This window comes from Sorangium sp. So ce726 (assembly GCF_051521405.1).
Taxonomy (GTDB): Bacteria; Myxococcota_A; Polyangia; order Polyangiales; family Polyangiaceae; genus Sorangium.
This window is the reverse complement of sequence record NZ_CP150349.1, coordinates 11,137,312-11,194,585: the sequence shown is the minus strand read 5'-3', so window position 1 is coordinate 11,194,585 and position 57,274 is coordinate 11,137,312. Positions and strand designations below refer to the sequence as shown.

The following is a 57,274-nucleotide window of genomic DNA, read 5'->3' as shown; positions in this document are numbered from 1 at the left end:
GCGCCGGGTCGAAGATGCCGATGCGGAACGCGCGCTCCGCGATGAGCAGGAGGAGCGTGATGGCGAGGACCGGCGTCGCGAGGATCTGGACGATGCTCGTCGCGTAGATCGCCCAGAGCATGAGCGGCATCTTGTACCAGCCCATCCCGGGCGCCCGGAGCTTGTGCATCGTGACGATGAAGTTCAGCCCCGTGAGCACGCTGGAGAAGCCCAGGATGAACACGCCGAACGTGACGCTCAGGACCGACGTCGTGGTCACCGTGCTCGAGTAGGGCACGTAGAACGTCCAGCCGGTGTCGATGCCGCCCGTGACGAGCGACGACAGCGTGAAGAGGGCTCCGGTCCAGTAGAGGTACAGGCTAAGGAGGTTCAGCTTGGGGAAGGCGACGTCCTTCGCGCCGATCATGATCGGCAGGAGGAAGTTGCCGAGCGCGCCGGGGATGCTCGGGATGATGAACAGGAAGGTCATCACCGCGCCGTGGAGCGTGAACATCTGGTTGTAGGTGTTCGCGCTCATGAGCGTCGTCTTCGGCGTCAGGAGCTCGAGCCGGAGTATCAGCGCGAACACCCCGCCCATCGCGAACGCGATGAACGTGCTGATGAGGTACATCAGGCCGATCCGCTTGTGATCGACCGTGGTGAGCCACGACATGATCCCGCTCTGGGCCCGGATGTAGTCCGTTCCGTGGCCGCCGTCGGGTGCCGTATTGACGTCGAGGGTTGTTACGGTCTGCGACATGACTGCTTCTCCTCGGCGCTCACTTCACCGACTTCAGATAAGCGATGAGCGCGTCCACTTCTTTGTCCTTCAGGAGCCCCTTGAACGACGGCATCACCGGCGGGTAGCCGCGCACGACCTGGCCGCCGGGGTTGAAGACGCTCTCGCGGAAGTAATTCTCGTCCACGACGACCTTGGCCCCGTCCGCGAGCTCCTCCTCGCGGCCGAAGAGCGCCTTGAGCGACGGGCCCTGGATGCGCGTCCCGTCGAGCGAGTGGCAGGTCGCGCAGCTCCGCTTGGCGAAGAGCAGCTTGCCGAGCTCCTCGGGCGGCAGGTCGCTGTTGTTGTTGCCCTCGAGCCACTTCTCGAAGTCCGACTGCTCCAGCACCTTCACCGTCGCCATCATGTCCGAGTGACCGGAGCCGCAGTACTCGGTGCACAGGAGCACGGTCTCGCGCGTCTCCGTCGCCTCGAACCACAGCGACGTGTACGAGCCCGGGACCACGTCCTGCTTCACGCGGAACTCCGGGATGTAGAAGCTGTGGAGGATGTCCTTCGAGCTCATGATGAGCCGCACCGGGCGCCCCCGCGGCACGGCGAGCTCGTTCACGGTCGTCGTCCCGTCGGGGTAGGTGAACGTCCACAGGTACATCTCGCCCGTGACGTTGATCTCGTAGGACTCGGCCGGCGCGACGGAGGCGTGCACGTAGCCGCGCATGCCCACGAAGAAGAGCGCGATCACGATGGCGAGCGGGATCAGCGTCCACACGACCTCGACCGTCGTGCTGTGGTCGATGGGGCTCGTCTTGTCGCGCTCGCTGCGCCGTTTGTACTTGATGGCGAAGAGGACCGTCGCCCCCGCCACCAGGATGAAGAAGAGGACGGAGACCCAGTAAGCCGCAGCCCAGGCGGAGTCGATTCGCTCAGCGAGCGTCGAGCCCTGGCGGGGCAGCCAGAAGGAGCCGAGTTCGATCGGGTTTTTCATCACCATAGTTGTGGCTCCGCCACCTTGTACCTAGGAAGCCTCGTTTACGCGCACCCTCGTGCGGGAGCGTTCAGTCCGCCAGAAGCGAATCAACCAGAGCCCGAGGAGCACGACGGTGACCGCGCCTGACGCCATCATCAGCCGTTTCGTCGCCAGGACGTACCCTCGGGCGTTGGGATCGTAGTGAAAACAGAACAAGAGCACCCGATCCCAGGCGCTCCCGACCTGCCCGCTGCCCGCTTCGCGCAGCGCGAGGCCGAAGTTCTTCTGTGGAAAGGAGATGCCGTAGAGCGTGCGCGACAGGCGCCCGTCCGGCGTGAAGACGAACGCGCCCGCCGCGTGCGCGTACTGCTTGGTCGTCTCGTCCCACCGGTAGTGGAAGCCCACCGCGTCGGCGAGCGCGCGCACCGACGCCTCGTCCCCGACGAGGAAGTCGAAGCCGTCGCCGGTGACCGGCCTGCCGTACGCCTCGATGTAGTTCGCCCGCTTCTTGCGCCCGGCTTCGGGCGTATCGCGGGGGTCGAAGCTCACGACGAGGGTGCGGTACTCCTGGCCCGCGGTCCAGGCGCTCTCCTTCATGGCCTGGAGCACGCCGTTCAGGACCAGCGAGCAGAGCATCGGGCACTCGAAATAGCCGAGCACGAGGACGAGGGGCTTGTCCCCCGCCGCGTACCTGGAGAGCTCGATCTCCTGCCCCGACTGGTCGCGGAGCCGGAGCTGGCGCGGGAGCTGGGCGCCCGGCCGCTCCTCGATGTCGATGCCGGCGAGCTCCGTGGGGATGGTCGTGTCCGCAGCTCGCGCGCTCCGCGCCGGGGTGACCGTGGCCACCACGAGCGCGAGAACGGCGAGCAGGGCAGACAGCGGGCGGGACATCACTGCTCCGGAGCGGGGGTCGCCGGGGCTGCGGGCTTGGGCGCCGCGCCCGCCGGGGCTGCGGGCTTGGCGTCCGCGGGCTTGGCGGGCTTCACGGCGTCGGCGGGCTTGGCCGTCTCGGCAGGCTTCGCGGGCGTGGCCGTCTCGGCAGGCTTGGCGCCGTCCGAGGGCTTCGCCGCGTCCTTGTCGCCCGGCTTCGCGGTGTCCTGGCCCTTCGACGGCTCGCCGGCGGCGGCGCCCTCGTCGGGCTTCGCCGCGCCGTCCGCGGGCTTCGCGGTCTCGGTCGTCGCAGCGGGAGCGGCCGCGCTCCTCACGCGCCTCTCCTGGTAGTCCTTCAGGGTGAGCGCGACGGCCTGATCGATCGGGATGCGGACGACGCCCTTCTTCTCGTCAGCCCACTGGTAGTGGCTGAGCCGCTCCTTCTCCCAGGCCCGCAGGCTGCGGACTCCGCTGCTCGGCGGCTCCAGCACCTTGGTCGAGATCTCGTGCTCCATCGTCGCCTTGAAGACCTCGTTGACGAAGAGCACGGTCACCACGATCGAGAACAGCGTGGCGATCACGATCACGAAGATGAGCGAGTTGTTCGGTCGATCCGCCTCGGCCTGGGCCTCGGCGTGATCGGTCGCTGTGTTGTCTGTCGCTTCGCTCATGGCCGGCTCCTTACGGGTTGTCGATCCGAGCCGCTTCGGCAAGGTGAGGGTCGTTCAGGGGATACAGCGGGCTCTTGGCCGCCTGGAGCGCGAGCATCCAGGCTCCCACGCCCAGCGGGCCGAGCAAGCCGGCGAGGTCGATCCAGCTCAGGTGCGCGCCGTGGTGATCCACGTTCGGCATGACGAGCCAGTAGAGGTCGACGTAGTGCATCACGAGGAGGAGCACCGACGCCGCGCCGAGCACGAGCGGGCTCCGCTTCGCGTGCCGCGACAGGAGGACGAGGAACGGAACGACGAAGTGCCCGAACAGCAAGGCCAGGCTCACGACCTTCCACGAGCCCTCCCAGCGGTGCTGGTAGAAGATCGTCTCCTCCGGGATGTTCGCGTACCAGATCAGGATGAACTGCGAGAACGCGATGTAGGCCCAGAAGATCGTGAACCCGAAGAGCAGCTTGCCGATGTCGTGCTGGCGCTCGACGTTGCTCACCTTGCGCAGGAGCCCCGCCTTGTGGAGCGCGATCGTGATCAGCGCGAGCGCCGAGAGGGAGCTCGTGGCCGAGCCGGCGAACACGTAGACGCCGAAGATCGTCGAGTACCAGTGCGGATCGATGCTCATCAGCCAGTCGAACGCCGCGAACGAGATGGTCAGGGCGAAGACGATGACGGCCGGGGCCGCCCCGGCGCGCATCCTCGCGGTGGGCCGGAAATCGGCGCTCTTGTCCTGCGCGCGGGAGGTCTTGATGAACCACAGCGCGAGGCCCGCCCACGCCGCGAGGAACACCACCGCGCGGATGTAGAAGAACGTCGGGTTCAGGTAGGGCGCCTTCTGGTGGAGCACATGGTCGTTCGCCGCGTCGGGCCCCATCCAGTGATGGTAGATGTCGTGGGCGAGCACCGCGACCGGGAGGAACAGCACGATGCAGGCGGGCAGGATGCCGCTCATCCACTCCATGTGACGGCGCGCGGCCGCCGACCAGCGCGCGCGGGTCAGGTGCTGGATGATCACGAAGAACAGCGCGCCGAGGGCGACCGTCACGAGCCACGTGAAGCCGGTGAGGTACGAGAACGCAAAGCGCTTCGCGTCGGAGACCGCCGCCGCCGCCGAGAGCACCACGCCGACGATCGCCAGCACCATGCTCCCCGAGACGAGCCGCTTCGCGACCGCCGGATCGAGGACCTTCGTGTCCTCGGCCAGAGCACTTCCGTGGGACTTCATGGAGTTCCGCTCTCCTTCGCGATGTTGGCCCGCTGGGCCTCGGGCACGTCATCGACGCGCGCGTGCTGGCTGTGCTGGAGCACGCGCACCCACGTGACGATCGCCCACCGGTCCTTGACCGGGACCTGCTTCCGATAAGACGGCATGTTGCGCACGCCGTTCGTGATGACATTGAAGATCTCGCCGTCGGGCAGGCCGAGAGCCCGGTCGGACGCGAGGTCGATGGGGGGCGGGTACCCGTGCTTCACCACCATGCCCTGGCCGCTCCCGCTCTGGTCGTGGCACGGCGCACAGTAGATGTTGAAGCGATCCTGGCCGCGCCGGATCACCGCCTCATCGACGGTGATGGGCGCGAACGCCAGGAACGTCTCGCCGTCCTTCTCCTTGCCCGTGCGGTAGGCCTCGCTCTCGTCGAGGGCTCCCTGGGCCACCGTGCCTTCGACGATCGGCCGCATCGCCCGCCCGTCGGGGAACAGGCGGGTGCCCTCCTCCGGCTGGAACTTGGGCTGCCAGTCCATGTCTCCGAAGACGTGGATCGGCGGGTCGCTGCTCGCCTGTCCACGGCAGCCTGCCAGGACGACGAGGAGGGGAATGCACCAGCGCTTCACGAGGCGACCTCCCGGATGCTCTGGGCGCCGAGGCGCTGGAGGAGGTTGCGCGTCTCCGTGGAATCGAACTTCGGGTCGCTCGCCTCGACGCTGATGAAGAAGGCGTCGTCGGTCGCCCGCGGGAACGAGGGGTGCGTCATGGTGGGGTGGAACAAGGTGGGCAGGCGCCCGAGCGCGAAGAGCCCGAAGAAGCACGTGAGCGCCGCGAAGAGGACCGTGAGCTCGAAGAAGATGGGGATGAAGGCCTGGTACGAGAACGACGGCTTGCCGCTGATGATGAGCGGATAGTCGTAGTACTGCGTGTACCAGGCGAGCGCGATGGCGCTGGCGAGCCCCGTCGCCCCGCCGCCGAGCACGAGCCACGGCAGCGGAGACGGCTTGAGCCCCATCGCCTTCTCCAGCCCGTGCACCGGGAACGGCGTGTGCGCGTCGAAGCGGCTGTACCCGGCGTCCCGGAGCGCCTCGCACGCGTGATAGATGTCCTTCGGGCTCGTGAAGTAGCCCATGATCCCGAACAGGGCCGACTCGCCGTCCGCCTCCTGCTCGGCCTTGCGCTCCAGCTTGCGCTCGATCGAGAGCGCGGCCTGACCGTGCGGCCCGCTCTCGCGGGGCTCGGCGTACTCCGCGTCGTCCTCGGGCACGTGGCCCTGCGGCTTGACGTCGGGCTGGCTGTCGCGCGCGGCGTCCTTGTGCGCTCGTGCCTCCTCGGCCGAGGCGGGCTTCCCGGAGCGCTTCTGGCGTCGAGCATCGCTGTTACGCTGCATGATGAGCCTCGTCGTTGCTGTGCGAGCCGTGAGGATCGGCCGCCGCCGTGACCCCCTTCACCTCGCTGATCGCGACCATCGGCAGGTAGCGGACGAACAGCAGGAAGAGCGTGAAGAAGAGGCCGAACGAACCGAAGAACGTCGAGATGTCCCAGATGGTCGGGCGGAAGTAGGTCCAGCTCGAGGGGAGGAAGTCGCGGTGGAGGCTCGTCACGATGATGACGAAGCGCTCGAACCACATCCCGATGTTGACCAGGATCGAGATGATGAACATCGCGGGGATGCTGGTGCGCACCTTCTTGAACCAGAAGAGCTGCGGGAAGATCACGTTGCAGCTCACCATGGTCCAGTAGGCCCAGGCGTACGGGCCGAGGATGCGGTTCCGGAAGGCGAACTGCTCGTAGCCGTTGCCGCTGTACCAGGCGATGAAGAGCTCCATCCCGTACGCGTAACCGACCATGGTGCCGGTCGCGACGATGACCTTGTTCATGTTCTCGAGGTGCCGCATCGTGATGAGCCCCTCGAGACCGAACGCCTTGCGCGCGAACACCATCAGCGTGACGACCATCGCGAACCCGCTGAAGATGGCGCCCGCGACGAAGTACGGCGGGAAGATCGTCGTGTGCCAGCCGGGGACGATCGAGACGGCGAAGTCGAACGACACGATCGTGTGCACGCTGAGCACGAGCGGCGTCGAGAGCCCGGCGAAGATCAGGTAGGCCTTCTCGTAGTGGAGCCAGTGGCGGTGCGAGCCGCGCCAGCCAAGACAGAGGATCCCGAAGACGATCTGCTTCGTCCGGGTCGTGGCCCGGTCGCGGATCGTGGCGAGATCAGGGATGAGCCCGACGAACCAGAAGAGGGTTGAGACCGTCGCGTAGGTCGAGACAGCGAACACGTCCCAGAGCAGCGGGCTCTTGAAGTTCGGCCAGATGCTCATCTGGTTCGGGATCGGGAACAGCCAGTGGGCGAACCAGATCCGGCCCAGGTGGGCCACCGGGTAGATGGCGGCGCACGCGACCGCGAAGATCGTCATCGCCTCCGCGGCGCGGTTGATGCTCGTCCTCCACTTCTGGCGGAAGAGGAAGAGGATGGCGCTGATCAGCGTGCCGGCGTGGCCGATACCGACCCAGAACACGAAGCCGGTGATGTCCCACGCCCAGTTGACCGTGGTGTTCAGCCCCCAGATACCGATACCGGTCCCGACGAGGTGAACGAGCGAGCCGGCGAGGATGAAGAGGATGCTGATGGCAAGGCACAGCAGGACGAGCCACCCGGGGGGGCGCTTGCTGAGGACGATGCCCGAGATCTTGTCGGTGAGAGAGCGGAAGTCGTCCTTCCCCTGCACGAGCGGCGCCTCGTCCAAGAGGGCGGCGCGGTCCGAGAGCCGGGGGTGATCGACCTGGAGGGGTGCTGTGGCGCTCATGCGTCGGCGAGCTCCGGGTTCTTGTTGCGAATCTTGGCGAGGTAGGTGACCCGCGGCTTGGTGTTGATCTCGTCCAGCAGCCTGTAGCCGCGCGGGCTAGCGGACGTGGCGGCCACCTGGCTCGTGGGGTCGTCGAGGTCGCCGAAGACGATGGCCTGCGTCGGGCAAGCGCCCTGGCACGCGGTCACGATCTCGCCGTCCTTGATGTGCTCCCGCCCCTCTCGCTTGGCGTCGATCTTGGCGTGGTTGATCCGCTGCACGCAGAAGGTGCACTTCTCCATGACGCCCCGCGATCGAACGGTGACGTTGGGGTTGAACTGCATCTTCCGCTCCTCCGAGTCCGGCTGGCCGTACTCGAGGAAGTTGAAGCGACGGACCTTGTAAGGGCAGTTGTTGGCGCAGTACTTCGTGCCGACGCACCGGTTGTACGCCATGTCGTTCAGCCCCTCGGGGCTGTGCGTGGTGGCGGCGACCGGGCAGACCTGCTCGCACGGCGCGTTCTCGCAGTGCTGGCAGGGGAGCGGCTGCGAGATGCTCTCCGGCTCGTTCGGGTCCGTGCCCTGGTAGTAGCGGTCGATCCGGAGCCAGTGCATCTCGCGGGTCTGGCGCACGCCGTCGGCGCCGACGACCGGGATGTTGTTCTCGGCCTGGCAGGCGATGACGCACGCGTTGCAGCCGAGGCAGGCGTTGAGATCGATGCTCATGCCCCAGGCGTGCCCCTGCCGCCGGTTCGGCTCCTTGAACAGGCTGAGGAGCGGCGGCACGTGGACCTGCTTCTGGGCGAACTCCGCGTCCTTCTGGAACTCGGCGAGCGTCCCCTCGCGCGCGAGGGGGCGGCCCTCCATCACGAAGTGCTCCTGGGTGCGCGCGAGCTCGACGACCTCGCCGGTCTTCTCCAGCGAGAAGCCGCCGGCGAGCTCGAAGGCGTCGCTCTTCCGCAGCGGGGTCGTGTCGACGCCGACGCCATGGCCGACCCGGAGCTGCGCGCGCCGGCCCTGGCCGATGGTGATACCCACCGAGTCGTCCGCCTGCCCCGGCGCGATGAGGACGGGGATCCGCACCGACGCGCCGCTGCCCGTCAGCGTCACGACGTCGCCGTCCTTCAGGCCGAGCCGCGCCGCCGTCGAGGGCGAGAGGTTCGCGGCGCTGCCCCAGGTGAGCTTCGTCATCGGGTGGGGCAGCTCCTGGAGCCACCCGTTGTTCGCGAACCGGCCGTCCCACGCGTGCACGTCGGGCCGGAAGGTGACCTCCAGGCCCTCGCCCACGGCGGGCGCGAACGCGCGCAGCGCCTCGATCGCGCCCTGCGCCGCGGCGGTCACCTGCTCGTCCGCGAGCTGGGTCCCCGCGACGACGCCGTCGTGCAGCGCGCGGCGGAAGTCGTCCTCGGTGCGCTTCGCGCCCTCGGCGGTCAGCCAGGTCGCCCGCACCAGGTCGTACGCTGTCCGCGAGCCCCCGAGCAGGAGCTCGATGACCTCGGCGTCGGTCCTGCCGCCGAAGAGCGGCGCGATGAGCGGCTGCGCGATGCTGGCCGTCCCGTCCTCCGCCCGCACGTCGCTCCACGACTCCAGCGGGTGGGCGCGGTTCAGGTGCCAGCGGGTGCGCTCGCTCGTCTCGTCGACGTGCGTCGAGACGTGCACGCTCACGGGCACCTTGGCGAGCGCGTCGGCGAAGCGCGCGTCTGCGGGCGCGTCGAAGGCCGGGTTGCCGCCCAGGAGGATCAGCGTCTCGACCTCGCCCTTCTCGATGGAGCGCGCGAGCTCGACGAGCGCCTCGGGGCCCTCGCGCGAGTCGTCGAAGGGCGCGACGAGCCGGATCGCCTTGCCCGTGTTGTCGAGGGCGAGGTTGATGAGGTGCACGAGGCCGTGGACCTCCTTCGGCAGCGAGCGCCCGGCCACGACCGCGCCCTGGCCGCGGTTGGCGACGAGGTCGGCGGCGATGGCGGCGACGTGCCGCGTCGCCTTGGCGTCGAGCCCCTCCGATTTGCCATTGAGCGCCTGGAGCAGCTGCGGATCGAGCGCGACCCCGCGCTTGCCGAGCTCGGTCGCGAGGGCGAAGGCGAAGGCGGGGATCTTGCGGCTCTGGATGCGGAGCCGGTGATCCGCGGCCGCGCCGGTGATCGTGAAGGTGCTCTCGACGGAGTAGAGGCGGTTCATCGCCTTCGGGTCCTTGTCGACCGCGCGGCCCGCCGTGAACGCGCGCCCCTGCTTGAGCGGGCTGCCGTCGGAGGCGAACAGGTCGGCGTCGATCGCGACGATCACGCGCGCCTTCGTCAGGTCGAGCGTGGTCTCGAGCGGCTTGCCGAACGCGAGCCGCGCGCCCTCACGCGCGGCGTCGCGCGAGAAGGGCTCGTACCGGACGACGCGCGCCTCCGGCAGCGTCTTGCGGAGATCGGCGAGGCGCGCGGCCAGCGTCGGCGAGCGGTGCGCCTCGGTCAGGATCGTGAGCCCCTTGCCGCTGCGGCCGCGGAGCTTGTCGCCCTCGGTGCGCAAGAACGCCGCGGCGTCGTCCCACGACTTTTCTGTCGCGCCCTCGCGCGGCGACTTGCTGCGATCGGGATCGTAGAGGTCGAGGATCGAGGCCTGGATGTAGAGGGTGGTCCCGCCGAGGCTCTCGGGGTGCTTCGGGTTGCCCTCGATCTTGGTGGGCCGCCCCTCGTGGCTCTCGACGATGACGCCGAAGGCCGTGCCCATCATCGGGAGCGCCGTCGCGAAGAACAGCGGCTTGCCCGGGATGACCTCCTCGGGGGTCCGCGAGTACGGCAGGATCTGCTCGACAGGCCGGCGGCAGCCCACGAGGCCACCGAGCGCGAGCGACGCGCCCATGAGGCTCAGGAACGTGCGCCGCCCGACGCCCTCCGGCGGCTCGAACGCGGCCGGCGGGAACTCGCGCCCGAGCGCGTCGACGAAGTCGGGCGAGCCGGAGAGCTCGTTCAAGCTGCGCCAGTAGGTCTTTCCAGAGATGTCCTGGGCGAGGGGGAGAGGAGTTCGTTTACTCATCGGTGGCACCCCGAGCAGTGAAGCGGCGCTTGCACCTGCCGCCCGGAGGAAGTGACCGCTGGCACGCGATCGTTATAAGCCTCGTGGCTCGCGGGGATGCCGGCGCCTGCAATGGCGGCCGTCGCGGGCGCCATATCCATCTTGGTGACGTCGGCGGGATTGCGGAGGTTGGGACCCGGATTGCGGTGGCAGTCCAGACACCATCCCATCGAGAGCGGCTGGACCTGCCGGACCTTGTGCATCTGGTCCACGCGGCCGTGACAGCTCACGCAGCCGACCCCTGCGGCCAGGTGGGCCGAGTGGTCGAAATAGGCGTAGTCCGGCAGGTTGTGGACGCGCACCCAGGGGATGGGTTGATCCGTCGCCCAGCTCTCCTGCACGAGGAGGAGCTTTTCGCTGTCCCGCCGCACCTTGGCATGACAGTTCATGCACGTCTCGGTGGGGGGAACCGCGGCGAAGCTGGATACCTCTACTGTGCTGTGACAGTAGCGGCAGTCGATTCCGAGGTCGCCGGCGTGCAGCTTGTGGGAGTAGTCAACCGGTTGATCCGGCTGATACCCGACCTCGAGATGTTTGTTGGTACCGTAGTACCAGAATCCGCCGATCACAGCGGCGCCGAGGGGCAGTACTCCGAAGAGCAGCCCCAGCGGAACCACTTTGTTGGCCCATCGTGGGAACAGGAACCGAGCCATAGGGTTGTGTTGGGCGTCGGAGGGACGCGCGGGCGCAGTTATGGCTTGCTGGCGGGGTGCGACAAGACGGCAAAGTGCCGCGTGACTGCGGCAGATTGCCGCTGTGGATAATTGAAGGTCCACGCCGCGGCAGGCCGCCGCGGGGGCGCGGCACTTTGCCGCGGGTGCAGGCGTTCGTCCTTACGACACGGGTGCGAACTGGACGCGACACCGGATCGAAAAATTCTCGAAACGTCGACGCCGGCGGGGGAACGTCCCGGGAAAGCCGGGGGAAGCCGGGGGAAGGGGAGGGCTAGCGAGCGAGGGGCCGTCGATCGCGCTGAGGCCGCCTGCCCGGGGGAGCTCAGAACACCGACGTGAACGTGCGTGGGGCCTTCTTCTTTCGGAGGCAGCGGGTCGCCCTGCTCATGTAGCAGACCGTGAAGGCTCGCCTCGGCTGGCCGCTCCGGTTCACGGCGGAGCAGTGCCAGAGGTAGTTGTGGATCAGCAGGGCCTCGCCCGCGCGCGCCGGAAGCGCGATCTTGCGGGCGTCCGCGTCGGCCGCGCGCACGCGGTCGCGCGGAATGACGCCGCCGAGCGGCGTCGCGAGCCCGTCGATGTGGCTGCCTTCCAGCACCTCCACGCAACCGCCGTCGGCGGGCGCGTCGTCGAGCGCGGTCCAGATCTGCAGCTCGGGGTCGCGATCCAGCCCCCAGTAGCTGCCGCCGTCCTGGTGCCAGGGCAGCGGCGTTCCTCCGGTCGCGGCCTTGTTGAAGAGCACGGCCCGGTAGATGGAGACCTCTCCCTCGATGAGCGCGCGCGCGATCCTCTCGAAGAGCGGGTTCTCGATCCAGGCGAGGAACAGCGGGTCCTTCTCGAGCTTCTCGAGCTTCCGGTACGACGTGCTCGGCCCCTGGTAGCCCTTGCCGTACGGCAGATCCTCGTAGCGGCCCGACGCGGAGTCGTGCTGGAAGAAGAGCCCGGGGTACGTGACGCGCCCGAGCATCAGGTCATCCGAGCGCGCGCGCAGCGCCGCGAGCCCTGCGTCGGTCATCACGCGCCCGAGGCGGGCGTGGCCGCGGACGGCGTATTCGGCCAGGGGGCCCGCGAGATCGAGGTCCCTGGCCTCGGGCAGCAGGAGATCGATCATCGCGCGTAGCTCGCGTCGGTGCCCAGGTGATCGCGGTAGAGCGCGTCCATGCGCCGCGCCGCCTCCTCCGAGAGCGGGCGCCCGACGGCGTCGGCCGCCGCGTCGAGGTGCTCTGCCCGGACCGGGCCGACCAGGATGGAATCGACGACGTCCCGCCCCGCGAGCCAGGCGTACGACAGCGAGAGCAGGCTCATTCCTTCGTCCGCCGCCACCGCGGCGTAGCTGGCCGCGAGCTCGAACATGCGCCTGCTCCAGTACCGGCGCTGGTAGAGGCGGTTGCCCTCGAAGCGCGAGCCCGCCTGCGTCGCCTCTGGCCCGGCGTGCCGCCCCGTCAAGAGCCCGCCGGCGAGCGGGTTGTACACCGCGGTGGCCAGCGCGTACCGCCGCGCGAAGGCGGCGTACTCGACGTCGAGCTGGCGGATGAGCGCGTTGTAGAGCACCTGAGAGACGGCGGGGCGCGGCTTCCCGACGGCGTCGCGGCGCGCGATGATCTCGAGGATCTGCCACGACGCGAAGTTGCTGACCCCGAAGTGCAGGATCTTCCCCTGCTCGAGCAGGGCGTCGATCGCCGACAGCGTCTCCTCGATGGGCGTCTCCGGGTCCGGCGCGTGGAGATAGCAGACGTCGACGCGGTCAGTGTCGAGGCGCGCGAGGCTCTCTTCGACGGCGCGGATCACGCGCTCGCGCCCGAGCCCCTCGGGCTTGCCCCGGAGGCGGCGCAGGCCGACCTTGGTGGCGATCTGCGCCTCGGCCCGGCGGCCCCGGAGCGCCCGGCCGAGGATCCGCTCCGACGCGCCGTCCTGGTAGAGGTTGGCCGTGTCGAACGCGGTGATCCCTCGCTCGAGCGCGTGCAGGGCGATGCGCTCGGCCTCCTCGGGCGGCGTGCGGCCGCCGAAGTTCATCGTGCCGACGAGGATCGCGGGCGGCGCGTCAGGGCGCCGCTTCGCCGTCATTCCCGCCCTCACGTCGTCAGCCTTCACGTCAGGCGCCACGCCCTGCTCCTCACGCCCGCGCGACGAGGAGCGCGAGCACGTACACGATCAGCCATACAAGCCACAGGGTGCTCGTCCGTCGCCACCCCAGCCGGAAGCCGTACATCGGCGCGAGCGGCGGCACCACCAGCGCGACGAGCCCGCGCCAGCGCGGCTGGCTCCGGAGCGCGAGCCGCGCGGCCAGCGCGACGTGGGTGGTCACCCAGGCGGCGAATGAAAGGACGAGCGTCGCGGTCGCCGCGATATCCTTCACGGGGCGAAGCCTAGCGTCGCCGGCGCGCCCCGCCTCTGGAAAACGGCGATCCCGGGCAGCGCGGCGACCTCCCGGCGCGCCCGGAGCCCCCGCTCTGTCGCGCTACCAAATCCGGGCTAAGCTTGGCCCGTGCCTCTGCGCAACATGCCGTGTTTTCGTCCGGATTCCTTCCTCACCGCGCGCGCCGCCCCGCTCGCGACCCGCTGCGCGAGGGCGATCGCGGGCGCCGCCCGCGCCCTCGTCGACCGCGAGGGCGGCCTCATCCCCCTGAGCCTGCTCGCCGGCGCGGCGTGCAGCGTCGCTGTCGGTGTCGGAGCGGCTCAGGCGATCTCCGCTCCGCCCGATACGTTGCCGCTCTCCGAGGTGAAGCCGGGCATGAAGGGATACGGCCTGACCGTCTTCTCCGGCACCACGCCCGAGAAGTTCGACGTCGAGGTCATCTCGACGCTCCGCAATTTCCGGCCGAACCAGGACCTCGTCCTCGTCAAGACGCAGCACCCGCGCCTCGAGGTGGCCCGCACCGTGGCGGGGATGAGCGGCAGCCCGATCTACCTGAACGGCAAGATGATCGGCGCCTACGCGTACGGGTGGCTCTTTGGCGCGGAGGCGATCGCCGGCGTCACCCCGATCAAGTCGATGCTCGACGAGCTCGCGCGGCCGCTCCCGCGCGGGATCGCCCCGAAGATCGGCGGCCCGCTGCCCGTCCCGGTGAGCCGCGCTGGCGGCGCGCCGCCGCCGCGCGCCGCCGCGCCGGCCCGCCTGCACGGGAGCCGCGGCTTCCTGGGGGCCGTCGACGCCTACGACCTCGCGGGCCACGCCAGCCAGATCGCCGCGCGCGTCGCGCCGTCGCTCGCCCCGCCCGAGTCGACGAGCCTCGCGCGCGCCTCGACGCCGGTGATGCTCGGCGGGCTCGGCGGGACGTCGCTGCGCATCGCGAGCGATCTGCTCGGCCCCATGGGGCTCGATCCGATGCAGGCCGGCGGCGGCTCGTCCGCGAGCCCGGAGCCGGGCGCGCCGACCAAGTACGTCGACGGGGGGGCGATCGGCGTCGAGCTCGTGCGCGGCGACATCTCCGCGATGGGCATCGGCACGGTCACGCGCGTGTCGGGCGACAAGCTGGTCGCGTTCGGCCATCCGATGATGAACGGCGGCGTCACGAACCTCCCCGCCGCGATCGCGAGGGTCCACTGGATCCTCGCGAGCCAGAACCGGAGCTTCAAGATCGGCGAGGCGGTGCGGCCTCTGGGCACGCTGGTGAACGATCGGCAGGCCGCGATCGTCGTCGACAGCTCGGCGAAGGCGCCGGTCTTCCCGATGCGCGTCCAGATCGACGGCGTGGAGGGCGCGCCGCACCCGACGTGGAACGTCGAGGTCGCGCACGATCAGTTCCTCGCGCCCGCCTTCGTCTCGATGGCCGTCGGCAACGCCGTCGAGGCGACGACGGCCGAGCGGCGGGACATGACCTGGCGGGCGGTGAGCCAGGTGAAGATCGGGCGCTACGGCACCATCTCGCTTGTCGACTTCGGCGCTGGCAACGGCACCCCGCTCAGCAGCGACGATTTCGTCCGCAGCCGGCTCGTCCGGGCGATGGGGGCCCTGCTCAACAACCCCTGGGAGGACGTCTCGATCGAGCGCGTCGACACCCGCGTGAAGGTCACCTTCGACCGCGAGGTCGTGCTGCTGCGCGGCGCGAAGGTGCTCGAGCCGGAGATCGAGGCGGGCGCGCCCGCGCGGATCCGCCTGGATCTCCAGCCCCATCAGGGCCCCATCGAGTCGCGCGTCATCGAGGTGCCGGTGCCGCGCGAGCTCGCCGGCAGCCAGGTGGACATCGATCTCGCGCCCGGCTACGAGGTGGAGCGCCCGATGGCGACCCCGAACAACGTCGCCGAGCTCGTGGCGATGCTGCCGAACCAGACCCACGACGCGGAGAGCGTCGTCGCGACGTTCCGGCTCCGGGAGAACGGCGCGGCGTACCGCGGCAAGGTCGCGTCGCGGCTCCCCCCGGGCGCGATGGACACGCTGCGCCCGACCTCCGCTTCCGACGCGCCCGAGACCTTCGGCGCGCAGGTGCAGGTGCCGGTCTCCCTCAAGCGCTTCCTGGTCGGGAAAGACTCCGTGAGCGTCACGGTCCGGCCTATCCTCCGCTGAGCCCGCCGGTTTCCCGCCTCCCTCTCTTCCCTGACCCCCCTCCATCTTCCGACCCATGAGCACAGAGCGCTCTTCTGCCCATTCCCGATCGCCTCACCTTCGCGCCGTCCCCTCTCCGCGCAGGCTCCTCGCCGCTGCCGTCGCCGCCATGGGGCTCGTGGCGCTGCCGGCCCACGCGGTGGGCACGCGCAGCTTCGAGCTCCGATCGCTCGAGGACCTGAAGGGCGGGGATCTCACCGGCGTCAGCGTGGACTCGAACGGCGCCGTGCGCGCCGGGCTGACGCTCGGCGCGACGCCGCTGCCGGACGCGACGTCCATCTGGAGCTCCGTGGTGCTGCCGGACGGGACGGTGCTGCTCGGCACGGGCAACGAGGGGAAGATCTACAGCGTCTCGGGCGGGCGGGTCGCGCTCGTGGCCACGACCGGGCAGATGGCGGTCAGCGCGCTCGCGCTCGCGTTCGATGGCGACGTCATCGCGGGGACCTTCCCCGAGGGCAAGCTCTTCCGCCTGCCGCGCGGCGCGGGCAACGGCGGCCCGGCGAAGGTCTTCTCCGAGCTCCCCGACACCGAGGACGTGTGGGGCCTCGCGTTCGATCCCAGGGCGAAGGCGCTCTACGCGGCGACCGGCTCCGACGGGAAGCTGTTCCGCGTCGACGCCGCGGGCAAGGCCCAGGTGTATTTCGACAGCGATGAGCCGCACCTCATGTGCGTCGCCGTCGGGGACGACGGCGCCGTCTACGCCGGCTCGAACGGCAAGGCGCTCCTCTACAAGCTCACGGCGCCCGGGCGCGCGACCGTGCTCTACGACTTCGACGCCGACGACGTGAAGGCCATCGCCATCGCGCCGGGCGCGAAGGGCGGCGCGATCTACGCGATCGCCAACAAGTACGCCGAGGCGTTCGCCCCCCCGAAGCGCAACCGGAGCGGGCCGCCGTCGCCGCAGCCGGCGCGTTCGCAGAAGCCCGGCAAGGGCGTGCTCATGCGCTTCGATCGGAGCGGCGTCGCCGAGAAGATGATGAGCGACGACGACACCCACTACGTCTCGCTCGGCCTCGGCGACGACCTGACACCCTACGTCGGGACCGGCGCGGAAGGGCAGCTCTACACCGTGAGCGACAACCACGTCGCGCGGCTCGTCGCCGACACCGACGAGCGCCAGGTCGGCGCCTTCATGATGGCCGGGCGGCGCAGGTTCGTCGCGACCACCGACCCCGCGGTCTTCCACGAGGTGAAGGGCATCGGCGGCGCCGACGCGGTGTGGACGAGCAAGGTGCTCGACGCCGGGCTGCGGGCCACGTTCGGGCGCCTTTCGTGGCGCTCCGACGGCGCGCTGGAGCTCGAGACCCGGAGCGGAAACACCGACGCGCCGGACGGCACCTGGAGCCCGTGGTCCACAGCGCTCGCCGCGCCGGGCGACGTGAAGAGCCCGCCGGCGCGCTTCGCGCAGATCCGCGCGCGCTGGCGCCGCGATCCGGGCGCGGTGCTCCGCGAGGTGAAGCTCTCGTTCGTCACCGACAACGCGCGCGCCGTGGTCACGTCGATCGAGGCCGCGCCGAAGGGGCAGACGAAGCCCTCGCGCTCGAGCCTCCCGCCGTCGGGCGGGGAGGCGCCGAAGCCCGTGAGCGCGCTCCAGCTGACATGGAAGGTCGACAATCCAGACCAGGACGACCTCCGCTACCGCCTCTCCTACCGGATGGAGGGGCAGTCGACCTGGCGCAGCCTGCTGAAGCCGGGCGAGAAGGTGACGCGCGCCGAGCACGTATGGGACACGACCGCGCTCCCCGAAGGCGAGTACCGCATCCTCGTCGAGGCGAGCGACGAGCTGGCGAACCCGCCCGAGCGCACGCTGCGCCACAGCCTCGAGTCGGGCACCGTCCTTATCGACAACACGCCGCCGCTGTTCCGGGCGCTCGCGCTGCAGGGGCGCCGGCTCACGGGCGAGGTCACGGATGGCCTGGGTCCGGTCGCGCGCATCGAGGTCTCGATCGCGGGCCTGGAGGAGTGGCGGCCCATCTTCCCGAGCGACGGCGTCTTCGACGAGGCCGTCGAGCCGTTTGAGGCGGATCTCGGCGCGATCGTGCCGCCTGGCGCGCACCTGCTCGCGGTGCGCGCCTATGACAGCGCAGGCAACGTGGTCACCCGCGACATCGAGGCGCGGTAGGCGCCGTCACACACCGTCGCACGAGGCCCGGCGCTCGGCGCGACATGGGCGTCATGCTTGCGCCAGGGGCGCCCCCAGGCGAGGCGCATCCGTGTCCGCGGCGCGCAGGGCGGCGCCCCCACCCAGGTTGCGCTCGGCGCCCTGGCGACGACACACCGAATGGGCACATTCTGTGAATGCAGGAGGCGACATGATACGCTCATTCCGCTTGTGCTTTTTTGATGGTCCTGGAATGAGCTCACACCGCGCCCGTCTGCTTTCTGGCCTCGTGGCGACCTGGGTCTTTGCGCTCTCCGCGTGCTCGATGGACGACTTCTCGTCGGTGGGTGCGAGCGAAGACGGCGGCGGGCTGTTCGGGAGCGGGGGGGGGGGCGCGAGCGAGTCGACCCAATCGGGTGGTAGCCCTCCGCCCGCGAGCGGCAGCGCCAGCGGCAGCAGTAGCGGCAGTGGCGGTGGCGTCGTGAACGAGGACGTCAACATCCCGGCGGCTCCGGAGGCGCAGGATCCCTACACCCGCTTCGCTTACCTCTGCGGTGACGGCTGCACCCCAGGCGGCGAGCCGACCGAGTGCTCGTCGGACGGCGACGCGGGCACAGGGACGGGGCTCCCTGCCGCGCAGACGTTGCACTGCCAGCTCGTGCTCGACGACGGCGATGCGATCCCGAGCTGCCGGCCGGCGGGCCGCTTCGAGGCAGGCGGCCCTTGTCACAGCGCCGCCGATTGCGCGGCTGGCCTGGGGTGCGTGGCAGCGGACGGGGAGGGCGGCGTGTGCCGGCAGTACTGCTGTGGTCACGTCGAGAGCTGCGCGGCGGGGACGTACTGCGACGAGCGACCGATGGCCGAGTCGGTCGTCGAGGTGAACTCGCGGGCTCCGGTCCCGATACCGGTCTGTGTTCCGGCGATGAACTGCGAGCTCTTGAACGACAGCGTGTGCCCGACGGGCCTCACCTGCACGATCGTCCGCGAGGATGGGACGACGAGCTGCGTGGTGCCCGGCGAGGGGCGGACCGACGAGCGTTGCCCGTGCGCGCCCGGCTTCGTGTGCTCGATGCTGACGAACCAGTGCAAGCAGCTCTGCCGGATCGACAGCAGGGCGCCGGAATGCGGCGCAGGCGCCAAGTGCCAGGGCGGCAGCGCGATCTACCCCGCCGGGTTCGGCGTGTGCGTGAGCACGTCGTAGGCGCCGTCCGCCGCGTCGCTCCGTTAAGAAATGTTGTCGAGCCTGGCTCCGGCGCGGATCGGAGCGGCGGGCGCGCGCCGCCGTGGTCATGCTGGACGCGTGCAGCGGCCTCTCCTCTCCTTCGTCGTCTTCATCGCTGTCTTCAGCGCCATCGTCGCAGGCGTCCACTACTACCTCTGGCAGCGCCTGATCCGCGCGCCCGAGCTCGGCCCGCTCTGGCACCGCGTCGGCAGCGTGGCCCTGGTGGTGCTCGCGGCGCTTGTGCCCCTCGGCCTCTTGTTCACCCGCGCGCTGCCCCGGCACATCGCCGGCGTCGTGGCAGGCGTCGTCTACACGTGGGTCGGGCTCGCCGTCCTGCTCTTCTTCCTCCTGCTCACCTCCGAGTTCGTCCGCCTCGGCGCCCACGGCGTCACCGCGCTCCTCAACCAGCCGCTCGACGGCGAGCGCCGCACCTTCCTCTCGCGCGCCCTCGCGGGCGCGGCCGGAGCGCTCGCCATGGGCTTCGGCGTCGCCGGCGCCGCGAGCGCCCTCGGCGAGGTCGCCGTCCGCCCGGTGCGCGTCCGCCTCCGCCGCCTCCCCGCGGCCATGTCGGGCTTTCGCGTGGTTCAGCTGACCGACCTCCACATCGGCCCGACGATCGGCCGGGCGTGGCTCGAGCGCGTCGTCGCGCGCGTGAACGCGCTCGAGCCGGATCTCATCGCGATCACGGGCGATCTCGTCGACGGCTCCGTGGAAGAGCTCCGCGAGCACACCGCGCCGCTCGCCGATCTGCGCGCCAGGCACGGGGTCTTCTTCGTGACGGGCAACCATGAGTACTACTCCGGCGCCGAGGCGTGGATCGCGGAGCTCCGCCGGCTCGGCGTGACGGTGCTGCGCAACGAGCGCGTCTCCATCGGCGACGGCGAGCACAGCTTCGACCTGGCCGGCGTGGACGACTGGAGCACCCGCGGCATGGGCCGCGGCCATGGCCCCGATCTCGCGCGCGCGCTCGCGGGGCGGGACCCTTCCCGGGAGCTCGTGCTGCTCGCGCACCAGCCCAAGCAGATCCTGGAGGCCGCGGAGCGGGGCGTGGGCCTGCAGCTCAGCGGCCACACCCACGGTGGTCAGATCTTCCCGTGGAACTTCTTCGTGCGGCTCGACCAGCCCTACGTGGCCGGGCTGTCCTCGCACGGCGACAGCCAGATCTACGTGAGCCGCGGCACGGGCTACTGGGGGCCGCCGATGCGCGTCGGCGCGCCGTCCGAGATCTCGCTGATCGAGCTCGAAGGCGCCGCCGCGACGGAGGCCATGGCGTGATCCAACGGGGCGCTCACGGGAGCGGGCGCGCCGGGTCCCTGTCGCAGTTGATGACCGGCGCCGGGTAGCTGCTCGGATCGGCGATTCGCTCCATGGCGAAGGTAGAGCCCTTGAGATTCAGGGTGAGCGGCCTCGCCGTGGTGCCGGTGATAACGCCACAGACGAAGTCGGCGGGCGCGCAGAGGGAGCCCGTCAGCGTGATGGTGGCCTCGAGCTCGCTGCCGGAGATGGGGTTGGCGTCGCCCGGCACGACGAGCGTGGGCAGCTGCGCGGTGAACTTCCCATCGGCGGCCAGCTCGAAGGGACCCACGTCGAACGGCTCGCCCGTGGGCGTCCTGCGATCGTCGGCCATGAGCGGCTGGAAGGTGAGCGAGAAGCTCAGGCCGCCGTCGCTGGCCTCGGTGGTCAGGCTGGCCACGAAGAGGATAGGGGCCTGTGGGTTGAGATAAGCCGAGAGGCTGAAGAGGAAATCGCCGTCGACGGCGCCCGCTTCCGGCAGGCAGTTGTCCCCGCCGCCAGCGCCGCCGCTTCCGTCGCTGCCACCACCCCCCTCGCCGCCGCTGCTCTGGTCTTCGCGGATCATGGTATCGCGAGCTTCGAAGTCATCGTATCTGCCTGCTGGGTCGGCGCAGCCGATGAGGAGCGCGGTGGTGGTGAGGGCAGCTGAGGCGAGCGTTGTCCAGATGGTGCGGGAGAAAAGCATTTGACACCGTGCGAAAGGTGACATTTGACTTGAGCGGGTCGAACATTCCCCGACGTGGCAGGTGTTGCAACCCTACCATGCAGGGTCCGTCGCAGGCGCCGCATTCCTCCGCCCTCAGAATCGAGAACACCGGATATGTCCATCAACCGCCCCTGTTTCGCGATCTCCGTCGGCCTCCTCGGCGGTCTCGCCTGGACCGGATCCGCGCACGCCGGTGGGTTCGCGACCGCGCGGTTTGGCGGCGAGCACGGCAACCCGATCACGAGCAATCCGACCGCGGTCTACTACAACCCCGCAGGCCTCGCCGAGAGCGAGGGGATTCATCTGTTCCTGGACGGAAATATCGCGCTGCGCGCCGCGTCCTACACGCACTCGGCGGCGGCGACCGATGATGTGACGGTGCCGCAGGCGAACACGGGGGAGGCGACCCTGTTCAACGTGGCTGCCGCGCCGATGCTCGGCGCGTCGGCCAGGCTCGGCGACCTGGCGCTGGGCGCCGGCGTCTATGTGCCCTTCGGCGGCGCCGCGTCCTGGGACACGAACGCGGCGTTCGAGGGCAATCGCGAGCTCGCCGGGCCGGTGGACGGCGTGCAGCGCTGGCACTCCATCGAGTCTTCGCTCCAGGCGATGTTCTTCACGCTCGCCGCCGCGTACAAGATCCCGGCGCTCCGCCTCAGCCTCGGCCTCTCGGGCAACCTGATTCGGACCCAGGTGAACACGGTGCGCGCCCGCAACGCCTCCGGCGACAACCTCCTTGCGACCGAGGGACGCTCGCTGCTCGAGGTGAGCGGCTTCCACGCGAGCTTCGGCGTCGGCGCGCTGGTCGAGGCGGTTCCGAAGCAGCTCTGGATCGGCGCGTCGTACCAGTCGCGGCCGAACGTCACAGGGGGAGAGACGCTCGAGGGCACGCTCACCAACCGCTTCAGCGGCGTGTCGAGCTCCCCGAACGACGTGGAGCTGCACGAGGGCCTGCCAGATATCGTGCGGCTCGGCGCCCGCTTCGTCCCGGCGGAGCGCTTCGAGGTCCGGCTCTTCGGCGACTGGTCGCGGTGGAGCTCGATGGAGAACCAGTGCCTCACCCAGGTCGGCGCGGCGTGTGAGATCGACCGCGACGGCTTCGCCGGAGAGGGCGCCCGCGTGGTGCAGAACATCCCCCGCCGCTGGAACGACACGTTCGGCGTGCGCGCGGGCTGGAGCCACTGGCCGCGGCCTGCGATCGAGGTCTTCGGCGGCGTCGGGTACGACTCCAACGCAGTTCCGGACGAGACCCTGGATCCATCGGGCGTCGATTTTCACGATGTCTCGTTCGCCCTCGGCGGGCGCTTCCATGTCGCGGAGCAGCTCCACCTCGCCGCGTCGTATACCCACCTGTTCTACGTCAGCCGCGACACCACGGGGGACAGCATCACCGCGGGCCTGCACCCCAATTCGAGGGCTCCCGACTCCGGCGGGCACTACGCGCAGAGCATCGGCGTGATCAACCTCAACGTCGATGTCGCCTTCTGAGCGCAGAACCTGAGCGCGGAATCTCAGCGCGTTGACCGAGCGCGAGCCCGCGTCGCGGCGGAGCCGCCGCGCCGCGGCGACGCTCCTCAGGACGTGGAGCGCCGCGTCCGGCGGAGCAGGCTGAAGATGCGAGCCCCGAGCTCGGGGGCGCGGAAGGGCTTCACCATGTAGTCGTCGGCGCCGCTGGCGAAGGCCTCGACCATGTCCTGCGAGGAGGCGTGCGCCGTCAGGAAGAGGACCGGAAGATCGCGGAGCCCGGGCTCCTGCCGCAGCGTCCGGCACAGGTCGATGCCGGTCATCTTCGGGAGGTTCCAGTCGAGGACCACGAGGTGAAACGGTGAGCCGCGGACCCGCGCCAGCGCCTCTTCCGCGCTGGCGACGGCGACGACGGCGAGCTCGACCGCCTCGAGCATCGCCGACAGGAGCTCGCGGATGTGGGGGTCGTCGTCGACCACGAGGACCCGCGAGCCTTTGCCCTTCAGCCGAGGCGGCGCAGGGGGCGGCGGCGCCCGGCCCGCCGGGCCGGCGCCCTGGACGCCGGATGACCCGGCGGGCCCGGCCCCGTCGGCGGCGCGGAGGAGCGCAGCGGCGTCGGTGTCGGGCACGGATCCGGGGCGGGGCGCCTCCGTCCGCGCGAAGTGGGCCAGGCGATGCCAGTCGCGCGGCTCGAACGTGAGCCGCGCCCCCTCTGGTGAGACCGACGCGCACGCCGCGGCCGACGTCGCGCGGCGGTTTTCGCCCAGCTCGAAGATGGCGAGCACCCACTCGCCATCGGCCACGACCTCCCCCGCGGGCAATCCGAGCTCGAGGTCACCCTCCTCCGGATCGCACACGATTTGCTCGAACTGCTGCAGATCCGGGAAGCGGTAGAGGACGCTCCGCACCTCTTGACGCTACACCCGCGCTAGCATCTCGCAAGGGGTCCGACTAAGCTCGCGCCGCGATGTCATTCCTGCGCTGGATGCCGCCGCTCGTCGCGTTGCCGTTGCTCGCGATCGGCGCCACGGGCTGTCCTGGGAACCCGAGCTCGAACGAGCCCAAGCCGGCCCCGAGCCCGGAGGTGTCGGTCTCGCTGCCGGGCGTTGATACCTCCTCGCTGACGCCCCGCGAGCGCCGGGAGTGGGGGGCACAGGTCTCCGAGCTCCTCTCCCCTTGTCCGGACACGCCCGTGAGCATCGCGCAGTGCGTGAAGGAGCAGCGCCCGTGCAAGGCGTGCCTCCCCGCCGCGCAGCTCCTGCTCGATCTGGTCAAGGACGGCCGAGCGAAGAAGGAGCGCGAGGACGCGTTCCACATGCGCTTCGACGCGAACAAGGTGAAGACGCTCGCCACCGACGGCTCGCCGGAGATGGGGCCGCCCGACGCGCCGATCACGATCGTCGAGTGGGCCGACTTCGAGTGCCCGTTCTGCAGGCTCATGTCGCCGCTGCTCGAGGAGCTCGTGAAGCGCTTCGACGGGCAGGTGCGCCTCGTCTTCAAGTTCTACCCGCTCTCGGCGCACGTCCACGGCGAGCCCGCCGCGCGCGCGGCGACCGCCGCGCTCAACCAGGGCAAGTTCTGGGAGATGCACCACCTCCTCTTCGAGAACCAGGACAAGCTGGAGCAGGCCGACCTCGAGCGTTACGCGCAGCGGCTCAAGCTCGACATGGTGAAGTTCCGCGCCGATCTCGTCTCGACCGACACCAAGGCACGGATCGACAAGGACAAGCTGCAGGCCGACGGGGTCGGGCTCGAGGGGACGCCTCTCATCTTCATCAACGGCCGCGAGGTCAACCTCCAGCTCCTCACGAACCCCGGCGAGGATCTCGAGGCGTGGATCAAGCTCGATCTGGAGCTCCTCGGCAAGACGCCGCGGCCTGCGCCCCCGAAGCCAGGCGACGCGTCGCCCTCCGGCAGCGCGATCCCCGCTGCCAGCGCGATCCCCGCTGCCAGCGCGACCCCCGCTGCCAGCGCGACCCCCGCCGCCGGGACCAGCGCGCCAGCGGGCGGCGCGGCGCGCCCCGCGACCTCGGCTGCACCCGTCCAGCCCGCTCAGCCCGCCAAGCCGAGGACGCCGTGAAGGTCGCCGACCCGTGCGGCTGCTTCCCGACGGGCCGGCACTACCCTGGGATCGCGCACCTCCTCAAGGTGCGCGCCGTCGGTGTCGCCTCGGAGATTGACGCGGGCAGCGCCTGGATCGACCAGCCCATCGCCTTCGTCGACGTCGAGACCACGGGGCGCGATCCGGCTGGTGATCGGATCATCGAGCTCGGCATCGTCATCGGCCGCGCCGGGGAGATCCTGACGCGTTACAACTGGCTCATCCACCCGGGGCGGCCCATCCCCGCGGAGAGCACCGCCATCCACGGGATCAAGGACGCGGACGTCGAGGGCAAGCCGTCGTTCGCCGAGGTCGCGGAGGAGATCCTCGCCTGCTTCAAGGGGGCGATCCCCGCGGCGTACAACGCCACCTTCGACCGCTCGTTCCTTCTCGCCGAGCTCGAGCGCGTGGGCATGCGCCCGCGCGAGCCGCCGCCCGCCATGCGGCGCGAGGTCGACTGGGTCGATCCGCTCACGTTCGCCCGCGAGCTCTACAAGAACGAGGAGAGCCGCGCGCTCGGCGACATGGCCGCTCGGCTCGGGATCTCGCTCGAGAAGGCGCACCGCGCGACGGACGACGCCGAGGCGGCGCTCCAGGTCCTGTACGCGTTCGCGAAGGATCCGCGTGTGCCTCGCGCCTACGGCGGCCTGATCCAGGAGCAGCGGCGGCTGGTCCGTCTGCAGGACGAAGCGCGGAAGCTCTGGCGGAAGGCTCCTGCTGCGGCGCCCCCGACCTCGAAGCCCAGCTGACGTCATGGGGGACGCGCCGAAGCGACGCCTCCCGGTCGTCGGCAGCGGCGCGGCAGGCGCGGCGCCTCCTCGAGGCGGCGCGGCAGCGCCGGAGAAGCGCAAGCTCCCCGTGCTGCAGGGCAGCGGCGACGACGAGGGTGAGGACCGGCCGCCGTGGCACTGGATCGCGCTCGGGACGGTGGCGATCTTCATCGCGTGGCTGCCGCTCGCGGGCCTCGTCAACACGCTGCTGCGCCGGATGATCGAGCGGGCGGGGGACGCCGGGGCAGAGGGCTCGGTGCGGCTCGCGATGGTCGGGCTCAACGTGGTCGCGTTCGCGCTCGCCGGGGTCGCCGGCGGCTACCTCGTGGGGCGGTTCGGCGGTCGCGCCGGGCGGCGCGAGGCCGCCGCGAGCGGCGCCGTCGTCGCGACGCTCGCCTGGGCGCTCGCCCTCGCCGAGGGCGCGCCGGCGGGCGCGCTGGGGTGGGCGTTGCTGCTGGTCGTGGTGGTCACGATCGGCAGCGCGGCGTCGTACGCCGGCGGCAGCGCCGGCCTCCGATCCCGCGCCGCTTCCGGCCCGCCGCGCTCGCGCTGAGCGCCGCGCCCGCGCGCCGCAGCGGCGCCGATCAGCTCGGATCGAGCTTGCGAATGGGCGCGCTCGCCTCGGGGAGCGCTGCGTACGCGACGGCCGTGCGAGGGTCGCGCGCGTCGGGGGCGACGTCGAGCAGCGGCCTGAGCGCGAACACACGGTCGCAGAGCCGCGGGTGAGGCACCTCGAGATCCGGCTCCGCGACGACCTCGCCCTCGATCCAGAGCAGGTCCAGATCGATCGTGCGCGGCCCCCATCGCACCGGATCGGGGCGCGTCCGCCCGAGCGAGCGCTCCACGGCGAGGGTGCGCTCGAGGATCTGGCGCGCGGGCAGCGACGTGGCGATGAGCACTGCGGCGTTCACGTAGTCGCCCTGCGGAGGGCCGCCTGCGGGCGGCGACTCGTAGCGCGACGACTCGCGGATGACGTCGAGATCGGGATCAGCGCCGAGCGCCGCGATGGCGGCGCGGAGGGTCGCCAGGCGATCGCCCAGGCTCGACCCGAGCCCGATGACGACACGTCGGCGGGATCTCATGGCGAGAACCTACCACGCGGCGCGCGTCCTTCAGCGGCCCGCGCGGCCCGCGGCGCTCCGCGCGGAGAGCGGGCGTCGCTCCGGAGAGCGGCGCGAGGAGGGCGTCGGCGCGCGCGAGGAGGGCGCTGGCGCGGCCGTCGCGATCACTCGCCCGGATCGCTGGCGCGGCGTCCTCCACCGATCCGCCGGCCCTCCGGCCGCGGGGGGAAGACGCGCCGATCCTCGGGGTTGCGGCGCGCGATGGGCGAGCGGCGCTCGATGGACGGATCGCGCTGCGCCGGCTGCGCGCCGCGCTGGAGCCCCACGAACAGCGCGCGCATCTCCTCGAACGTCTCTGGCATGGCGACGGCCACGGTCGCCGCGTGCGTCCGGCACAGGCTCAGCGAGCGCCCCTGGATGACCACGCGCGCCATCCGCGTCCTCGCGCGAGGATCCCCGGGCGCTCCGCCCTCCCGATCGCCCTGCTCGCCGTCGTTGCACACGGCACACCGCTCGAATGACTCGCCCATGGGGGAGCCTTCGCAGAGGCGGGCGCTCCGGGCCAACTTTCCGGAGCGAGGTGGCTCACGCGCGCGCGGACCGGCCGCGCGCCTGCTCTTCGGCCCAGGCGATCACCCTCGCCGCCGGATCCGTGCCGGTGAAGCGCCCGAGCTCCTGGATGCCCGTCGGGCTCGTGACGTTCACCTCGGTCAGGCGCTCGCCGATGACGTCAAGGCCCACGAAGTAGAGGCCATCGGCGCGAAGGCGAGGCGCGATCGCGCGGACGAGATCGAGCTCGCGCGGCGAGAGCTCCGTCGAGACCACGCGCCCGCCGACGTGGATGTTCGAGCGGTGATCGTCGTCGCGGGGCACCCGGAGGATGGCGCCGAGCAGCTCGCCGTCGAGCAAGAGGACGCGCTTGTCGCCGTGGACGACGGCGGGCAGGTACTCCTGGACCATGGCGAGGCGGTGCCCCTCGTTCGTCATCATGTCCGCGATGGCGCGCGCGTTCTTGTCGCGCTCGTTGATCTGCAGCACGCCGAGGCCGCCCGCGCCGTCGAGCGGCTTGATCACCGCCGTGCCGCCGAGGGCGCGCACGAACGCGTGGATCTGATCGCGGTCGGCGGTGACCAGCGTCCTCGGCGTCCACTCGGGGAAGTTCAGCGCGTAGAGCTTCTCGTTGGCGTCGCGCAGCCCGCGGGGGTCGTTCACGATGAGCGGGCAGCGCCGCGCGCGCTCCAGGATCAGCGTCGCGTACAGGTAGCTGCGATCGAACGGCGGGTCCTTGCGGATGAAGATGGCATCCACGTCCGCGAGCCGGAGCCGCTCGGGGCCCCCCGCGAACGAGATGAACGGGGGCGCGTCGCCGATGAGCAGCGGTGAGGCCGAGGCGTGCGCCTCGCCGCCCTCGATCGAGAGGTCGCGCGGCAAGCAGTGGTAGCTCTCGTGGCCGCGCGCCTGCGCCGCTCGGATGAAGGCGAACGACGTGTCCTTGTCGTGCGTCACGCGGCTCAGCGGATCCATGACGAAGACGAAGCGCATGCGGTCTCTCGCGGTAGGGGGTGATCGAGGGAGGGGAGGAGGGCGCCCGCTATGGAACGAGCGCCGGTGCGCTCACTGCATCGCAGCGAGGACGAGCTGCGTGCTGACGTCGTCGCCGAGATCCGAGGCGAGCGCGTAGCCGACGCCGCTGCGCTCGGCGGCGGCGACCGAGTAGCCGTTGATGTTGCCCACGTAGACGGGGCGCTCGCGCACGACGCGAGGCTGCAGGATCGGCTGCGCCTTCTGCACCGGGACCGCGCGCGAGTTGAACATGTAGACCGTCACGCGGTGGTTGCCCCGCACCACGAACTGGAGCAGCGCGGCGCGCCGATCGCGCATCGTGTGCACGCGGGCGCCCATGAAGTTCGCCGGTATCGACTGGAACTGCGGCCTGCGGACCGGGACGCCGACGAACGGATCGAAGCGCGGGAGGTCCTCCGGGTTGGTCGTCTCCGGCGGCAGCGGCTGCGCGTGCTGGGTGACGAGATCGTCGAGCAGGACCTCGACGCTCTCGGCGCCCGCAAGATCGATCGCCGCCCTCGAGGCGGCCGCCTTCGCGGCGTCCGCCGGTGCGTCCGGCCGCCGCGCCACGCCCACGACGAAGACAACGCCCGCCGCCGCGGCGAGCGCGATCGCGTACCCCATGTGCACGAGGCGCGGCCTCGCCTCGACCGACTGCGCCGCGTCGCGCGCCGTCCCGCGCGCCTGCTCGTGCGCCACCGCCGCGGCGACGCGCGCCCGCAGCGCGTCCGGGCACCCCGACGGCCGCGCCCGCTTCAGGCTCGTCCGCAGCGAGCGCAAGAGCCTCACCTGCTCGAAGCACGGAGGGCACTGGACGAGGTGAGACTCGAGATCGACGGCGTGGTCCGGATCCAGCTCGCCGTCGACGTAGGCGGACAGCGCGTAGTCGAACCGCGAACAGCTCTCGATCGATTTCGCAGCGCTCATGCGGCACCCCGCTTCCGCTTGCGGTACGCGTCCAGGTCGGCGGGCGCGTCCTTCGCCGCGTCCTCGCTGACGATGCCCATCAGGACCGCGTGCTCGCGCAGCGTCTTCTGGAGGAGCTTGCGGCCCCTGTGCAGGCGCGACATCACGGTGCCGATCGGGCAGCCCATCGCCTCCGCGATCTCCTTGTAGGAGAGCTCCTCGATGTCCGACAGCACAACCGCCAGCCGGAACTCCTCGGGCAGGGCGTCGAGGGCGCGCTGCACCTCCGCCTCCACGAGCGGCGTGAGCGCCTGGGTCTCCGGATCGCGCATCGCGCGCATCGTCGTTGCGCCGACCCACGCATCGGTGAGCGGCTCGGCGTCGGGGCCGTCGAAGATGCCTCGCTCGAGGCCCCCTCGACGGTACCGGTTGATGAACGTGTTCGTCAGGATCCGAAGCAGCCAGGCCTTGAGGTTGGTGCCCGGCTCGAACTGACCCCGGGCACGCATCGCCTTGACGATGGTGTCCTGGACCAGATCCTCCGCCTCCGTCGAGCTCTTCGTCATCCGGCAGCTCACGCCATACAGCGTGTCCAGATGACCCAGCAGCTCGATCTCGAAGGCGTCAGCGCGGGCACCGTCGGTGCTGGCCAACGACAGGTCCTGCGCTACGGACGCAGGTTTCTTGCTGAAGAAGAACGGCATGGGCTCGCCCGGGGGAACAGAGGAGCGCCCAGGGCTATTCCAGCCTGCTCTCGCTCCCTTGACCCTCGCCCGCGGATTCGTCCGCGCCGGAGCCCGCCTGGAGCGGAGCCGCGCCCTCGATGGGTTCACCCGCACGTCCCTGGAGCTTCGCCTCCAGCTCGTCAATGCGCTGCGACAGGCGCTTGACATCGGCCTGGAGATCGCGGACCAGCCCGAGGCCCGGGAGGATGGCGCGGATGCGCTCGTCGACGGCCTGCTGCCACTGATCGAGCGTCTGCTTCGAGCTCTCGACGATCCCGCTCAGGCGCCCCTTCGCGTGGCTCGACCTGTCCGCGTCGAGCGGCGGGGGCGGGTGGGACGATGGCGACACGGGCGTCGCCTGCTCCGTCCCCGGGACGGGCGCCGTTCCAGGCGCCGCCACGCCGCCCTCGCCAGGGACCGCGCCGGGGATGAGCCGGCCGATCGGGCCCTCGCGCAGCTGCGAGAGCAGCCGCTCGCCACGCTCCTGGATCAGATCTCTCAGCGTGCCGAGCGGGACCGAGCGCGGCTGCGATTTGAGATCCTCCGAGATGATCAGCGCCAGCGTGACCTCGGTCTTGTCCTCCTTGGTCGCGTTGTCGATGATCTGGACCTCTTCGCCAGCCCGGACCATCTCCCCTATTTGCTGCAGGGTGACGTAACGACTGTCCTTCGTGTCGTAGAGCTTCCGATTGGAGTAGCGCTTAATAACGCGACGCGGTACCTCGCCGCCTCCCAGAGTCTCCTTCGCCGTTTCCATCTCCTCTACGCCTCGAGTCGATTGGACCACCGCAAGAAACCTCGCGCAAGGGAAGATCACTCGATATCACTCAAATCATTCGACAAAAGAGACCGCGTGCAGGGGCCGGCGATCGATCTGCGTGATGTGGCCGCGAGCTATCCCACCGGGAGGCTGGCGCTGGAGGGGATCAGCCTGGAGGTGCGCGCGGGCGAGCTCTGCGCCGTCCTGGGGCCGAACGGCGCGGGAAAATCGACGCTGGTCCGGGTCCTCTCGGGGGCCCTGCGGCCGGCGCGGGGCGAGGCGACCCTGCTGGGGAGGCCGCTCGCCGGCATGGACCGGCGGGCGATCGCGCGGTGCGTGGCGGTCGTACCGCAGGGGATCGCCTCGGCGCCCGGCTTCACGGTGCGCGAGGTCGTCATGATGGGCCGCGCGCCGCACCAGGGCGCGTGGATGCTCGCCGCCGGCCGAGACGAGGAGGCGGTCGCTCGCGCCCTCGACGCCTGCGATCTCGTGGGGCTCGCGGGGAGGCCGGTGGCCGAGCTCTCCGGCGGCGAGCAGAAGCGGGTGGCCATCGCCCGCGCGCTCGCGCAGGAGGCGCAGGTGCTGATCCTCGACGAGCCCGGGGCGCACCTCGACATCCGCCACTCGATCGAGGTCCACGAGGTCGTGCGCAGAGAGGTTGCCGAGCGGCGCCTCGCCTGCGTCGCGGTGCTGCACGACCTCAACGCGGCCGCTCAGTACGCCGACCGCGTGGCGCTCCTCAAGGCCGGGCGGCTGGTCGCCCACGGCACCGTCGAGGAGGTGATGACCTACCGCCGGCTCAAGGACGTGTTCGAGGCAGAGCTCTACGTGGGCGTGAACGAGCTCGACGGCAGCCGTTACTTCCTCCCCGTCAGAGGCCGGTAGGTAGACAGAGGGAGCGCTTTTCTCCGCATTCTCGACCGCGCGAGCGGCGCGGTTTATAAGCGGTGCCATGCGCGGATCTCCACCCTGGAGAGCTCTCTCTCGAGGCTTCTTGCCGTGCCTCCTGGCCCTCCTCGCGCTGCTCGGCGCGGCCGGCTGCGCCGAGAGCAGGACGGCGCCCGAGCTCCTGAGCGTCGTCGACGTCGTGCCGCGCGAGGTCGACCTCGGCGACCGCATCGAGATCCTCGGGACCAACCTGCCCACCGCCGAGGCGAAGGAGGCGGTCGTCACGTTCCGCGGCACCCTCCGTCGCCCGGGTCAGGCGCCGCTCACCGGCCAGAGCATCGAGATCGAGGGCGCGCAGGTCAGCAGCACGAAGATCTCGCTCGTCTTCTCCGAGGGCCTGCAGGCCCGCTTCGCCGGCCGCGGCGACGACGCGGTGCACACGACCTTCCACGGCGACGTCGTCGTCGAGATCCCCGCGACCGCGCAGGGAGCGCTCCCCGTGAACGGCACGGTGAGGGGCGTCACCATGGACTTCCTCCCGCCGACCCCGCGCCGCGCGGTCATCGAGGCGCGCGTGAAGGAGGGGGGGCGCGCGCTCGCGTTCTTCGGCATCGAGGTCGCGGCCGAGGCGCCGCCCGCCGGCGGGCTCGTCGTGGCGGGCGTGCGCGACGGGAGCCCGGCGAGCCAGGCAGGGCTCCAGCCCGGCGACGTCATCACGCGCTTCGAGGGCGTGAAGGTCCTCTCGAAGGGCGACGTGATCCCGAGCGGCCACGAGCGGCGGTCCGCGGTCGGGATCCGGCGGGGCGGCGCGACCCCGTCCGAGATCGAGCTCTCGACCGAGGGGTTCCACGCGAGCGCCCCCACCGATCTGCTCGGCGCCGGGATCCTCCTTGGCGTGGCCGCCGCGATCATCCTGCTCTTCATGGCGCCGACCGCGGGGATCATCACCTGGGTCGAGCGCCGCGTGTCGGCGCGCATGCAGTCCCGCATCGGGCCGAACCGCGCCGGGCCGCAGGGCTTCCTCGTGTGGGTCGCCGACGGGATCAAGTCGATCATGAAGGAGGACGTCATCCCGGCCGAGAGCGACAAGACGCTCTTCCGGCTCGCGCCCTACCTCGTGTTCGTCGGCGTGTCGGCCACGTTCGTCGTCATGCCGTTCGGCCAGTACCTCATCGCGGCCGACCTCGACATCGGGATCCTCTTCGTGATCGCCGTGACGTCGCTGGTCACCATCGGCCTCATGACCGGCGGCTGGGCGTCGAACAACAAGTGGTCGCTCCTCGGCGGGATCCGCTCGGCGGCGCAGATCATCAGCTACGAGATCCCCGGCGCGGTCGCGATCGTGTGCATCGTGATGATGACGGGCTCGCTGCGGCTCCAGGACATCATCGGCGCGCAGGGCGGCGCCGGGCCCTCGCTCCTCGACGTGGGCGGCTGGCCCTGGCACTGGTTCGTCTTCCGCAACCCGATCACGTTCGCGCTGTTCTTCCTGTATTTCACGACGGCGCTCGCGGAGGGCAACCGCGCGCCGTTCGACCTGCCCGAGGCGGAGAGCGAGCTCGTGGCCGGCTACTCGACCGAGTACTCCGGCATGCGGTACCTCTTCTTCTTCTTCGCCGAGTGGGCGAACGTGTTCGTGATGTGCGGCATCGCGAGCGCGCTCTTCCTCGGGGGCTGGCAGATCCCCGGCGTCTCGCCGGCCCAGCAGGAGGCGAGCTTCGGGCTCCAGCTCGTCGGCGTCTTCCTCTTCCTGCTGAAGAGCTGGGCTCTCGTCTTCGTGGTCATCTGGATCCGCTGGACGCTGCCGCGCGTGCGCATCGACCAGATGATGAACCTCTGCTGGAAGTGGTTCGTCCCGCTGTCGTTCGTGGCCTTCCTTCTGACGGCGCTCTGGATGGTGATCGGCGTCAGCAAGACGGTCCAGCTCGTCATCAGCGTCGTCACATTCGCCGCCTGGGCGTACCTGTTCATCCACTTCATCCGCAGGGTCCAGCACAACCTGCGGGAGGCCAAGGTTGCGCTCCACCTGAATCCGTTCCTCTGAGCGCAAACCGCGGTGCCACCTCGGCCTTGCGCTGAGGTATGCTGTCGGCGTGGCGGTCCCCTCGAGCCCGGCCTCCGACTTCTGCTCCGCGTGCGGGTTCCCGCTGCGTGGGCCGCGGTGCGAGGCGTGCGGGGTGGACCGGTCGCCTTCGCTCTCCGTCTCGCGCAAGCCGCCGCCCGCGGACGCGGACTGGGACGGGAGCTCGATCGACGCCTGGCGCACGCGCGACCCGGTGCGCTTCGTCGCGCACTGCGCCTCCGCGGAGGCCGGGGCGAGCCTCCAGGCGACGACGCTGCAGGAGGGCGTGGGGTGGATCGTTCCGCTCGGGGCGATGACGCTCTTCGTCTCGCTCGACGCGGCGAACGAGCGGGTGTCGATCGACGTCCCGGTCGTGCGCGTCGCGGAGCGGCACCGGGTACCGCTGCTGAGGACGGCGCTGGAGCTGTCGGGCGGCCCCGAGCCGTTCCGGCTGTGCATGCGGGAGGATCTGCTGCTGCTCCGCCGCGTCGGCCGCGTCGCCGCCTTCACGCCGGAGGCGCTGCGCCAGGCGTTGCGCGAGAGCGGCGAGGCGGCGCAGCGGCTCGGGGAGACGATGGGCGCGTGGTTCGACGCGCGGCCGCCGTTCTCCGAGGAGCAGCGGGCGAGCCTCACGTGGGCCTCCGCCGGCCGCGCCCGGCCGCTCAAGAGCTTCACGGTCCCGCCCGCGCCTGCCCGCGCGCAGAGCGCTCCCTCGGTGCGGGCCGGCGCGCCGGCGACGCCGGTCTCGGGGGCGCGGACGCCGCTCGAGGAGCTGGCGGCGTGGGCGGCGCCCCCCTTGCCGCGCCTGCCCGAGTCGGTCGCGCGCCCCATCCGCGACGCGGACGCGATCCCCGACATCCTGTCCCCGTCGCTGGCGTCGCCGCCGATGCCGGCACCGAGCGCCGCGTCGTCGAAGAACGGCGGCGCGCCCGCGCCCAAGGCCGGCATCCTCCCGCCGGCGCACGACGCCGGCGCGGCGTCGAAGGCGATCGGCGGCGTCGCGAGCCCGGGGTCCGAGGGCGGCGCAGCGAAGCCGGCTCCGGGGAGCGCGGCGGCTGCAGCGCCGCTGTCGGGCGAGCAGGCGGCGGCCGCGGACACGTCGGCGCAGGTCAGCGATCGCCGCAGCGCGCGCACGGTGCCCTTTCGTCGCCCGTCCTCCATGGCAGCGACGCCGCTGTCGGTGCGCCCGCCCGCGCTGCCCGAGGTGGAGATCGAGCCTCCGTCGCGCCGGAGCATCCCGTCCCGCCCGGAGTCGGCGAACGCGGCGGCCGATCGGTTCTGCCAGCTGCTCCGGGACGCGCAGGTGCTCGGCGCGGCGCTCAGCTTCCAGGAGCGGCCGGGCGTCATGGTGCTCCTGATCCGGTGCACGGTCTTCCGGGCGATCTACGAGCACGGCGAGGCGATGCCCGACGCGGTGGCGCACCTCTACCGCTGCACGGCGGCCGCGACCCGCGAGCTCATCCAGGCCGAGGGCGGCGCGCGCCGCGGGAACACCGCCGGCGTCGCGGAGCCGGCGCTCCTCGCGATGGAACGGCTCGTGGCGATGCGCGGCCAGGTGCCCGAGGAGAAGCCGCTCCACATCGATCCGCTCACCACGGCCGCGCTCGCGCGCGAGCACCTCGGCCGCTACCTGCGCGAGATCGAGCGCGCGCCGGCCGACCCGATGCTCCGCCACTTCCTCGCGATCGGGGCCCTGTCCGAGCTCCTGGTGCGCACGAAGCTGCCCGCCAAGACCGAGCAGCGGCTGCGCGACATCGTCGCCTACGCGCAGCGAGACGGCGCCAAACCCGGCACGATCGAGCTCCTGATGACGGCGCTCTCGAGGATCGTCGCGCAATGACGTCGCAGCTGGCGGCGCACGGCGACGGCGATCTCGCGCTGCTCCACGAGCGCGTCGCCCGCGCCCGCCGCTCGGTGGTGGCGATCCGCGCCGGCGCGCTCGTGACGACCGGCTGGGTAGCGCTCGGCAATGGCGTCGTGGTGGCGAGCCGGCGCGGGCTCGGCTATCCGACGGAGGTCGCGCTGACGTTCGAGGACGGGCGGGGCATGGCGGGGCGGGTGATCGCCGCGGACGTGGGCCGCGACGTGGCGCTCGTCGCGCCGGCCGAGCCGCCCGGGGTCGCGGCGCTCGCCGCCCGCGCGGCGGCCGAGCCGCGGCTCGGCGAGCGCGCCGCGGTGCTGAGCTGCCTCCCGGGGCAGAGCCTGCGCCTCGCGGTCGCGCGGGTGTGCCACGTGGCGCGCAAGGTCGACGGGCAGCTCCCGGCGTTCGAGCTCGACGTGGCGGCGCCCCTCGGCGCGCCGGTGCTCGATCCCGAGGGGCGGGTGATCGGCGTGGTCGCGGCGCCGTCCGGCGCGGCCGGGGAGCTCGCGGGTCACTGCGTGGTGGTCCCGGCGGGCGCGTTTCAGCCGCTGCTCGCCTTGGGGGACCGGCCGCTCTCGGAGCTCAGGGAGCGGGCGCCTGTGTACCGCTGCCCGGCGTGTGAGGAGCCGTTCGACGTCGAGTGCGACCGGTGCCTGGGCTGCGGCCGCCTGCTGCCGCACGCGTACCCGCCGTGCCCGGCGCGCGCGGGCGTCGAGCGGGTGATCCGGCAGGGCCTGTCGGCGCTCGGGCTCATCGCCAACCGGGTGCGCGTCGGTCCGAGGGCGTGGCGCATCGCGCAGCGGCCGTACCCCACGGCGGAGACGGCGACGCAGGTGGACATCGAGATCGACGAGGCGGGCGGCCTGCTGACGCTGCGCGCGCCGGTCGTGGGGCTGCCTTCGGCGAACCACGAGCCGTTCTACCGGTTCCTGCTCACGATGAACGACCAGACGACCGGGGAGTTCCGCGTGTCGCTCACGGGCGACGAGGTGTCGGCGTCGTGCGTGGCGTCGCTGGAGGGCTGCGCGGACCACGACGTGGCGCTGCTCATCGATGGGCTCGTGCAGATGGCCGACGAGTACCGGAGGACGCTGGCGGAGACGTTCGAGGCGGCGCCCAGGTTCGAGTCGGCAGCGGGGCGCTGAGGGGGCGCGGGGAAGCACCGGGCGCGCATCGGGCGGGAGCCATCGCGCTCGCGAAGGTGCTCGTCGCCGGCACGGAGGTTACTCGCGCGCTTCGGGAGCTTCCCGCGCGGTGGGGCAGACCAAATTCTCGGGAAATTTGTCGCCCGTCGCCTCCTGTACGGCGGCGGACGCGGCCAAGGTGGTCACTCCCCGGACGGCGGTCGTGCCGGTGGAGGCCGAGAGGTCCTTGAACACATAGGCGTTCACATTGGGGAATCGCCGACGGAGCGCGGCGCCATATCGAGCGAAGTTGGGCTCGTCCCACTGCTCGAGCTCCCCCGTCGCGGCGCGCTGCGCTCTGGCATCGTCGGTATCGGCTGACGCGCCGGCCTGTCGGGGCGCGGCGAGGATATCGAGGAGGAGCCCGCGGCCCTCCAGGATATCGTCATCGGTCATTCCCGCCCCGGCCATCAACGTGCGAATCGCGGCGACGGCGCCTATCCCCATCAGGAACTTGGCGGCGCGCTCTGGCGTGGCCTCCAGGACCGTATCCGAATACTCCATGCTGTCTTCCTCCCTGCCGACCGGGAGCTCCGGACGGCGGCAATGAGAGCAGAAACTACAATGGCTGTTTCAACGGTTGGAAGAGGATTGTTGCGCGTGAAGGCGTGAGCGACCGTCGTTTTTTTGCTTTATCGGATCGGTCAGGCACGTCCGATTCATCCAGCGCCATTCACCCTACTACGTCCGGCGCCTTCCCAACGGTGGCCTCGTACTGGCAACTCACCCCTTCCGCACCCGCTGGCCAATCTGGGCGGATGCGCTCCCTGTACTCGGTATTATGTCGTGGGTGAAAGCTGCGGGCATTGCCTGGGATCTGTGTGCGCGCCCTCCGCTCTCCTGGGTTCACCTTCTTCTTGCTGGGGATCACATCATTGATGTAACGGTCTACGTATCTCGCCCGCGGGCCCATCGGTCCTGGCAGGCATGTCGCCCATCGTTGGGAGCAGGAGGCTCGCTCCATGAGCAAAGATCCTCACGCCAAGCGATTCGAGATCCAGCGGCTCGTCGAGCGTTCGCTCGATCTGGCCAGGCGTGCGCTCCTGCAAGATGGCTCGTTTCTCCCCGGCTTCATTGCTGTCCAGCCCAACGGGAAGTACGACATCGGGGTCGCGGCGCAGGGGGGCACCGATGGCTCGAACCTGCTCATCACCCGGCTGAGGCAGAAGGCCGTGGCAGAGCACCTACGAGCAGCCGCGGTATATCGGGACGTGCGGGTCCGGCCCCGCGGGGCGTTGGAGGACATCGACGCGGTTCAAGTCGTGGTCGAGCTCGTATCGGGGGAGTCGTACAACGTGTTTCAGCTGTACCGCCTGGACGACGAGCAGCTGGTCTTCGAGGAGGGCCCGGAGGTCGAGCGCGTCCCCTCGGTGATCTTCGCAGAGGCGGCCCGTATGGCGGAGGCCGCCAGGCGATGGTGGGAGTTCTGGAAGTGATCGCCGCGATTCAGGCCTCCATGTTTTTGACATGAAGCCTCACGACTCCGCGTCGCACTCCCCTCCGCAGTCGGTGCCTCGCTCATCGCGCGTTCTTCGCGCCGTCGATGCACCCGGCGCCTCGCATACGCCGGCTTGGCACCCACGCCGCTTCCGAAGTCCGCGCCGCTCTCGCAGCGCCGTCCGCACCGCAGCGCGGGCCCCGGGACGCCGTCGCCTGACCTGCTACGCACACCACCTGAAGGAAGTCAACCCACACGCCCCCACGCTGCCGCCGTCCGCGGGCGACGTCGCGCAGGTCCGTCCCGCACCGCCGCGCCGCCGCCCTCCGGAACCCTCGCCGAGCGGCGCGTGGTAGCTTCACCCGCGCCCGCACGAGGCCGTGCGGCCACCCGTCATCGAGGAGACCATGAAGCGAGAGAAGCGACTGACCAAGCGCGAGCGGAAGGCGCTCGCGCCCGCGCGCCCGGCGCAGCCCCACGAGCACAAGCACATCCACTGCGTCGCCTGCGGCAAGCACCTCGATCCGGAGGCGTTCCTGGCGCAAGGGTCGGCGACCTGGATCCAGTGCCTGCACAAGTCGCGCTTCGCCACCTGCATCGAGTGCGTCGAGATCTCGAAGCGCCTCCTCGCCGAGCACGACCGCACCGGACAGCCAGTTCAGTCCGCTCAGGCCTGGCACTGAGCGACCGACTCCAGCCGACGAGCCCGCACGGCCTCACCCGAGCCCGCCCGCACGGCTTCATCTGAGGCCGCCCGCACCGCAGGCGGGCGCCCTGGACAGGCCATCCAGAAACCCACTCCCCATTTCCCCCGCTCGCCCGGAAACCGAAGCGCACCGAGGACTGCCAATCGCTGGAACGAACGGGCCGTCGGTAGTCCAGGGGACGCCACCACGTCCGCTCCGGATGCGCCGCCCCCTCATTCCGGTGCGCCCCCTCTCATCGCAGCTGCCGCTCGCTCCACACACCCGCGCTGGCTCGTGCGGTATCCCACGTGCGCCGCCTCTCATTGCAGCTGTCGCTCGGTATCACACACCTGCGCTTGTCCGCCCGGCGTCCCGCGGCGCCCCGCCGCGCCTCGCCGATCAGCGCGCGCCCTCGACAGCGACGCGTAACCTTGCTCGCTCTCCCGCGCGGCCGTCCACCCCGGATACGCTTGCGCTCGGGGCCCTTTCCGTCAATGGTTTGCGCCCCATTCATCTCTCGGAGGATCTGCATGACGAAACCAATCCGCCGCGCGGGCGTCATCGGCGCGGGCGTCATGGGCAGCGGCATCGCCGCCCACTTCGCGAACGCCGGCATCGAGGTCCTGCTCCTCGATATCGTGCCCCCGAACCTCACCGACGCCGAAAAGAAGGACCCGGCCGCCCGCAGCAGGTTCGCCGCAGGCGGGCTCGAGAAGGCCCTCAAGGCCAAGCCCGCCGCGTTCTTCCACCCGTCGAACGCCCGCCTCGTGCGCACCGGCAACACCGAAGACCACTTCGCCGAGCTCGCCCAATGCGACCTCGTTATCGAGGCCATCATCGAGAAGATGGAGCCGAAGCGCGCCCTCTTCGCGCGGCTCGAAGAGGTCCTGCGGCCTGACGCGGTCGTGGCGTCGAATACGTCCGGGCTGCGCATCGAGGAGATGATGCAAGGGCGCTCCGCGGACTTCCGTAAGCGATTCCTCGTCATGCACTTCTTCAACCCGGTCCGGTACATGAAGCTCCTCGAGCTCGTGGTCGGGCCCGACACCGATGCCGCCGTCGTCGCCCGCGTGCGGAAGCTCGGCGAGGACGTGCTCGGAAAGGGCCTCGTCTTCGGCAAGGACACCCCGAACTTCGTGGGCAATCGCATCGGCACCCACGCGATGCTGACCGCCATCCACCTCATGATCGAGGACGGCCTCGCGCCGGAAGACGTGGACGCCATCACCGGCGTCGCCATGGCCCACCCGAAGAGCGCGAGCTTCAGGACAGGCGATATCGTCGGGCTCGACACCCTCGTCCACGTCGCCGAGAACTGTTACTCGGCGCTCGAGCGCGACGAGGACCGCGACGTCTTCAAGGTGCCCGCCTACATGCGGAAGATGATCGAGGCGAAGCTCCTCGGCGACAAGACCAAGGGCGGCTTCTACCGCAAGGCCAAGGAAGGCCTGGAGACGCTCGACCCGGCCAAGCTCGAGTACCGCCCCCACGGCGGCGACGAGGCGATCAAGAAGGCCACGAGGTCGTGCGAGAAGATCGAGGACCCCGCCGCGCGCGTGAAGAAGCTCGCGAACGACCCGGGCAAGGCCGGGCAGTTCGCCTGGAAGGTGCTCTCCCGCTCGCTGGCGTACACGGCGCGGCGCGTCGGCGAGATCGCCGACAGCATCGTGGCGATCGATGACGCCATGCGCTGGGGGTACAACTGGGAGCTCGGGCCGTTCCAGACCTGGGACGCGCTCGGGTTCGCCGAGACCGTCGAGCGGATGCAGAAGGACGGCATCAAGCTGCCCGAGTCGATCCTCCGCATGAAGCAGAGCGGCGCGACGTCGTTCTACCGCGCCGATGGGGCGGTGTTCGATCTCCTCAAGGGGGAGTACGTCGCCCGGTCCGTCGATCCGCGCAACGTGACGCTGGCCGGCGCGCGTGCGACCGTGAGCGGCGCAAAGGCCGTGCTCGCCAACGACGGCGCAGAGGCCTGGGACCTCGGCGACGGCGTGCTCGGCGTCACCTTCAAGACCAAGGCGAACAGCCTCGATGCGGACTCGATCGGGATGCTCTCGCTCGCCGCCGAGAAGGCCGAGCAGGACTTCCGCGCGCTCGTGGTCTTCAACCAGGGCGAGCACTTCTGCGTCGGCGCCAACCTGTTCCTCGTGGCCATGGCCGCGGGCAACAAGGACTGGGACGCGATCCGCAAGATGGTGAAGGGGTACCAGGACGCGACCCAGCGGCTGAAGTACGCGAGCGTGCCGGTCGTGGCCGCGCCCTACGGGATGACCCTCGGCGGCGGCCTCGAGCTCTGCTTCGCCTGCGACGCGGTGCAGGCCGCGGCCGAGACGTACGCGGGGCTCGTCGAGGTCGGCGTCGGCCTGATCCCGGGCGGCGCGGGGACGCTCAACATGCTCTGGCGCGCGCTGGAGGGGATCCCCGAGGGCGTGACGGTGCCGACGTACGACATCGTGACGCAGGTCTTCAAGAACATCGCCCTCGCCAAGGTCGCGACCAGCGCGGACGAGGCGAAGGCGCTCGGCTTCTTCCGCAAGACGGACGGCGTCTCGTTCGACCGCGCGCGCCAGCTGTACGAGGCGAAGGCGCGCGCGATCGGGCTGGCCGAGGCCGGGTACCACGCGCCCGTGCCGCGCGCCTACAAGCTGCCGGGCGAGAGCGGGATCGCGACGCTGCAGATGATGATCGACACGCTCGTCGCCGGCGGCCACGCCAGCGAGCACGACGCGAAGATCGCGCGCAAGCTCGCCGAGGTGCTCTGCGGCGGCGCTGGCGGCGGGGCGCGCGAGGTGACCGAGGACGAGATCCTCGAGCTCGAGCGCGAGGCGTTCGTCAGCCTGTGCGGCGAGCCCAAGAGCGCCGAGCGAATGCAGTACATGCTGATGAACAACAAGCCCCTCCGGAACTAGGTGAACGCCATGGTCGACGTCGTAATTGCAGAGGCCGTCCGCTCGGCCGTTGGCCGGGCCCACAAAGGGTCGCTCGCGCTGAAGCGCCCCGACGAGCTCGCCGGTGAGGTCGTCGCCGCGCTGCTCCAGCGTGTCCCCCAGGTGAAGCCGGAGGACGTCGAGGACCTCGTCCTCGGCTGCGCCATGCCGGAAGGCGAGCAGGGGCTCAACATCGCGCGCGTCGTCTCGCTCCTCGGCGGGATGGCGCAGGAGGGCTCCGCGATCACCATCAACCGCTTCTGCTCGAGCGGGCTCCAGGCGATCGCGAGCGCGGCGGGCAGCATCGCGATGGGATCGCTCGACATCGCCGTCGCCGGCGGCGTCGAGTCGATGACGATGGTGCCGATGACCGGCAACAAGCTGAGCGCGTCGCCGGAGGCGATGGAGCGGTGTCCGACGGTGTACACGCCGATGGGCATCACCGCGGAGAACGTGGCGAACCGCTTCCAGGTGAGCCGCGCCGACCAGGACGCGTTCGCGCTGAAGAGCCACCAGAAGGCGGCGGCGGCGCGCGCGGCCGGGCGCTTCGAGGACGAGATCGTCACCGTGAAGGGGGTGCGCTTCGAGAACGGCAAGCGCGCGACCTTCGACTTCCGCACCGATGAGCTGATCCGCAAGGAGACGACGGCGGAGGCGCTCGCGGGGCTGAAGCCGGCGTTCTCGGCGAAGGGGAGCGTCACGCCGGGCAACAGCTCGCCGCTGTCGGACGGCGCCGCCGCGGCGCTCGTGATGAGCAAGGCGAAGGCGGACGCGCTCGGCGTGAAGCCGCTCGGGTACTTCCGGGCGTTCGTGACCGTCGGCGTCGACCCCGCCATCATGGGCATCGGCCCGGTGCCCGCGGTGCGCAAGCTGCTCGCGAGGACGGGGCTGAAGATGGCGGACATCGACCTCTTCGAGGTCAACGAGGCGTTCGCCTCGCAGGCCGTCTACGTGCAGCGGACGCTCGAGATCCCCGAGGAGAAGCTCAACGTGAACGGCGGCGCGATCGCGCTCGGCCACCCGCTCGGGTGCACCGGCGCGAAGCTCACCGCGACCGCCCTCTACGAGCTGCGCCGGCGCGGCGGCCGGTACGCCATCGTGACGATGTGCATCGGCGGCGGCATGGGCGCGGCCGGCCTGATCGAGCTGGCCGGCGCGACCGCGCGCGCCTGATCCCACCTCTCCCATCCCGTCGCGTCGACCGCGCGCCCCGCCGCGGCCCGAGCCCCGCGCTCCGGCTTTCCCGCGGCGGGGCGATGGCCTATAGATCGCCCATGCCGAGCCACCTGACGACCTTTCAGGGGTCGATCCCCGAGGCCCTGAAGCAGGCCATCGAAGCGAAGATCGAGGGCTCCACCGCCGAGGTGACCGGCGGTGGGGGCCACTTCAACCTGGTCGTGACCTCGCCGGTGTTCGCCGGCAAGAGCATGCTGGAGAGCCAGCGGTTGGTCTACGGGGCGATCGCCCACCTGATGGCCGGCGATCAGGCGCCCGTCCACGCGATCGACAGCCTCAAGACGCGTACGCCCTGAGAGGGGCGCCGCTCGGCGGCGCGGATCAGTCGCTCTCGTCGTGGCAGGTGCTGCTGCAGCCGTCGCCGTCGGCGGTGTTGCCGTCGTCGCACTCCGCGGAGCCCGCCTCGATGCTGTCACCGCAGACGCTGCGCCGTCGCCGTCGCTCGCGCCTTCCCGTTCGCACGCGAGCAGCGCCGTGGCCGCGATCACCGCGGCCGCCCCAGTCCATCTCGTTAACAGCATCTATCCCTCCAGGAGCGAGGTCCGCGAGCGACGGGGGCCTCCCCTCGACCCTCGAGCACGCGCCGAGCACCTGTTGCCCCAACCTTCCACGGAATACTCCGCTCCGATCGTCCGGACAACTTCGCCCCATCCGGACGTCCCGGCGTTCGGCCGCGCGGCACGTCGGCGCGCATCAACGCGCATCAACTCATGATTCCCGGCGGATCGCGGGCCCTCGCGAGGGAGCAGCGGGCGCGCGCCGCTCCCATGCCGAGCGCCCGGTGACGGGCGCGTGGCAGGTCCAACCGGGCGCGGCGCTCGCTCGCGCCGCGAGCTCGCCGCGCCGTCTGTTTGACACCGGAATTCGCGCGGTGGTACGTGGCGCCGGGCGCCCCACGCGCTTGCTTGATAGCGACCTCACGACCCCGAGGACCCTCCCCATGACGCCTCGTTCCCCGTTGCTCCCCGCCGAACCGCTCCCAGGCGCTCCTGGGGCGAACGACGCCCGGCTCCCGGCGCTCCCGGCCCAGGCGCGCCCCGGCCGAGCCTCCCGCCTGGGCGCCGGGCTGCTCTCCTTCGTCCTCGGCGCCGCGATGACCGCCGCCACCGCGGGCGACGCCGCGGCCCAGACGCGCACGGGAGACGGCGCGAACGGCGACGGCATGGACCTGCACCTGTTCCGGCCGGCGGTCGACTCCAAGGGGCTCTTCTCCGTCAACGGGGCAGACATCCTCGGCGCGAACGACATCAGCCTGGGGCTCGTGCTCGATTACGGGCACAACATCCTGCCGCTCACCGAGAACGACCGGGGAACGGACATGATGCTCAATCACGCGTTCCAGGGGACGTTCCAGTTCGATTACGGCATCGCCAACTTCCTGGTCGTCGGGCTCTCGGTCCCGGTGGTGCTCAACGGGGGCAAGCCGGTCGACGACATCGGCCCGGGCGGCAGCGCCAACTACAACGACGACTCGCTCGACGCGCAGGCGCTCGGCAACCTGGCCGTCCACGCGAAGGCGCGCATCCTCCGCCCCGATCAGGACGTGATCGGGCTCGCGGTGATCGCCCAGGCCGGGATCGGCGTCGGCGGGACCCAGGACTTCGCGTCGGATCCGGGGTTCTTCTTCTGGCCGCAGCTCGTGCTGGAGAAGCGGCTCGGCACGACCAACCCGTTCCGGATCGCGGCGAACGTCGGCTACCGCGGCCACGCCGGGAAGAACCCCGTGTTCGGCCGGCGCCAGGACGGCACGACCTTCCAGCTCGAGCACGGGGACCTCGAGTACTCCGACCTGATCACCGCCGGGGCCGGCATGAGCTACCGCGTCCTCACGCCGCTCGACCTCGTGGTCGAGACCTACCTGACCCAGCAGGTCGGCGGCGGCGACAGCGCCGAGCAGAAGCTGTCGGCCGAGGCGATGGGGGGCATCAAGCTCTTCATCGAGCGGAACAGCTTCCTCATGCTCGGCTTCGGGGTCGGGTACACGCCCGGGTTCCAGTCCGCGGCGCAGCGCGGGACCATCGGGTTCGTCTTCGAGCCGTCGATCGGCGATCGGGACGGCGACGGGATCAAGGACGACCAGGACGACTGCCCCGACGAGCCCGAGGACTACGACGGCTTCCAGGACACGAAGGCGGACTCGCCCCCCGGGAAGTACGGCTGCCCGGATCCGGACAACGACGAGGACGGCATCCTCGACGTCGACGACCGCTGCCCGAACAACCCGGAGGACCGCGACGGCGACGAGGACGACGACGGCTGCCCGGAGGGGAGCGACGGCGATCGCGACGGCGACGGCATCCTCGACTCGCGCGACAAGTGCCCGGACGACCCGGAGGACCGCGACGGCTTCCAGGACAAGGACGGCTGCCCGGATCCGGACAACGACAAGGACGGCATCCCCGACAAGTCCGACCAGTGCCCGAACGACCCCGAGGACAAGGACGACTTCGAGGACGAGGACGGGTGCCCGGAGCCCGACAACGACAGGGACGGCATCCCGGACGTGGCCGACAAGTGCCCGAACGATCCGGAGACGTTCAACGGCCTCGAGGACGAGGACGGGTGCCCGGACAAGGGCAGCGTCGTGATCGAGGAGAACAACATCGTCATCCTCGAGAAGATCCAGTTCGCGACCGGCAGCGCCGAGATCCTCCCGGAGTCGTTCGGCATCGTGCAGGCGGTGGCGGAGACGCTGAAGCACCACCCGGAGTTCACGATGATCGAGGTGCAGGGGCACGCCGACGAGCGCTCGGCGGACGCGTACAACCTCAAGCTGACCCAGGCCCGCGCCGACGCGGTCGCCGCGGCGCTCGCGCAGCGCGGCGTCAACAAGAACAGCGTTCGTTCGATGGGCTACGGCGAGTACTGCCCGCTCGATCCGGCCCACAACGCGCCGGCCTGGGAGAAGAACCGGCGCGTCGAGTTCAAGGTCGTGCGGACCGACAAGGGGCCGACCAACGTGGAGCTCGGCTGCGCCCTGGCCCGATCCAAGGGCGTCAACCCGCCGCCGCCCTGAGCGGAGGTGCGGCGCCGCCCTGAGCAGAAGGGCGGCGCCGCCGATCTGGACAGGACCGGTCGGGCCGGGAGAGAGTGAGCCCATGAAGGCCCGCGCCAGGCGCTCCGCCGCCACCACGCTCGCCGCCGCCGCGCTCGCCATGATGTCGAACGCCGCACCAGCGGCGCTCGCCATGATGTCGAACGCCGCACCAGCGGCGCTCGCCATGATGGCGAGCGGCTGCATCAACACCGACGCGGCCGTCTTCGTCGAGCCGTCCATCGCGGCGCCCGAGGCGACCGTCTCCTCGAGCGCGCTCGGGACCGGCCTGACCGCGAGCTTCGCGCTGGAGCTCCACCTGAGCGCGCGGGCCAGCGGGTCCAGCCGCGTCGCGGTGCGCTCCTTCGCGATCACGAGCGCCGATCAGAAGACCTCGATCGTCGAGCCGCTCCCCGTCGAGACCACGGCGGCGCTGCCGGTCGAGGTCGCTCCGGACAGCGACGTCACCGTGGCGTTCACCGTCGATACCGGCGCTCAGGGCGGGACGCTCCCGGCCGACGCCGCGGCGGCGCTCTGCGCCGCGGAGGGGATCCGCGTCACGGGCGCGATCGAGGACTCGCTGGAGGACGGGGCGACGCCGGTCGCCTCTGCGGTATTCCACGCGGACTGCCCGTGATGCGGCGCACGTCCGCGCCGGCGTCCTCTGCGTTGGCCGGCGCCATCGCGCGCCCGCCGCGCTAAAATGCCGGCCATGGCGCCTCGAGAGCTCACCCCCCCTCCGGAGACCGCGGCGGACCGCGCGGTCGGGTCCCCGGCAAACGCCGGCGAGAGCGGCGGCGACGCGCTCCGTTCCACGAACGGCGGGGGCGGAGAGGGGCTCGCGCTCGACGAGGCAGGGCTCGCGGCGCTCCGGCGCGCGGTGGCCGCGTGGCGCGCGGGCCCGGTCGCCGAGGCGTCGGCGCGCTTCCCGCCGCGGAGCGAGCGCTTCACCACGTGGAGCGGCATCGACGTCCCTGACCTCTCGACCCCGGCGGACGCGCCGGTCGACCACGCGGCGGATCTCGGGCTGCCCGGGGAGTACCCGTTCACGCGGGGCGTCCAGCCGACGATGTACCGCGGCAGGCTCTGGACGATGCGGATGTTCGCGGGCTTCGGCACGCCGGAGCAGACGAACGCACGGTTCAAATACCTGCTCGCAGAGGGCCAGACGGGCCTGTCGACCGCCTTCGATTTCCCGACCCTCATGGGCTACGACTCCGACTCTCCGCGGTCGCTCGGCGAGGTGGGGATGTGCGGTGTCGCGGTCGACACGCTCCGCGACATGGAGGTGCTCTTCGACGGCATCCCGCTCGACCAGGTGACGACGTCGATGACCATCAACGGCCCCGCCGCCGTGCTGCTCGCGTTCTATATCGCGCTCGCCGACAAACGCGGGATCCCGCGGAGCCGCATCGGCGGCACCGTGCAGAACGACTGCCTCAAGGAGTTCATCGCCCAGCACGCCTGGCTCGTCCCGCCGCGCCCGGCGATGCGCATCGTGACCGACATGATCGAGTTCTGCGCGCGCGAGGTGCCGCGGTGGAACTCGGTGTCGATCAGCGGCTACCACATCCGCGAGGCGGGCTCGACCGCCGCGCAGGAGCTCGCGTTCACGCTCGCGGACGGGCTCGCCTACGTCGAGAGCTGCGTCGCGCGCGGCCTCGACGTCGACGCCTTCGCGCCGCGCCTGTCGTTCTTCTTCGACGTCCACAGCGACTTCTTCGAGGAGATCGCGAAGTTCCGCGCCGCGCGCCGCATGTGGGCGCGGTTCCTCAAGGTGCGGTACGGGGCGAAGAAGGCCGAGAGCATGAGGCTGCGGACGCACGCGCAGACGGCCGGCGTGTCGCTGACGGCGCAGCAGCCGTACAACAACGTGGTCCGCGTCTCGCTCCAGGCGCTCGCCGCCGTGCTCGGCGGCACCCAGTCGCTCCACACGAACTCGCTCGACGAGACGTACGCGCTCCCGACCGAGGAGAGCGTGACCATCGCCCTCCGGACCCAGCAGATCATCGCCCACGAGAGCGGGGTCGCGAACACCATCGATCCGCTCGGCGGGAGCTACTATGTGGAGTGGCTCACGGACCGCCTGGAAAAGGAGGCCCTCGCGTACATCCAGCGGATCGACGAGATGGGCGGGATGGTGGCCGCCATCGAGAAGGGGTATCCGCAGCGCGAGATCGCCGCCTCGGCCTACAGGTTTCAACGAGAGCTGGAATCGAACGAGCGGATCATGGTGGGCGTCAACCGCTACGCCGCGGTGGGCGAGAAGACGATCCCCCTCCTCCGGATCGACGAGGAGGTGCAGCGCGTGCAGTGCGAGAACCTGGCCCGGGTCAAGGCCCAGCGCGACCAGGACCAGGTGCGGCGCGCCCTGGCCGACGTGAGGAGCGCCGCGCGCGGCCGCGACAACCTGATGCCGCCCCTCATCGCGGCCGCCAGCGCCTACGCGACCGAGCAGGAGATCTGCGACGTGCTGCGCGACGTCCTCGGGACCTACAGCGATCCGGCCGAGTTCTGAGCGCGCGGGATCACGCGGGATCGCGCGGGTAATCGCGCGGGTAGGAGAGAGCGCGCGCGGCTTGCTGCGGTGCGCCGCGGCCCCGGCGTGCGCATCCGATCAGGTCGCGGGCGGCGCGGCGGCCGGGGAATCCCTCGATTCGTCAGGTTGACACTTCTCTACGTCGGCCGGTAGAGTGCGCCGGCGTCAGGTTGCCGCAGTCGCGGCTCATCCGTGGCGCCGCCGTACGGTCTGCTGTTGTCGCTGCGCTGCGGCGCTGCGAGCTGTCGGTTGAATGAGAGGATCGTCGTGGGCGACCGAGGTCGCCGCGTAGGGAGCAAGCTTATGAAGAGTCGATCCATGTCGCGCCGCATTTTTGCCCTTTCGGCGCTCGTCCTATCTGTCGGCGCCACGGCGGCCTGCGACAACAAGGGGTCCGAGTCCGGTGGCACGGCGCCCGCGGGCTCGGCCGGGCCCGCTGCCGGGGCTGCGGGCGCGAAGGGCGATGCGAAGGGCGGCGCGAAGTTCGTCACCATCTCCAGGGAGCAGCAGGCGTCCTGGGTTCGCAACTTCAACCCCCTGCTCGGCGAGGGGGCCACGCGCTTCCCCACCGTCGCGGGCATCTACGAGCCCATGATCGTGTACAACACGATGAAGGGTGAGTACACCCCGTGGCTCGCCACGAAGTTCGAGTGGAGCGACGCGAACAAGAAGCTCACCTTCACGACCCGCCCCGAAGTCAAGTGGTCTGACGGACAACCCTTCTCGGCGAAGGACGTCGCCTTCACGTTCGGGCTCCTCAAGAAGTTCCCGGCGCTCGATCAGACGGGCGTGTGGAAGCTCATCGAGTCGGTGGAGGCCAAGAGCGACACCTCCGTCGAGTTCGTCTTCAAGGAAGCCTTCGTCCCCGGCCTCACCTACATCGGCCATCAGCCGATCGTGCCGGAGCACAAGTGGAAGGACGTCGCCGACCCGGTCACGTTCACGAACGAGAACCCGGTCGCGACGGGGCCCTTCACCGAGGTGAAGACCTTCCAGAACCAGATCTACGAGCTCGGCAAGAACCCGAACTACTGGCAGAAGGGCAAGCCGGCGGTCGAGGGGCTGCGCTTCCCGGCGTACCCGGGCAACGACCAGGCGAACCTGGCGCTCATCAACGGCGAGGTCGACTGGGCCGGCAACTTCGTGCCCGACATCGACAAGACCTACGTCGCCAAGGACCCGGAGAACAACCACTACTGGTTCCCGCTCGTCGGCGGCACCGTGACGCTCTACCCGAACGCCACGAAGAAGCCGTTCGACGACATCAAGCTGCGCAAGGCCATCAGCATGGCCATCGACCGCGCCCAGATCGCGAAGGTCGCGGTCAACGGCTACACGGTCGGCGCGGACGGGACCGGGCTCGACGACGCCTACGGGCGCTGGCGCAGCGACAAGGCTGCCGCGGCCGGCGACTGGACGACCTTCGACGTGGCCAAGGCGAACGCCCTCCTCGACGAGGCCGGCTACGCCAAGGGCGCCGACGGGATCCGCGCGAAGGACGGCAAGCCGCTGAAGTTCGACATCAACGTCGTGACCGGCTGGTCCGACTGGGTGCGCGCGGTCCAGATCACCGCGCAGAGCCTGAAGGCCGTTGGCATCGAAGCCACGCTGAAGACCTACGACTTCAGCGCGTTCTTCGAGGCGCTCCAGAAGGGCACGTTCGACATGTCGATGGGCTGGACCAACACCGAGCCCACGCCGTTCAACTACTACCGCGATCTCATGGCCCCGGAGTTCGTGAAGCCCGTCAACGAGGTCACGAACCGCAACTGGCACCGCTTCTCCGCCAAGGAGGCCGAGCCGCTGTTCAAGAAGTTCGCGGCCGCGACGGATCCGGCGGAGCAGAAGAGCATCGTCGACGAGCTGCAGATGATCTACGCCCAGCAGGTGCCGGTCATCCCGCTGTTCAAGAACCCGTCCTGGGGCGAGTACAGCACGAAGCGCTTCGTCGGGTGGCCCAGCAAGGAGAACCCGTACGCGAAGCTCTCGCCGAACAACTCGCCGGACTACCTGCTCGTCCTGACCGAGATCAAGCCGAAGTGAAGGCTCCTGCGCTGCGCGCCGGGCTTCCGGCGCGCAGCGTGTGTGTCCCCGCCTAGCAGCGCTTCTCTCTCTCTCTTTTACCTCCGACTCAGCACAAACCTTGGCCGCTGGCGGCGCCGGTGCGAAGATCGCACTGCATGCTTCCCTCGTGCGTCCAGATTGCGCGCTTCGCTGCGCTCCTCTCCGGAGTCTTCCTCGCCGCTTGCGGCGGCAACCAGCACGCGGGCGCCGCGGCGTTCTGGGAAGGCGACACCGTCGATCCCGCCGCGCCGGCGGATCAGGCGGGCGCGAAGAAGAAGGCGCCGCGCAGGGCATTCGGCGCGCCCGACGACTTCGGCGGCGCCCCGTCCACGCCCGAGGAGCGGGCGTCCTCGTCATGGGTGGGCGTGCGGCACGATCTCTCGCTCGCGCGCGCCGATTCGCGCAAGGAGCGCTGCAGCTGCCTGGCCGTGGAGGTGGGGGAAGCGCGCGATCCCAGGTTCCAGTGGGCGGCCGGCGCGCCGGAGACCTCGGCCAATACGCTGGCCATCGCGCTGAGCGCGCGCGGGGTGTCCTGCCCGGGCGGCGCTCCCGACGAGGAGAGCCGGCGGCCGTCGATCTCGGCGGTCGATCAGGAGGGGAACGATATCGTCATCGAGGTCGAGGAGCTGCCCACCGGACGGCCGCTCGCGAGCGGCGCCGTGATCCCGAGGCCCGCTCCGGGCGGGGCGATCTACGTGAAGGGGCGCAGCGCGAAGATCCCGTATGCGCGCGCCGTGGGCGGCGCGCGCTGCAAGGTCTACTGAGAGCCCGCCCCGCCGGGAGAGGCGGTGAGTCGGGCCGAGGGGCTCACTGGGGAGCGCCGGCGCAGATCCAGTCGTTGATCTTCTTGATACTGGCCTCGGGCAGGGCCGCGCCCGACGCCGGGGGGGGCATGCGCGTGTCGTCGCCGCAGAGGCCGGTGCCGCGCACCTTGTTGATGATGTAGCTCTCGCTCGGCTTGCCCGGCACGACGAGCGTCTTGCCGGCGCATTCCGTGCTGTCCCCGTCGACGAGCTCGCGATGGGCCGCGTTCGCACGGAGATCGAGGCCGGCGGCCGCGGGGCCGGCGTTGCCGTGGCACCCCGCGCAGGTCGCGGTCAGGATCGTCCGCACATCAGCGAAGGTCGCGGTGTCCGCGCCGCAGAGGGGGTCGCCGGCGGGGGCGGAGCCGCCTTCGCCGCCGGTGCCAGCGCCGCCGGTGCCGCCACCCTGGCCGCCCGTGCCGACATCGGAGCCGCCGGTGCCGCCGCCCTGGCCGCCGGTACCGACATCCTCACCGCCGGTGCCGCCGCCCTGGCCGTCGGTCCCGCCGGTGCCGCCGCCCTGGCCCGCGCTGCTGCTGCTGGTGGTGCTGCCGCTGGTCGAGCCGCTGCTGCTGCTGCTGGTGCTGGTGCTGGTGTCGGTCTCGCCGCTGTCGTCAGAGCAGGCAGCCGCCGCGAGCCCGACGGTCAACGAGAGGACCAGTTGAAGTGCAGTTTTATGGGAAAGCATGTGAGGACCTCTTTGACGCTGTGTTCGCGCAGCGAGCGCCGCGCTGTCAACTCGCGGAGGACCCTAGATGGCATTGTGAGCATCCACAACGCATTTCAAGAAAATGAAAATGCTTATCGTTATCGCGAGCCCGCGACACTGCAATGCAATGATAATGCTGTACAGGGATTGGTTCGCCGCGTCTACGCGGAGAGCGCCTTCGAGGAGAGCAGCTCTCCGGGATCGCGCTCGGCCATGTCCTCGAAGCGCGGGAGGTCGGCGAGGCGGCGCGTCGTCGTGGCGGAGGTCTCGGGGTCGCGCTGGAACGCGATCGCGCGGCTGAGGCCTTGCTTCGACACCCCCCGGAGCAGCGCGGGCGAGTGCGTCGTCGCCACGATCTGGCAGACGGAGGGCCGCGCCGCCCCCTCGAGGAGCTGCGCGAGCACGGCGGCGCGCTCGGGGTGCATGCCGGCGTCCGGGTCCTCCACGAGGAGGAGCGACCCCTCCGGCGCGGTGAGCACGCCGGCGATCTTGCCGAGCGCGCGCAGCGCGCCGTCCGGGAGGCTCGGCGCCGGGACGCGGGCGCCGCCCTTCTCGACGAGCACCATCATGACGTCGCCGAGGCCCGTCTCCGCGAAATCGATGTCTTCGATCTCGGGCGCGAAGATCGAGCGCACCCAGCCGAGCACATCGGCCTTGTGCTCGGCCTCCTGGCAGAGCCAGCGGAGCACGGCGGAGAGGTTCTGCCCGCCGGCGCCGAGGTTCTCTATCTCGTGCGGCACATAACCCCTCATCCGCGAAGGATCGATGTCGAGCGACAGCGTGCTTCGCATCGCGACCTGGAGCGCGTTGCAGAGCGCGATGACGTCCGAGAGGCTCACGTCGTCGCCGCGCCCGCGGTGGTGCTCTATCTGGCCGAGCAGGCTGCGCCGCGCGGGGTTGCGATCCATGGACGCGAGCCGCATCGAGCGGCCCTTCTTCGACGCCGCCTTCATCACTCCGCCCGAGGTCAACCCCTCCAGCCCCTTCAGCGCCGACGCCGGCGTGTCGAAGAGCGGGCCCCCGGCCGACTTCGCCTCGAGCGACTCGTGCTCCACGATCACGTCAGGCTCGACCTGACACGTGATCTTGTGTGTGAGCTCATCCTTCCCGATCGCCCATCGGCTCTCGATGGTGAACGATTTGGCGCCCCTGTGCGTGGCCCCTTGCGTGCCGCCGCGCAGGCCCGGCCACACCTCGCGCTTGCCGTCGACGCGGCCGCGGAAGATGTCGCACAGGGGTAGATCGAGCCCGACGCCCTGCAGGAAGCGCAGGGCGTCGAGGAAATTGCTCTTCCCGGCGCCGTTGGCCCCGAGCAGCAGCGTGAAGGGGGACAGCTCCACCGTTTGATCGGCGAAGCTCTTGAAGTTCCTGAGTCGGATGGATGTCAGCATGCCTGGCCGCTCGCAGCCATCATGTGACCAGGCAGTCGGCCGGATGTAAAGCGCCGGCCGACGGTTCAGCGAAAGTCGATGAGCTCGACGTCGAATACGAGCATGCCGGCGGGCGCGCCGGGCCGTGTGGGCTTGTCGCCGTAAGCGAGGTCGGCCGGTATCCAGAATCGCGCCTTCTCGCCTTTCACCATCAGCTGTAAGCCCTCGGTCCACCCCTTGATCACGCCACCCACCGGGAAGGTGGCCGGTTCGTCGCGGACGATGGAGCTGTCGAACATCTTCCCGTCCGTGGTCCACCCCGTGTAGTGCACGGTGACGCGGCTCGTCGGCTTCGGGTGCTCGGTGCCCGTTCCCTTCTGCAGGACCTGGTAGGCGAGGCCGGAGGCGGTCTTCGTCGCGGCCTTCGGCGCCGCCTTCACGTCCTTCGGCACGGGCGGAGGCTTCGGCGCGGGGGCGAAGTCGAGCAGCTCGACGTCGAACACCAGCATTCCGGCCGGGGCGCCCGGGCGGGTCGGCTTGTCGCCATAGGCGAGGTCCCCAGGGATCCAGAGGCGGCGCTTCTCGCCCTTGCTCATGAGCTGGAGCGCTTCCGTCCATCCCTTGATCACGCCGCCCACCGGGAAGGTGGCCGGCTCGTTGCGGACGATGGAGCTGTCGAACATCTTCCCGTCCGTGGTCCACCCCGTGTAGTGGACCGTCACCTTGTCGTCCGGGCCGGGATGCGCCTTTTCCTTGCTCGGCGCCAGCACCTTGAACGCGAGGCCCGATGCCGTCTTCTGCGCGTCGGCGGGCGGCGCCGCGACGTCCGGCGGCGCGGGCAGGCCGGCGGGCTCTTCGGGCTGCTGCGGCGTGGCGGCGGGCTCAGGGGTGGGCGGCGGCGGCGGGGTCGGGTTGACCGAGGCGCTCACCGGCGCGTCGGCGATCGCCTGTGAGGCGGGCTTCTGGTCGCACGCGATGAGGGGGACGGCGAACATCGCAACGAGGACGAGGGACAAGCGCTTCATGCGCGGCTTCATAGCTCGTCCGCCGGCGAGAGCCGGTATTTTTGTGAGGTGCACGCCGCGGTTCCGACGGCTCTGGATCTGACAGGGGCCGTCGGCGGTCGGCCGTCCGTCGGACCTCCATTCCGCCGTTCGAGGGATCTCGACCTGACTGCGAGGACGGTCTAGCGTGCGCCCGCCATGGGGAGATCGATATATTTCTTCGGCGCAGGGCAGGCGGACGGGGACGCACAGCAGAAGGATCTGCTTGGCGGAAAGGGCGCGGGGCTCGCGGAGATGACCCGCCTCGGCATCCCGGTGCCGCCGGGCTTCACGGTCACCACCGAGGTCTGCAACGCCTATTACGCTTCAGGCAAGGCGCTCCCCGCTGGCGTCGAGGACGAGATCAAGGCGGCGATCGGCCGGCTGGAGTCGCTGCGCGGCGCGGAGTTCGGCAGCCCCGAGGCGCCGCTGCTCGTGTCGGTCCGCTCGGGAGCGCGCGCGTCCATGCCGGGAATGATGGATACCATCCTGAACCTCGGCCTGAACGACGAGATCGCGCAGGGGCTCGCGCGGCGCACGGGCAGCGAGCGATTCGCGCTCGACGCCTATCGGCGGTTCATCCTGGCGTATGCCGATATCGTGCTCGGCGTGCCCCGCGACCGCTTCGAGGAGGCGCTCGGCCGCGCGCGCAGGCAGGCCGCCGCGAAGCTCGGCGTCGACGCGACGCGCCTGAACTCCGCTGAGCTCGAGCGCAAGGTGCCCGACTCCCAGCTCGATCCGGAGTCGCTCGCGGCCTTGATCCAGCGGCAGAAGGATATCGTCCTCGGGGCGACGGGTCGCCCGTTCCCCGACGAGCCGTACGCGCAGCTCTGGGGGGCGATCGGCGCCGTATTCGATAGCTGGAAGAACCACCGGGCCCAGGTGTACCGGAAGATGCACGATATCCCGGAGGCCTGGGGGACAGCCTGCACTGTCCAGGTGATGGTGTTCGGTAACCTGGGAGACGACTCCGGTACGGGGGTCGCGTTCACGCGCGATCCGTCGACCGGAGAGCGGCGCTTCTATGGCGAGTGGCTCCCCAACGCGCAGGGCGAGGACGTCGTCGCGGGGGTGCGCACGCCGCATCCGCTGTCGATGACCGGCGCCAGCGAGGGCGGCGTGGACGACGAGAGCTCGCTCGAGGCGCGGATGCCCGCGGCGTACGCGGCGCTCGTCGAGGTGCAGGGCAAGCTCGAGCAGCACTTCCGCGACGTGCAGGACCTGGAGTTCACGATCCAGCAGGACCAGCTCTTCCTGCTCCAGTGCCGCACCGCCAAGCGCACGGGCCGCGCGGCCGTGCGCATCGCCGTCGAGATGGCCAAGGAGGGCCTGATCAGCCAGCGGGAGGCCATCCTGCGGGTGGATCCGGGCTCGATCGATCAGCTGCTGCACCCGAGCATCGACCCGAGCGCGACGAAGGAGCTGCTCGCGCGCGGCCTGCCGGCGAGCCCCGGGGCGGCGACGGGGCAGGTGGTGTTCAGCGCGGACGAGGCGGAGCGGCGCGCGGGCCAGGGCAGGGCGGTGATCCTCGTTCGGTCCGAGACGTCGCCGGAGGACATCCACGGCATGAAGGCGGCGCGCGGCATCCTGACCGCCCGCGGCGGCATGACGAGCCACGCGGCCGTGGTGGCGCGGGGGATGGGCAAGAGCTGCGTCGCCGGCTGCTCGGCCATCAGCGTGAGCCAGGGCCGGATGGCGGTGACGATCTACGACGATCACGGGCGCGCGACCGGCACGATCACGGTGAAGGACGGCGACCTGATCACGCTCGACGGCGGCACCGGCACCGTCTACCTCGGGGCGGTCCCGACCATCCCGGCGGCGCTGAGCGGCGAGTTCGAGGAGCTCATGGCCTGGGCGGACGCGGTCCGGCGCCTCAGGGTGCGGTCGAACGCCGACACGCCGCACGACGCGAGGACGGCGCGCAACTTCGGCGCCGAGGGCATCGGGCTCTGCCGCACCGAGCACATGTTCTTCGACGAGGAGCGCATCCAGGCGGTGCGCGAGATGATCCTCGCGGACGGCGAGCTCGGGCGGCGGCGCGCGCTCGCGAAGCTGCTCCCGTTCCAGCGCAGCGATTTCGTGGGCGTCTTCCGGGAGATGGCCGGCCTGCCGGTGACGATCCGGCTGCTCGATCCGCCGCTGCACGAGTTCTTGCCGCAGGACGAGGCGCAGCTCCAGCAGCTCTCGAGGGCGACGGGCGTCTCCGCGGCGGATCTCCAGCGCAAGAGCGAGGAGCTCGCCGAGTACAACCCCATGCTCGGCCACCGCGGCTGCCGGCTGGCGATCACGTCGCCGGAGATCTACGAGATGCAGGCGCGCGCCATCCTCGAGGCGGCGTGCGAGGTCGCGGCGGCGGGCATCGAGGTGGAGCCGGAGATCATGATCCCGCTCAGCATGACCCGGCGCGAGCTCGCCCTCACGCGCGAGCTCGTCGAGGGGGTCGCGGAGAAGGTCTTCGCCGAGAAGGGGCGGCGGATCGACGTCCGGTTCGGGACGATGATCGAGCTCCCGCGCGCCGCGCTCAGGGCCGGCGAGCTGGCCGAGGAGGCCGAGTTCTTCAGCTTCGGCACGAACGACCTCACGCAGACGACGCTGGGCATCTCGCGCGACGACGCGGGCCGGTTCCTCGGCGCGTACGTCGAGGCCGGCATCTTCGCGAAGGATCCGTTCCAGTCGCTGGACGTGCCCGGCGTCGGAGAGCTCGTGGAGATCGGGCGGGATCGAGGGCGCGCGGCGCGGCCCGGGCTGAAGCTCGGTGTCTGCGGCGAGCACGGCGGCGATCCGAGCTCGATTGCGTTCTTCGAGCGGGCAGGGCTCGATTACGTGTCCTGCTCCCCGTTCCGCGTCCCCATCGCCCGCCTCGCCGCGGCGCAGGCGGCGCTCGCGGCCGAGGCCGCGAGGGGTCCGCGCGCGACGGACTGACACCCACCTTCCGGCGACATATGCCCGGAGAGGGCGTCGGGACATCCGTTCGCACGAGCGTGCTTTGATTACGCTCGTGCGAGCTTTGGTATCGCGCCAAGTCTGCTAAACCAGGAACCTCGCTGTTGATCGCCGGTGTCTCGCCGGGCGCGCCTGCCTGCCCGAGCCGCTCCACCGCGCGCTGGCGAGACATGGAGGTTTCATGCGTCATCTCGGCGTCTCCTCTGCGCTTCTCGCATTTCTCGGGGCCGCGACATCGGGTGCGTTCGTCGCGGTCGGCTGCCATGCCACGGATCCGCGCGTCGACTTAGGCGCGAGCGGGGGCGCGCCCGGGGACGGCGGAGGCG

General features: G+C 70.6%; 48 protein-coding genes and 1 pseudogene (1 of these 49 cut by a window edge). 23 read left to right on the top strand and 26 right to left on the bottom strand.

Features of this window, described 5'->3' with window-relative positions; genetic code table 11:
• The 13 genes from ctaD to WME79_RS41680 all read right to left on the bottom strand — a co-directional run.
• On the bottom strand, positions 1-739 hold the 5' portion of the coding sequence (gene ctaD / locus WME79_RS41740; protein WP_437526731.1) for a cytochrome c oxidase subunit I. The gene continues 902 nt to the left of window position 1, outside the view; 739 of the gene's 1,641 nt are visible here — the first part of the coding sequence; its start codon is at positions 737-739; its stop codon lies beyond the left edge, outside the window.
• Between the two features lie 19 nt (positions 740-758).
• Positions 759-1,703 carry a cytochrome c oxidase subunit II gene (gene coxB, locus WME79_RS41735; RefSeq protein ID WP_437526728.1) on the bottom strand — a complete coding sequence of 315 codons (945 nt, stop codon included), beginning with the start codon at positions 1,701-1,703 and terminating at the stop codon, positions 759-761.
• 30 nt (positions 1,704-1,733) lie between these two features.
• Positions 1,734-2,576: an SCO family protein gene (locus WME79_RS41730; protein ID WP_437526725.1), complete on the bottom strand. Its 843-nt coding sequence runs from the start codon at positions 2,574-2,576 to the stop codon at positions 1,734-1,736.
• Complete coding sequence (locus WME79_RS41725; protein WP_437526722.1) at positions 2,576-3,226, bottom strand: hypothetical protein; 651 nt, start codon at positions 3,224-3,226, stop codon at positions 2,576-2,578. The genes WME79_RS41730 and WME79_RS41725 overlap by 1 nt, the downstream gene beginning before the upstream one ends.
• A gap of 10 nt (positions 3,227-3,236) precedes the next feature.
• Positions 3,237-4,442: a hypothetical protein gene (locus WME79_RS41720; RefSeq protein ID WP_437526720.1), complete on the bottom strand. Its 1,206-nt coding sequence runs from the start codon at positions 4,440-4,442 to the stop codon at positions 3,237-3,239.
• Positions 4,439-5,050, bottom strand: a complete 612-nt coding sequence (locus WME79_RS41715) for a c-type cytochrome (RefSeq protein WP_437526717.1) — start codon at positions 5,048-5,050, stop codon at positions 4,439-4,441. The genes WME79_RS41720 and WME79_RS41715 overlap by 4 nt, the downstream gene beginning before the upstream one ends.
• Complete coding sequence (locus WME79_RS41710) at positions 5,047-5,814, bottom strand: DUF3341 domain-containing protein (protein WP_437526714.1); 768 nt, start codon at positions 5,812-5,814, stop codon at positions 5,047-5,049. The genes WME79_RS41715 and WME79_RS41710 overlap by 4 nt, the downstream gene beginning before the upstream one ends.
• A complete protein-coding gene (nrfD, locus tag WME79_RS41705) occupies positions 5,804-7,237 on the bottom strand; it encodes an NrfD/PsrC family molybdoenzyme membrane anchor subunit (RefSeq protein WP_437526711.1) in 1,434 nt (477 codons plus the stop codon). Before nrfD ends, WME79_RS41710 begins: the two co-directional genes overlap by 11 nt.
• Positions 7,234-10,233: a TAT-variant-translocated molybdopterin oxidoreductase gene (locus WME79_RS41700; RefSeq protein WP_437526708.1), complete on the bottom strand. Its 3,000-nt coding sequence runs from the start codon at positions 10,231-10,233 to the stop codon at positions 7,234-7,236. Before WME79_RS41700 ends, nrfD begins: the two co-directional genes overlap by 4 nt.
• Positions 10,230-10,661: a cytochrome c3 family protein gene (locus WME79_RS41695; RefSeq protein WP_437526705.1), complete on the bottom strand. Its 432-nt coding sequence runs from the start codon at positions 10,659-10,661 to the stop codon at positions 10,230-10,232. The genes WME79_RS41700 and WME79_RS41695 overlap by 4 nt, the downstream gene beginning before the upstream one ends.
• A 607-nt stretch (positions 10,662-11,268) precedes the next feature.
• The gene (locus WME79_RS41690; RefSeq protein WP_437526702.1) at positions 11,269-12,054 is read right to left on the bottom strand and encodes a phytanoyl-CoA dioxygenase family protein; all 786 of its coding nucleotides are present in this window, start codon (positions 12,052-12,054) and stop codon (positions 11,269-11,271) included.
• Complete coding sequence (locus WME79_RS41685; protein ID WP_437526699.1) at positions 12,051-13,046, bottom strand: aldo/keto reductase; 996 nt, start codon at positions 13,044-13,046, stop codon at positions 12,051-12,053. Before WME79_RS41685 ends, WME79_RS41690 begins: the two co-directional genes overlap by 4 nt.
• A 10-nt stretch (positions 13,047-13,056) precedes the next feature.
• Positions 13,057-13,299 carry a hypothetical protein gene (locus WME79_RS41680; protein ID WP_012240189.1) on the bottom strand — a complete coding sequence of 81 codons (243 nt, stop codon included), beginning with the start codon at positions 13,297-13,299 and terminating at the stop codon, positions 13,057-13,059.
• 129 nt (positions 13,300-13,428) lie between these two features.
• Here WME79_RS41680 and WME79_RS41675 point away from each other — a divergent pair, with 129 nt between their 5' ends.
• The 4 genes from WME79_RS41675 to WME79_RS41660 all read left to right on the top strand — a co-directional run bounded on the left by WME79_RS41675 (position 13,429) and on the right by WME79_RS41660 (position 20,084).
• On the top strand, positions 13,429-15,447 hold the full coding sequence (locus tag WME79_RS41675) for a SpoIVB peptidase S55 domain-containing protein (protein WP_437526696.1): 2,019 nt from the start codon (positions 13,429-13,431) through the stop codon (positions 15,445-15,447).
• A 55-nt stretch (positions 15,448-15,502) separates the two neighbouring features.
• Entirely contained in the window at positions 15,503-17,608 is a 2,106-nt protein-coding gene (locus tag WME79_RS41670) for a hypothetical protein (RefSeq protein WP_437526693.1), read from the top strand.
• A 232-nt stretch (positions 17,609-17,840) separates the two neighbouring features.
• Positions 17,841-18,788: a hypothetical protein gene (locus WME79_RS41665; protein ID WP_437526691.1), complete on the top strand. Its 948-nt coding sequence runs from the start codon at positions 17,841-17,843 to the stop codon at positions 18,786-18,788.
• Positions 18,789-18,887: 99 nt separating this feature from the next.
• A complete protein-coding gene (locus WME79_RS41660) occupies positions 18,888-20,084 on the top strand; it encodes a metallophosphoesterase (RefSeq protein ID WP_437526688.1) in 1,197 nt (398 codons plus the stop codon).
• Between the two features lie 13 nt (positions 20,085-20,097).
• Here WME79_RS41660 and WME79_RS41655 read toward each other — a convergent pair whose 3' ends face one another.
• A complete protein-coding gene (locus WME79_RS41655) occupies positions 20,098-20,667 on the bottom strand; it encodes a hypothetical protein (protein WP_437526685.1) in 570 nt (189 codons plus the stop codon).
• Positions 20,668-20,922: 255 nt separating this feature from the next.
• Here WME79_RS41655 and WME79_RS41650 point away from each other — a divergent pair, with 255 nt between their 5' ends.
• On the top strand, positions 20,923-22,293 hold the full coding sequence (locus WME79_RS41650; RefSeq protein WP_437526682.1) for an OmpP1/FadL family transporter: 1,371 nt from the start codon (positions 20,923-20,925) through the stop codon (positions 22,291-22,293).
• 86 nt (positions 22,294-22,379) lie between these two features.
• Here WME79_RS41650 and WME79_RS41645 read toward each other — a convergent pair whose 3' ends face one another.
• Positions 22,380-23,177, bottom strand: coding sequence for a response regulator transcription factor (locus tag WME79_RS41645; protein WP_437526679.1), 798 nt, complete (start codon positions 23,175-23,177; stop codon positions 22,380-22,382).
• A gap of 59 nt (positions 23,178-23,236) precedes the next feature.
• Between WME79_RS41645 and WME79_RS41640 the strand changes: the two genes are divergently transcribed.
• The 3 genes from WME79_RS41640 to WME79_RS41630 are packed head-to-tail and all read left to right on the top strand — an operon-like array spanning position 23,237 to position 25,693.
• Positions 23,237-24,349 (top strand): DsbA family protein, encoded by a 1,113-nt coding sequence (locus WME79_RS41640; protein ID WP_437526676.1) that lies wholly within the window; start codon positions 23,237-23,239, stop codon positions 24,347-24,349.
• Complete coding sequence (locus WME79_RS41635; RefSeq protein WP_437526673.1) at positions 24,346-25,119, top strand: 3'-5' exonuclease; 774 nt, start codon at positions 24,346-24,348, stop codon at positions 25,117-25,119. Before WME79_RS41640 ends, WME79_RS41635 begins: the two co-directional genes overlap by 4 nt.
• 4 nt (positions 25,120-25,123) lie before the next feature.
• The gene (locus WME79_RS41630) at positions 25,124-25,693 is read left to right on the top strand and encodes a hypothetical protein (protein ID WP_437526670.1); all 570 of its coding nucleotides are present in this window, start codon (positions 25,124-25,126) and stop codon (positions 25,691-25,693) included.
• Positions 25,694-25,724: 31 nt separating this feature from the next.
• On the opposite strand, the gene folK is transcribed toward WME79_RS41630, so the two are convergent.
• From folK to WME79_RS41600, 6 genes are all read right to left on the bottom strand, one after another.
• Entirely contained in the window at positions 25,725-26,222 is a 498-nt protein-coding gene (folK, locus tag WME79_RS41625; RefSeq protein ID WP_437526667.1) for a 2-amino-4-hydroxy-6-hydroxymethyldihydropteridine diphosphokinase, read from the bottom strand.
• A gap of 143 nt (positions 26,223-26,365) precedes the next feature.
• Positions 26,366-26,731: a hypothetical protein gene (locus WME79_RS41620; RefSeq protein ID WP_437526665.1), complete on the bottom strand. Its 366-nt coding sequence runs from the start codon at positions 26,729-26,731 to the stop codon at positions 26,366-26,368.
• A gap of 55 nt (positions 26,732-26,786) precedes the next feature.
• Positions 26,787-27,743, bottom strand: coding sequence for a glutathione synthase (gshB, locus tag WME79_RS41615; RefSeq protein WP_437526662.1), 957 nt, complete (start codon positions 27,741-27,743; stop codon positions 26,787-26,789).
• Between the two features lie 72 nt (positions 27,744-27,815).
• The gene (locus WME79_RS41610) at positions 27,816-28,691 is read right to left on the bottom strand and encodes an anti-sigma factor family protein (RefSeq protein ID WP_437526659.1); all 876 of its coding nucleotides are present in this window, start codon (positions 28,689-28,691) and stop codon (positions 27,816-27,818) included.
• Positions 28,688-29,323 (bottom strand): sigma-70 family RNA polymerase sigma factor, encoded by a 636-nt coding sequence (locus WME79_RS41605; protein ID WP_437526657.1) that lies wholly within the window; start codon positions 29,321-29,323, stop codon positions 28,688-28,690. Before WME79_RS41605 ends, WME79_RS41610 begins: the two co-directional genes overlap by 4 nt.
• An 85-nt stretch (positions 29,324-29,408) precedes the next feature.
• Positions 29,409-30,152, bottom strand: a complete 744-nt coding sequence (locus tag WME79_RS41600) for a polyhydroxyalkanoate synthesis regulator DNA-binding domain-containing protein (RefSeq protein WP_437526654.1) — start codon at positions 30,150-30,152, stop codon at positions 29,409-29,411.
• Positions 30,153-30,266: 114 nt separating this feature from the next.
• Here WME79_RS41600 and WME79_RS41595 point away from each other — a divergent pair.
• The 4 genes and pseudogenes from WME79_RS41595 to WME79_RS41580 all read left to right on the top strand — a co-directional run.
• Positions 30,267-31,040, top strand: a pseudogene (locus WME79_RS41595) (ABC transporter ATP-binding protein); the annotation flags it as partial.
• Positions 31,041-31,149: 109 nt separating this feature from the next.
• A complete protein-coding gene (gene nuoH, locus WME79_RS41590) occupies positions 31,150-33,087 on the top strand; it encodes an NADH-quinone oxidoreductase subunit NuoH (RefSeq protein WP_437526651.1) in 1,938 nt (645 codons plus the stop codon).
• Positions 33,088-33,220: 133 nt separating this feature from the next.
• Positions 33,221-34,945, top strand: coding sequence for a hypothetical protein (locus tag WME79_RS41585; protein ID WP_437526648.1), 1,725 nt, complete (start codon positions 33,221-33,223; stop codon positions 34,943-34,945).
• Positions 34,942-36,111, top strand: coding sequence for a trypsin-like peptidase domain-containing protein (locus WME79_RS41580; RefSeq protein ID WP_437526645.1), 1,170 nt, complete (start codon positions 34,942-34,944; stop codon positions 36,109-36,111). Before WME79_RS41585 ends, WME79_RS41580 begins: the two co-directional genes overlap by 4 nt.
• A 78-nt stretch (positions 36,112-36,189) precedes the next feature.
• Here WME79_RS41580 and WME79_RS41575 read toward each other — a convergent pair whose 3' ends face one another.
• Positions 36,190-36,654 carry a hypothetical protein gene (locus WME79_RS41575; RefSeq protein ID WP_437526642.1) on the bottom strand — a complete coding sequence of 155 codons (465 nt, stop codon included), beginning with the start codon at positions 36,652-36,654 and terminating at the stop codon, positions 36,190-36,192.
• Positions 36,655-37,112: 458 nt separating this feature from the next.
• Here WME79_RS41575 and WME79_RS41570 point away from each other — a divergent pair, with 458 nt between their 5' ends.
• From WME79_RS41570 to WME79_RS41550, 5 genes are all read left to right on the top strand, one after another.
• Entirely contained in the window at positions 37,113-37,586 is a 474-nt protein-coding gene (locus WME79_RS41570; protein WP_437526639.1) for a hypothetical protein, read from the top strand.
• A 409-nt stretch (positions 37,587-37,995) separates the two neighbouring features.
• Entirely contained in the window at positions 37,996-38,271 is a 276-nt protein-coding gene (locus WME79_RS41565) for a hypothetical protein (RefSeq protein WP_437526637.1), read from the top strand.
• Between the two features lie 533 nt (positions 38,272-38,804).
• The gene (locus WME79_RS41560; protein WP_437526635.1) at positions 38,805-41,186 is read left to right on the top strand and encodes a 3-hydroxyacyl-CoA dehydrogenase/enoyl-CoA hydratase family protein; all 2,382 of its coding nucleotides are present in this window, start codon (positions 38,805-38,807) and stop codon (positions 41,184-41,186) included.
• Between the two features lie 9 nt (positions 41,187-41,195).
• Positions 41,196-42,377, top strand: a complete 1,182-nt coding sequence (locus WME79_RS41555) for a thiolase family protein (RefSeq protein WP_437526632.1) — start codon at positions 41,196-41,198, stop codon at positions 42,375-42,377.
• Between the two features lie 101 nt (positions 42,378-42,478).
• Entirely contained in the window at positions 42,479-42,736 is a 258-nt protein-coding gene (locus WME79_RS41550) for a BolA/IbaG family iron-sulfur metabolism protein (protein WP_012240161.1), read from the top strand.
• A gap of 25 nt (positions 42,737-42,761) precedes the next feature.
• On the opposite strand, the gene WME79_RS41545 is transcribed toward WME79_RS41550, so the two are convergent.
• Positions 42,762-42,902 carry a DUF4215 domain-containing protein gene (locus WME79_RS41545; RefSeq protein ID WP_437526629.1) on the bottom strand — a complete coding sequence of 47 codons (141 nt, stop codon included), beginning with the start codon at positions 42,900-42,902 and terminating at the stop codon, positions 42,762-42,764.
• Between the two features lie 478 nt (positions 42,903-43,380).
• On the opposite strand from WME79_RS41545, the gene WME79_RS41540 reads away from it, so the two are divergent.
• The 5 genes from WME79_RS41540 (at position 43,381) to WME79_RS41520 (ending at position 50,841) form a co-directional block, all read left to right on the top strand.
• Entirely contained in the window at positions 43,381-45,456 is a 2,076-nt protein-coding gene (locus tag WME79_RS41540; RefSeq protein WP_437526626.1) for an OmpA family protein, read from the top strand.
• 82 nt (positions 45,457-45,538) lie between these two features.
• On the top strand, positions 45,539-46,111 hold the full coding sequence (locus WME79_RS41535) for a hypothetical protein (protein WP_437526623.1): 573 nt from the start codon (positions 45,539-45,541) through the stop codon (positions 46,109-46,111).
• A 75-nt stretch (positions 46,112-46,186) separates the two neighbouring features.
• Complete coding sequence (locus WME79_RS41530) at positions 46,187-47,992, top strand: acyl-CoA mutase large subunit family protein (RefSeq protein ID WP_437526620.1); 1,806 nt, start codon at positions 46,187-46,189, stop codon at positions 47,990-47,992.
• 324 nt (positions 47,993-48,316) lie between these two features.
• Entirely contained in the window at positions 48,317-50,056 is a 1,740-nt protein-coding gene (locus WME79_RS41525) for an ABC transporter substrate-binding protein (RefSeq protein WP_437526617.1), read from the top strand.
• A gap of 137 nt (positions 50,057-50,193) precedes the next feature.
• Entirely contained in the window at positions 50,194-50,841 is a 648-nt protein-coding gene (locus WME79_RS41520) for a hypothetical protein (protein WP_437526614.1), read from the top strand.
• 43 nt (positions 50,842-50,884) lie between these two features.
• Here the strand turns inward: WME79_RS41520 and WME79_RS41515 are convergent, their stop codons facing one another.
• The 3 genes from WME79_RS41515 to WME79_RS41505 form a co-directional block, all read right to left on the bottom strand.
• Entirely contained in the window at positions 50,885-51,568 is a 684-nt protein-coding gene (locus WME79_RS41515) for a c-type cytochrome domain-containing protein (protein ID WP_437526611.1), read from the bottom strand.
• Positions 51,569-51,750: 182 nt separating this feature from the next.
• Positions 51,751-52,980 (bottom strand): AAA family ATPase, encoded by a 1,230-nt coding sequence (locus WME79_RS41510; protein WP_437526608.1) that lies wholly within the window; start codon positions 52,978-52,980, stop codon positions 51,751-51,753.
• Between the two features lie 65 nt (positions 52,981-53,045).
• Positions 53,046-53,984 carry an FKBP-type peptidyl-prolyl cis-trans isomerase gene (locus WME79_RS41505; RefSeq protein WP_437526605.1) on the bottom strand — a complete coding sequence of 313 codons (939 nt, stop codon included), beginning with the start codon at positions 53,982-53,984 and terminating at the stop codon, positions 53,046-53,048.
• A gap of 177 nt (positions 53,985-54,161) precedes the next feature.
• Between WME79_RS41505 and ppdK the strand changes: the two genes are divergently transcribed.
• A complete protein-coding gene (gene ppdK, locus WME79_RS41500) occupies positions 54,162-56,927 on the top strand; it encodes a pyruvate, phosphate dikinase (protein WP_437526602.1) in 2,766 nt (921 codons plus the stop codon).
• Positions 56,928-57,274: the final 347 nt, after the last annotated feature.

Bases quoted from the DNA above. Each gene is read 5' to 3' on its own strand.
- coxB (WP_437526728.1), bottom strand. From the start codon at position 1,703: ATGAAAAACCCGATCGAACTCGGCTCCTTCTGGCTGCCCCGCCAGGGC.
- WME79_RS41730 (WP_437526725.1), bottom strand. From the start codon at position 2,576: ATGTCCCGCCCGCTGTCTGCCCTGCTCGCCGTTCTCGCGCTCGTGGTG.
- WME79_RS41725 (WP_437526722.1), bottom strand. From the start codon at position 3,226: ATGAGCGAAGCGACAGACAACACAGCGACCGATCACGCCGAGGCCCAG.
- WME79_RS41720 (WP_437526720.1), bottom strand. From the start codon at position 4,442: ATGAAGTCCCACGGAAGTGCTCTGGCCGAGGACACGAAGGTCCTCGAT.
- WME79_RS41710 (WP_437526714.1), bottom strand. From the start codon at position 5,814: ATGCAGCGTAACAGCGATGCTCGACGCCAGAAGCGCTCCGGGAAGCCC.
- nrfD (WP_437526711.1), bottom strand. From the start codon at position 7,237: ATGAGCGCCACAGCACCCCTCCAGGTCGATCACCCCCGGCTCTCGGAC.
- WME79_RS41700 (WP_437526708.1), bottom strand. From the start codon at position 10,233: ATGAGTAAACGAACTCCTCTCCCCCTCGCCCAGGACATCTCTGGAAAG.
- WME79_RS41695 (WP_437526705.1), bottom strand. From the start codon at position 10,661: ATGAACTGTCATGCCAAGGTGCGGCGGGACAGCGAAAAGCTCCTCCTC.
- WME79_RS41690 (WP_437526702.1), bottom strand. From the start codon at position 12,054: ATGATCGATCTCCTGCTGCCCGAGGCCAGGGACCTCGATCTCGCGGGC.
- WME79_RS41670 (WP_437526693.1), top strand. From the start codon at position 15,503: ATGAGCACAGAGCGCTCTTCTGCCCATTCCCGATCGCCTCACCTTCGC.
- WME79_RS41665 (WP_437526691.1), top strand. From the start codon at position 17,841: ATGAGCTCACACCGCGCCCGTCTGCTTTCTGGCCTCGTGGCGACCTGG.
- WME79_RS41655 (WP_437526685.1), bottom strand. From the start codon at position 20,667: ATGATCCGCGAAGACCAGAGCAGCGGCGGCGAGGGGGGTGGTGGCAGC.
- WME79_RS41650 (WP_437526682.1), top strand. From the start codon at position 20,923: ATGTCCATCAACCGCCCCTGTTTCGCGATCTCCGTCGGCCTCCTCGGC.
- WME79_RS41640 (WP_437526676.1), top strand. From the start codon at position 23,237: ATGTCATTCCTGCGCTGGATGCCGCCGCTCGTCGCGTTGCCGTTGCTC.
- WME79_RS41630 (WP_437526670.1), top strand. From the start codon at position 25,124: ATGGGGGACGCGCCGAAGCGACGCCTCCCGGTCGTCGGCAGCGGCGCG.
- folK (WP_437526667.1), bottom strand. From the start codon at position 26,222: ATGAGATCCCGCCGACGTGTCGTCATCGGGCTCGGGTCGAGCCTGGGC.
- WME79_RS41620 (WP_437526665.1), bottom strand. From the start codon at position 26,731: ATGGGCGAGTCATTCGAGCGGTGTGCCGTGTGCAACGACGGCGAGCAG.
- gshB (WP_437526662.1), bottom strand. From the start codon at position 27,743: ATGCGCTTCGTCTTCGTCATGGATCCGCTGAGCCGCGTGACGCACGAC.
- WME79_RS41610 (WP_437526659.1), bottom strand. From the start codon at position 28,691: ATGAGCGCTGCGAAATCGATCGAGAGCTGTTCGCGGTTCGACTACGCG.
- WME79_RS41600 (WP_437526654.1), bottom strand. From the start codon at position 30,152: ATGGAAACGGCGAAGGAGACTCTGGGAGGCGGCGAGGTACCGCGTCGC.
- WME79_RS41580 (WP_437526645.1), top strand. From the start codon at position 34,942: ATGACGTCGCAGCTGGCGGCGCACGGCGACGGCGATCTCGCGCTGCTC.
- WME79_RS41575 (WP_437526642.1), bottom strand. From the start codon at position 36,654: ATGGAGTATTCGGATACGGTCCTGGAGGCCACGCCAGAGCGCGCCGCC.
- WME79_RS41570 (WP_437526639.1), top strand. From the start codon at position 37,113: ATGAGCAAAGATCCTCACGCCAAGCGATTCGAGATCCAGCGGCTCGTC.
- WME79_RS41565 (WP_437526637.1), top strand. From the start codon at position 37,996: ATGAAGCGAGAGAAGCGACTGACCAAGCGCGAGCGGAAGGCGCTCGCG.
- WME79_RS41560 (WP_437526635.1), top strand. From the start codon at position 38,805: ATGACGAAACCAATCCGCCGCGCGGGCGTCATCGGCGCGGGCGTCATG.
- WME79_RS41555 (WP_437526632.1), top strand. From the start codon at position 41,196: ATGGTCGACGTCGTAATTGCAGAGGCCGTCCGCTCGGCCGTTGGCCGG.
- WME79_RS41550 (WP_012240161.1), top strand. From the start codon at position 42,479: ATGCCGAGCCACCTGACGACCTTTCAGGGGTCGATCCCCGAGGCCCTG.
- WME79_RS41540 (WP_437526626.1), top strand. From the start codon at position 43,381: ATGACGCCTCGTTCCCCGTTGCTCCCCGCCGAACCGCTCCCAGGCGCT.
- WME79_RS41535 (WP_437526623.1), top strand. From the start codon at position 45,539: ATGAAGGCCCGCGCCAGGCGCTCCGCCGCCACCACGCTCGCCGCCGCC.
- WME79_RS41530 (WP_437526620.1), top strand. From the start codon at position 46,187: ATGGCGCCTCGAGAGCTCACCCCCCCTCCGGAGACCGCGGCGGACCGC.
- WME79_RS41525 (WP_437526617.1), top strand. From the start codon at position 48,317: ATGAAGAGTCGATCCATGTCGCGCCGCATTTTTGCCCTTTCGGCGCTC.
- WME79_RS41520 (WP_437526614.1), top strand. From the start codon at position 50,194: ATGCTTCCCTCGTGCGTCCAGATTGCGCGCTTCGCTGCGCTCCTCTCC.
- WME79_RS41515 (WP_437526611.1), bottom strand. From the start codon at position 51,568: ATGCTTTCCCATAAAACTGCACTTCAACTGGTCCTCTCGTTGACCGTC.
- WME79_RS41510 (WP_437526608.1), bottom strand. From the start codon at position 52,980: ATGCTGACATCCATCCGACTCAGGAACTTCAAGAGCTTCGCCGATCAA.
- WME79_RS41505 (WP_437526605.1), bottom strand. From the start codon at position 53,984: ATGAAGCGCTTGTCCCTCGTCCTCGTTGCGATGTTCGCCGTCCCCCTC.
- ppdK (WP_437526602.1), top strand. From the start codon at position 54,162: ATGGGGAGATCGATATATTTCTTCGGCGCAGGGCAGGCGGACGGGGAC.